General features: G+C 35.1%; 57 protein-coding genes and 1 other RNA gene (1 of these 58 running past the window's edge). 26 read left to right on the top strand and 32 right to left on the bottom strand.

All coding sequences use genetic code 11. The annotated features are described in order from the left end of the window. Together MP478_RS15285 and MP478_RS15280 are read right to left on the bottom strand one after the other, a co-directional pair. Positions 1-452: the 5' portion of a GNAT family N-acetyltransferase gene (locus MP478_RS15285; protein ID WP_230040554.1), read on the bottom strand. It extends 16 nt beyond the left edge of the window; 452 of the gene's 468 nt are visible here — the first part of the coding sequence; the start codon lies at positions 450-452; its stop codon lies off the left edge, out of view. Further along, positions 449-1,078: a TetR/AcrR family transcriptional regulator gene (locus MP478_RS15280; protein WP_230040552.1), complete on the bottom strand. Its 630-nt coding sequence runs from the start codon at positions 1,076-1,078 to the stop codon at positions 449-451. Before MP478_RS15280 ends, MP478_RS15285 begins: the two co-directional genes overlap by 4 nt. Before the next feature lie 102 nt (positions 1,079-1,180). On the opposite strand from MP478_RS15280, the gene MP478_RS15275 reads away from it, so the two are divergent. The 4 genes from MP478_RS15275 to MP478_RS15260 all read left to right on the top strand — a co-directional run bounded on the left by MP478_RS15275 (position 1,181) and on the right by MP478_RS15260 (position 3,454). After that, positions 1,181-1,315, top strand: coding sequence for a hypothetical protein (locus MP478_RS15275; protein ID WP_257190803.1), 135 nt, complete (start codon positions 1,181-1,183; stop codon positions 1,313-1,315). After that, entirely contained in the window at positions 1,315-1,680 is a 366-nt protein-coding gene (locus tag MP478_RS15270; RefSeq protein WP_257200911.1) for a hypothetical protein, read from the top strand. Before MP478_RS15275 ends, MP478_RS15270 begins: the two co-directional genes overlap by 1 nt. 119 nt (positions 1,681-1,799) lie before the next feature. Next, positions 1,800-2,375, top strand: coding sequence for a Crp/Fnr family transcriptional regulator (locus MP478_RS15265; protein ID WP_257200910.1), 576 nt, complete (start codon positions 1,800-1,802; stop codon positions 2,373-2,375). Positions 2,376-2,434: 59 nt separating this feature from the next. Next, positions 2,435-3,454 (top strand): NAD-dependent epimerase/dehydratase family protein, encoded by a 1,020-nt coding sequence (locus MP478_RS15260; RefSeq protein ID WP_257200909.1) that lies wholly within the window; start codon positions 2,435-2,437, stop codon positions 3,452-3,454. Between the two features lie 22 nt (positions 3,455-3,476). Here MP478_RS15260 and MP478_RS15255 read toward each other — a convergent pair whose 3' ends face one another. Further along, complete coding sequence (locus MP478_RS15255; protein WP_257200908.1) at positions 3,477-4,085, bottom strand: hypothetical protein; 609 nt, start codon at positions 4,083-4,085, stop codon at positions 3,477-3,479. Between the two features lie 295 nt (positions 4,086-4,380). On the opposite strand from MP478_RS15255, the gene MP478_RS15250 reads away from it, so the two are divergent. Together MP478_RS15250 and MP478_RS15245 are read left to right on the top strand one after the other, a co-directional pair. Then, a complete protein-coding gene (locus MP478_RS15250) occupies positions 4,381-4,932 on the top strand; it encodes a TetR/AcrR family transcriptional regulator (RefSeq protein ID WP_257200907.1) in 552 nt (183 codons plus the stop codon). A 39-nt stretch (positions 4,933-4,971) separates the two neighbouring features. Continuing rightward, positions 4,972-6,384, top strand: a complete 1,413-nt coding sequence (locus MP478_RS15245) for an MFS transporter (protein WP_257200906.1) — start codon at positions 4,972-4,974, stop codon at positions 6,382-6,384. 3 nt (positions 6,385-6,387) lie between these two features. On the opposite strand, the gene MP478_RS15240 is transcribed toward MP478_RS15245, so the two are convergent. The 8 genes from MP478_RS15240 to MP478_RS15205 all read right to left on the bottom strand — a co-directional run bounded on the left by MP478_RS15240 (position 6,388) and on the right by MP478_RS15205 (position 12,191). Beyond that, positions 6,388-7,473 (bottom strand): serine hydrolase, encoded by a 1,086-nt coding sequence (locus MP478_RS15240; protein WP_257200905.1) that lies wholly within the window; start codon positions 7,471-7,473, stop codon positions 6,388-6,390. A gap of 126 nt (positions 7,474-7,599) precedes the next feature. Beyond that, entirely contained in the window at positions 7,600-8,331 is a 732-nt protein-coding gene (locus MP478_RS15235) for a class I SAM-dependent methyltransferase (protein ID WP_257200904.1), read from the bottom strand. An 80-nt stretch (positions 8,332-8,411) separates the two neighbouring features. Continuing rightward, positions 8,412-8,612 (bottom strand): YqaE/Pmp3 family membrane protein, encoded by a 201-nt coding sequence (locus MP478_RS15230; protein ID WP_257190795.1) that lies wholly within the window; start codon positions 8,610-8,612, stop codon positions 8,412-8,414. A 29-nt stretch (positions 8,613-8,641) separates the two neighbouring features. Beyond that, on the bottom strand, positions 8,642-9,025 hold the full coding sequence (locus tag MP478_RS15225) for a tetratricopeptide repeat protein (protein ID WP_230040533.1): 384 nt from the start codon (positions 9,023-9,025) through the stop codon (positions 8,642-8,644). Positions 9,026-9,197: 172 nt separating this feature from the next. Further along, positions 9,198-9,557, bottom strand: a complete 360-nt coding sequence (locus MP478_RS15220; RefSeq protein ID WP_257200903.1) for a hypothetical protein — start codon at positions 9,555-9,557, stop codon at positions 9,198-9,200. Then, a complete protein-coding gene (locus MP478_RS15215) occupies positions 9,554-9,730 on the bottom strand; it encodes a hypothetical protein (RefSeq protein WP_257200902.1) in 177 nt (58 codons plus the stop codon). Before MP478_RS15215 ends, MP478_RS15220 begins: the two co-directional genes overlap by 4 nt. Next, positions 9,717-10,157: a hypothetical protein gene (locus MP478_RS15210; protein WP_257200901.1), complete on the bottom strand. Its 441-nt coding sequence runs from the start codon at positions 10,155-10,157 to the stop codon at positions 9,717-9,719. Before MP478_RS15210 ends, MP478_RS15215 begins: the two co-directional genes overlap by 14 nt. A gap of 15 nt (positions 10,158-10,172) precedes the next feature. Then, positions 10,173-12,191 carry a M3 family metallopeptidase gene (locus MP478_RS15205; RefSeq protein ID WP_257200900.1) on the bottom strand — a complete coding sequence of 673 codons (2,019 nt, stop codon included), beginning with the start codon at positions 12,189-12,191 and terminating at the stop codon, positions 10,173-10,175. Between the two features lie 209 nt (positions 12,192-12,400). Between MP478_RS15205 and MP478_RS15200 the strand changes: the two genes are divergently transcribed. From MP478_RS15200 to rimM, 6 genes are all read left to right on the top strand, one after another. After that, positions 12,401-12,931: an SRPBCC family protein gene (locus tag MP478_RS15200; RefSeq protein WP_257190790.1), complete on the top strand. Its 531-nt coding sequence runs from the start codon at positions 12,401-12,403 to the stop codon at positions 12,929-12,931. A gap of 151 nt (positions 12,932-13,082) precedes the next feature. Next, positions 13,083-13,532 (top strand): GreA/GreB family elongation factor, encoded by a 450-nt coding sequence (locus MP478_RS15195; protein WP_230040521.1) that lies wholly within the window; start codon positions 13,083-13,085, stop codon positions 13,530-13,532. Between the two features lie 42 nt (positions 13,533-13,574). Then, complete coding sequence (locus MP478_RS15190) at positions 13,575-14,210, top strand: DoxX family protein (RefSeq protein ID WP_257190789.1); 636 nt, start codon at positions 13,575-13,577, stop codon at positions 14,208-14,210. A 46-nt stretch (positions 14,211-14,256) separates the two neighbouring features. Continuing rightward, on the top strand, positions 14,257-14,769 hold the full coding sequence (locus MP478_RS15185; protein ID WP_257200899.1) for a nitroreductase: 513 nt from the start codon (positions 14,257-14,259) through the stop codon (positions 14,767-14,769). A 144-nt stretch (positions 14,770-14,913) separates the two neighbouring features. Further along, complete coding sequence (locus MP478_RS15180) at positions 14,914-15,480, top strand: 30S ribosomal protein S16 (RefSeq protein ID WP_257190787.1); 567 nt, start codon at positions 14,914-14,916, stop codon at positions 15,478-15,480. A gap of 15 nt (positions 15,481-15,495) precedes the next feature. Beyond that, positions 15,496-16,038: a ribosome maturation factor RimM gene (gene rimM, locus MP478_RS15175; RefSeq protein ID WP_230040513.1), complete on the top strand. Its 543-nt coding sequence runs from the start codon at positions 15,496-15,498 to the stop codon at positions 16,036-16,038. A gap of 278 nt (positions 16,039-16,316) precedes the next feature. On the opposite strand, the gene MP478_RS15170 is transcribed toward rimM, so the two are convergent. Together MP478_RS15170 and MP478_RS15165 are read right to left on the bottom strand one after the other, a co-directional pair. Beyond that, entirely contained in the window at positions 16,317-17,231 is a 915-nt protein-coding gene (locus MP478_RS15170) for an AraC family transcriptional regulator (RefSeq protein ID WP_257190786.1), read from the bottom strand. Positions 17,232-17,351: 120 nt separating this feature from the next. Continuing rightward, positions 17,352-18,191: an SDR family NAD(P)-dependent oxidoreductase gene (locus MP478_RS15165; RefSeq protein ID WP_257190785.1), complete on the bottom strand. Its 840-nt coding sequence runs from the start codon at positions 18,189-18,191 to the stop codon at positions 17,352-17,354. A gap of 987 nt (positions 18,192-19,178) precedes the next feature. Between MP478_RS15165 and asnS the strand changes: the two genes are divergently transcribed. Further along, on the top strand, positions 19,179-20,627 hold the full coding sequence (asnS, locus tag MP478_RS15160) for an asparagine--tRNA ligase (protein ID WP_230040506.1): 1,449 nt from the start codon (positions 19,179-19,181) through the stop codon (positions 20,625-20,627). 159 nt (positions 20,628-20,786) lie between these two features. Further along, positions 20,787-22,250: an RNA polymerase factor sigma-54 gene (rpoN, locus tag MP478_RS15155; RefSeq protein WP_230040504.1), complete on the top strand. Its 1,464-nt coding sequence runs from the start codon at positions 20,787-20,789 to the stop codon at positions 22,248-22,250. Positions 22,251-22,579: 329 nt separating this feature from the next. On the opposite strand, the gene MP478_RS15150 is transcribed toward rpoN, so the two are convergent. From MP478_RS15150 to MP478_RS15110, 10 genes are all read right to left on the bottom strand, one after another. Further along, on the bottom strand, positions 22,580-22,948 hold the full coding sequence (locus MP478_RS15150; RefSeq protein WP_257190784.1) for a cysteine peptidase family C39 domain-containing protein: 369 nt from the start codon (positions 22,946-22,948) through the stop codon (positions 22,580-22,582). Positions 22,949-22,963: 15 nt separating this feature from the next. Next, positions 22,964-24,199: a DUF6625 family protein gene (locus MP478_RS15145; protein ID WP_306592740.1), complete on the bottom strand. Its 1,236-nt coding sequence runs from the start codon at positions 24,197-24,199 to the stop codon at positions 22,964-22,966. Position 24,200: 1 nt separating this feature from the next. Beyond that, complete coding sequence (locus MP478_RS15140; RefSeq protein WP_257200897.1) at positions 24,201-27,251, bottom strand: lantibiotic dehydratase; 3,051 nt, start codon at positions 27,249-27,251, stop codon at positions 24,201-24,203. Next, a complete protein-coding gene (locus MP478_RS15135; protein ID WP_257200896.1) occupies positions 27,248-28,402 on the bottom strand; it encodes a lanthionine synthetase LanC family protein in 1,155 nt (384 codons plus the stop codon). The genes MP478_RS15140 and MP478_RS15135 overlap by 4 nt, the downstream gene beginning before the upstream one ends. Continuing rightward, positions 28,395-29,312: an LLM class flavin-dependent oxidoreductase gene (locus tag MP478_RS15130; protein ID WP_230040494.1), complete on the bottom strand. Its 918-nt coding sequence runs from the start codon at positions 29,310-29,312 to the stop codon at positions 28,395-28,397. The genes MP478_RS15135 and MP478_RS15130 overlap by 8 nt, the downstream gene beginning before the upstream one ends. A 59-nt stretch (positions 29,313-29,371) precedes the next feature. Beyond that, positions 29,372-29,557 (bottom strand): class I lanthipeptide, encoded by a 186-nt coding sequence (locus tag MP478_RS22605; RefSeq protein ID WP_354961270.1) that lies wholly within the window; start codon positions 29,555-29,557, stop codon positions 29,372-29,374. Between the two features lie 202 nt (positions 29,558-29,759). Then, entirely contained in the window at positions 29,760-30,650 is an 891-nt protein-coding gene (locus tag MP478_RS15125) for a carboxypeptidase-like regulatory domain-containing protein (RefSeq protein WP_257200895.1), read from the bottom strand. Positions 30,651-31,037: 387 nt separating this feature from the next. Beyond that, positions 31,038-32,663 carry an AMP-binding protein gene (locus MP478_RS15120; protein ID WP_257200894.1) on the bottom strand — a complete coding sequence of 542 codons (1,626 nt, stop codon included), beginning with the start codon at positions 32,661-32,663 and terminating at the stop codon, positions 31,038-31,040. Between the two features lie 59 nt (positions 32,664-32,722). Next, entirely contained in the window at positions 32,723-33,397 is a 675-nt protein-coding gene (locus MP478_RS15115; protein ID WP_230040488.1) for a beta-carotene 15,15'-monooxygenase, read from the bottom strand. Next, positions 33,390-33,881, bottom strand: a complete 492-nt coding sequence (locus MP478_RS15110) for an RNA polymerase sigma factor (protein ID WP_115970156.1) — start codon at positions 33,879-33,881, stop codon at positions 33,390-33,392. The genes MP478_RS15115 and MP478_RS15110 overlap by 8 nt, the downstream gene beginning before the upstream one ends. A 138-nt stretch (positions 33,882-34,019) precedes the next feature. Between MP478_RS15110 and rnpB the strand changes: the two genes are divergently transcribed. Next, positions 34,020-34,343, top strand: an RNA gene (gene rnpB, locus MP478_RS15105) — RNase P RNA component class A. Positions 34,344-34,641: 298 nt separating this feature from the next. Here rnpB and MP478_RS15100 read toward each other — a convergent pair. Further along, positions 34,642-35,511, bottom strand: a complete 870-nt coding sequence (locus MP478_RS15100; protein ID WP_257200893.1) for a polyphosphate kinase 2 family protein — start codon at positions 35,509-35,511, stop codon at positions 34,642-34,644. A 156-nt stretch (positions 35,512-35,667) separates the two neighbouring features. Next, on the bottom strand, positions 35,668-36,132 hold the full coding sequence (locus tag MP478_RS15095) for a DUF1573 domain-containing protein (protein ID WP_047488266.1): 465 nt from the start codon (positions 36,130-36,132) through the stop codon (positions 35,668-35,670). Positions 36,133-36,260: 128 nt separating this feature from the next. On the opposite strand from MP478_RS15095, the gene MP478_RS15090 reads away from it, so the two are divergent. The 6 genes from MP478_RS15090 to MP478_RS15065 all read left to right on the top strand — a co-directional run bounded on the left by MP478_RS15090 (position 36,261) and on the right by MP478_RS15065 (position 42,900). Further along, on the top strand, positions 36,261-38,876 hold the full coding sequence (locus tag MP478_RS15090; RefSeq protein ID WP_257200892.1) for a valine--tRNA ligase: 2,616 nt from the start codon (positions 36,261-36,263) through the stop codon (positions 38,874-38,876). Between the two features lie 216 nt (positions 38,877-39,092). Next, on the top strand, positions 39,093-39,728 hold the full coding sequence (locus MP478_RS15085) for a DUF4241 domain-containing protein (RefSeq protein WP_230040474.1): 636 nt from the start codon (positions 39,093-39,095) through the stop codon (positions 39,726-39,728). Positions 39,729-39,795: 67 nt separating this feature from the next. Continuing rightward, on the top strand, positions 39,796-40,686 hold the full coding sequence (locus MP478_RS15080; RefSeq protein ID WP_047488274.1) for a ribokinase: 891 nt from the start codon (positions 39,796-39,798) through the stop codon (positions 40,684-40,686). An 89-nt stretch (positions 40,687-40,775) separates the two neighbouring features. Then, positions 40,776-41,621 carry a serine aminopeptidase domain-containing protein gene (locus tag MP478_RS15075; RefSeq protein WP_257200891.1) on the top strand — a complete coding sequence of 282 codons (846 nt, stop codon included), beginning with the start codon at positions 40,776-40,778 and terminating at the stop codon, positions 41,619-41,621. Continuing rightward, a complete protein-coding gene (locus tag MP478_RS15070; protein WP_257200890.1) occupies positions 41,618-42,262 on the top strand; it encodes an HD domain-containing protein in 645 nt (214 codons plus the stop codon). The genes MP478_RS15075 and MP478_RS15070 overlap by 4 nt, the downstream gene beginning before the upstream one ends. Positions 42,263-42,300: 38 nt before the next feature. After that, positions 42,301-42,900 (top strand): hypothetical protein, encoded by a 600-nt coding sequence (locus MP478_RS15065; RefSeq protein ID WP_257190775.1) that lies wholly within the window; start codon positions 42,301-42,303, stop codon positions 42,898-42,900. 49 nt (positions 42,901-42,949) lie between these two features. Here MP478_RS15065 and MP478_RS15060 read toward each other — a convergent pair whose 3' ends face one another. The 7 genes from MP478_RS15060 to MP478_RS15030 form a co-directional block, all read right to left on the bottom strand. Beyond that, a complete protein-coding gene (locus tag MP478_RS15060; protein WP_230040466.1) occupies positions 42,950-43,180 on the bottom strand; it encodes a hypothetical protein in 231 nt (76 codons plus the stop codon). 179 nt (positions 43,181-43,359) lie between these two features. Then, on the bottom strand, positions 43,360-44,250 hold the full coding sequence (locus MP478_RS15055; RefSeq protein ID WP_230040464.1) for a DUF72 domain-containing protein: 891 nt from the start codon (positions 44,248-44,250) through the stop codon (positions 43,360-43,362). Positions 44,251-44,351: 101 nt separating this feature from the next. Next, positions 44,352-46,511 (bottom strand): T9SS type A sorting domain-containing protein, encoded by a 2,160-nt coding sequence (locus tag MP478_RS15050; RefSeq protein ID WP_257200889.1) that lies wholly within the window; start codon positions 46,509-46,511, stop codon positions 44,352-44,354. Positions 46,512-46,733: 222 nt separating this feature from the next. Further along, the gene (locus MP478_RS15045; RefSeq protein WP_257190773.1) at positions 46,734-47,450 is read right to left on the bottom strand and encodes a hypothetical protein; all 717 of its coding nucleotides are present in this window, start codon (positions 47,448-47,450) and stop codon (positions 46,734-46,736) included. A gap of 178 nt (positions 47,451-47,628) precedes the next feature. After that, positions 47,629-49,296, bottom strand: a complete 1,668-nt coding sequence (locus tag MP478_RS15040) for a ribonucleoside-diphosphate reductase subunit alpha (RefSeq protein ID WP_257190949.1) — start codon at positions 49,294-49,296, stop codon at positions 47,629-47,631. Positions 49,297-49,343: 47 nt separating this feature from the next. Then, entirely contained in the window at positions 49,344-49,634 is a 291-nt protein-coding gene (locus MP478_RS15035) for a hypothetical protein (RefSeq protein ID WP_230040456.1), read from the bottom strand. 103 nt (positions 49,635-49,737) lie between these two features. After that, positions 49,738-50,712, bottom strand: a complete 975-nt coding sequence (locus MP478_RS15030) for a ribonucleotide-diphosphate reductase subunit beta (protein ID WP_257190772.1) — start codon at positions 50,710-50,712, stop codon at positions 49,738-49,740. Positions 50,713-51,135: 423 nt separating this feature from the next. On the opposite strand from MP478_RS15030, the gene MP478_RS15025 reads away from it, so the two are divergent. The 5 genes from MP478_RS15025 to MP478_RS15005 all read left to right on the top strand — a co-directional run bounded on the left by MP478_RS15025 (position 51,136) and on the right by MP478_RS15005 (position 57,480). Next, the gene (locus MP478_RS15025; RefSeq protein ID WP_230040452.1) at positions 51,136-51,825 is read left to right on the top strand and encodes an ABC transporter ATP-binding protein; all 690 of its coding nucleotides are present in this window, start codon (positions 51,136-51,138) and stop codon (positions 51,823-51,825) included. Between the two features lie 83 nt (positions 51,826-51,908). Further along, positions 51,909-53,138 (top strand): ABC transporter permease, encoded by a 1,230-nt coding sequence (locus MP478_RS15020; RefSeq protein WP_230040450.1) that lies wholly within the window; start codon positions 51,909-51,911, stop codon positions 53,136-53,138. Between the two features lie 81 nt (positions 53,139-53,219). After that, the gene (locus MP478_RS15015) at positions 53,220-54,491 is read left to right on the top strand and encodes an ABC transporter permease (RefSeq protein WP_230040448.1); all 1,272 of its coding nucleotides are present in this window, start codon (positions 53,220-53,222) and stop codon (positions 54,489-54,491) included. A gap of 124 nt (positions 54,492-54,615) precedes the next feature. Then, positions 54,616-55,821 (top strand): efflux RND transporter periplasmic adaptor subunit, encoded by a 1,206-nt coding sequence (locus MP478_RS15010; protein ID WP_257190771.1) that lies wholly within the window; start codon positions 54,616-54,618, stop codon positions 55,819-55,821. 135 nt (positions 55,822-55,956) lie between these two features. Next, positions 55,957-57,480: a glycosyltransferase family 39 protein gene (locus tag MP478_RS15005; RefSeq protein ID WP_257200888.1), complete on the top strand. Its 1,524-nt coding sequence runs from the start codon at positions 55,957-55,959 to the stop codon at positions 57,478-57,480. The last annotated feature ends 191 nt before the right edge of the window (positions 57,481-57,671 follow it).

Here is a 57,671-nt window from a genome sequence, read left to right as displayed (position 1 = left end):
TTACTCATCTTATAGTTGATGAGGTCAATTCCTTTTACAGTAACGGTCTGTTCAGCATTCACCTTAAACCCCATTTTTTCAAAAAAAGGTTTTGCTGTTTTGCTGACATCAGCACTCAGTTTTGACTCCTCCTGTTGTATTGCTTCCTGCTCTATCTGAGTATACAATGCCTGTGCAATTCCCCGATGCTGATAATCCTTATGTACAAAGAGCAAATCAATATAATTTCCCTGATTCAGAGTACAGAAACCAACTGTTTTATCTCCATGTAGAGCAACTAAAATAAGCTGTTCTTCCATTACTTTTTGCCATCTTTCCTCATTTTCAACACCTGATTTCCAAACTTCCAGCTGCTCGTTAGTATAGTCATCTTTACACACATAAGTAATGGTTTCTGCAAAAAGCAGCTTCATATCAGTAAGATCACCTGTATTTCCTTTTCTGATGATCATACTTTAGGAATGATATATTGTTTTTCATATAATTTCTGCTGTTCTTTATTCAGAAAAGGATAAAAGAGATTCATTTGCAGCAAGGTATAATGGGATATAGCGGCCTCCCGGTCCAATTTTAAAATTAACCTGTTGTGGGTAAGCCAATTATCTGCAATAATGAAAATCTGCTGGATAAGACTGTCCATCATAAATAAAGGAACATCTTTTTTAAAAATATTATTCTTTTGCAAGCCTGAAAATATCATCTGAAATTCTTCCTTTCTACTGGTATGGATTTCTTCATACTGTGATCTTATTTCAGGAATTTCTTTTAGGATATCTACAAAATTCACGAAAATAAACCGGAAAGAATAAAAAATTTCACAGGTTGAAAAAGTAAACTGATAAAGATTTTCCAAAGTATTATCCTCCATCTTTTTCATCCTGTCCAAAAGTTCATCCATTTTCAAAACCAGTTCCTGAAAAAGCAGTTTAATGATATCTTCCGAATGTTTGAAGTGATAATGCAAATTTCCCGGACTGATATTGAGATCCGCTGCGATATGCCTTGTTGTAATAGTAGTATAACCTTTCTCATTAAAGAGTTCTAAGGCTTTCAATAAAATTTTTTCTTTGGTTTTCATCTTGTAACAAATATAAGAATATAAGATTTTCCTTAATACTATTTTTAAAATTAGAACGTTTGTTCTAATTTTAGGTATATTTGTAAAGAAAATCCAATCAGTATGGAAGGAAAAAAAATATTTGATTACGAAGAAGCCGGAAAAAAAGAAAATAAAAACGGAATTGATATTCAGGATACTATGGCGAAAGTCCTGCAGATAATCATTGGTTTAATAATGGCCATACTCCATATGTGATGGGAAAAAGAATTTCGTATTGGTTTTTCGTGGGGTTGGCAGTCTGGATATTCATCATTGTATTGAGGAAAAAAGGAATGTATATTCCAGTGATCAATGACTATTTTACTGACTGTATTAGCGTTCCTATGTATTGTTACCTGATAGAATATATAATGAACGGCTTATTGGGCTTCCACTGGAAACCGGATTTAAAATTTGTTCTCACCTCAGTGCTGTATTTGTCTTTTTTATTTGAAGTACTTTGTCCGGGAATATCACACCGGTTTACCGGAGATATTTTTGATGCATTGGCATATGCTGCCGGCGGAATGGCTTATTATTTTTTAAGCTTAAAATATAGATTATCCCCGGCATCAGAGTGACTGTTTTCTTCTATGAGAAAGGCTGTATCTGGGTTTGGGAAAAATCTTTTTTAACCGAAAGAGGGACTGAAGTTTTCTTTTGGCTATTTTTGTGACAGATTCATCAATATTCACCCTCAATGCATGATAAACTTTTGCAATATATACGTTCAGGACATGAGATAACTCCCGAAGAAACGGAGGCTGTAAAAACCTGTTTTGAACCGGTGCTATTTTCCAGAAATACTGTGATAGAAAAGGAAGGTAAAATACCAGGCTATCTTTATTATATTATTTCAGGATACCTCAGGCTATTTTATATGGATCATAATGGAAATCAGGTAACCACTCATATCAATTGTCCACCCGGTTTTTTTACTTCTTATACTCATTTTATCAACCAAACAAAGTCTGATGATTGTGTAGAATGTATTACAGATTGTGAACTTTTAAGGATTTCCAAAGAAAATCTGGATCATATGGTTGCTCATAGCCGGATGATGAAAGACTTCAGTATTTCTGTTTTCCAACAGTCTATTGCATACAATGAAAACCGGTCCAGAGAATTATCTGCTTTGAGTGCAGAGCAGCGGTACCTTAAGCTTCTGAAGGAATTCCCGGATATCATCCGGCATGTTCCCATTCAGCATATTGCTTCATTTTTAGGGATGAAACCGGAAAGTCTCAGCAGGATCAGGAGAAAAATAATTAACTAACAAAAGTCAAGTGGTTCCGGAAGCAGGAAGGTGAACTTTGTTGCATTAAAATTAATGTAATGACAGAGAATACTTTAAGCCTGGTTTCAGGAGCAAACGGGCACTTGGGAAATAATTTGGTGCGTTTTTTATTGCAGCAGGGAATTCCGGTACGGGCGACAGTACGGAATATAAGAAATAAAAAGCCCTTTGAAGGACTGGATTGTGAGGTAGTTCATGCGGATATAACTGATAAAGCATCATTTGTAAAAGCATTACAGGGTGTAGAGACATTTTATGCTGTAGGTGCTTCATTTAAATTATGGGCCCGGGATCCCCAAAAAGAAATCTATGATGTCAATATCAACGGAACACGAAATACCATTGAAGCAGCTGCAGAAGCAGGGGTAAAAAGAATAATCTATGTAAGCTCTATTGCCGCATTGAATTATACAAAACTCCCAGCTAAAGAAAGCAACGGCTACAATCCGGACAGAAGGGATATGTACTATAATTCTAAAAATGATGGTGAAAAGCTTGCTTTTGAACTGGCTGCCAAGCTGGGAATAGAGCTTGTTTCTGTGATGCCTGCCGCTATGATAGGGAGTGAGGCATTTTCACCATTGAATGTTTCATATGGAGTTTTGAAACTTATTCTGAATAAAAAAATCCCTGTAGATACTAAAATAACCTTAAACTGGGTGGATGTAAAGGACGTTGCAGAAGGATGCTATCTTGCTGCCAAAAAGGGAAAACCCGGGGAACGTTATATTCTTGCTAATGAAAAATGCATGAGTATTACAGACACCACTATTTTAGCAAACAGGCTTTATCCTGAACTTGAACTTAAAATACCGGGTTCAGTCCCAAAAGGGATTTTGTTGGGCATCGCTGCCATCATGGAGTTTACAGCCTGGCTGGGTGGAAAGGCTCCGGTACTGACCAGAAAAGATATTGCCATGTTTTCAGGATTACAGCAGGATTTTGATATTTCCAAAGCAAGGAATGAATTAGGATTTAATCCCAAAAAACCAGAACAAGCTGTAAAAGACGCATTAATTTACCTGATGGAAAATCCCCAAATAGTAAAAGAGGCCTGAAACCTCTTTTATGACCATCATTTTAAAGCTGGATAACAGACCCTTTATAAAATTTTGTCATATCATACAGGTCATTGAAATAAAGCTGAAGATTAGTGCTATTTTGGATGTCAGGTTCTTTTAAATATAATTGGTTTTCGGCCAAAACATATAAATCCTGATGGTCAGCTTTTAAATAATCAGAAAGAATATTTTCCTGATCTTTATGAAGTAATGCGGTAACAAATATTCCGTAAATCAAAAACTTATTAAAATTCTGAGAGTTAACAATATAACCCATAGGCTGCTGAGCGTATTTTTCATAATCTGAAAGAATCTGCTGAAAACTTTGTACTTTATCATTAGATGGTATTTCGTAAAAAAGATCTATACCATGGATAAAAAGCTGTGTTTTAGTTTCTTCTGGATCTGAAGGATACTTATGACTGAACCATGAAAAGATGTTCATCATTTCTTCCCGGGTAAGCTCATCTACGGATTCTTTTATCTTTTCTTTAATCGTTTCAAGCTGGGCAGTACCGGTTGTTTGCAGGAAATTCATAATGCTCTCTTCTTCCTGACAGAGCTTATTGTATAAATTAATTTTAGCAATATTAGGGTTGGTTTTTATAAAATGAAGTTGTTCTGCCATATTTTTTTACCCAACATTTTTATGAATTTGGTAATTAAAGATACAAAATATGCAGATATTTCAATGAAAAAATAATATGTATTAAATTGTATTAATCAATCGTCTGATATAATGCTATTCTGTTTCCTTCGGAGTTTTCAAATTCTGCGGGAGTGAAGTCCTGTCTTAATCATCTCCAGTGAATACAACAGTTTTACCAGTACATTGACCAGACATTTTTACTGATAGAAAAAGAAAAGTTTAAAAAATAGATAGACCTATCTATTTTTTAATTAGCTTTGCAAAAATTTTCAGGATGAAAAAAGAAAAAGTTAGAGACAGGATCATCAGGGTAGCTTCGGATCTTTTCTATAAACAAGGTTATAATTCGACCGGGATTAATCAGATTATTGCAGATGCTGATATTGCAATTGGTTCTCTGTATAATCATTTTTCATCCAAGAATGAGCTCTTACATGCCTATCTTATTAAAGAAGAGCTGACCTGGTTTGAAGGTGTTGAAAAATGTGTTGAAGGAATTTCCCATCCTAAAGAAAAAATGGAGGCTTTAATAGATTACAGGATAAAGCTTCAAAAATCTTCCAGGTTTGCCGGATGTCATTTTATTAAAATTATCTCCGAAATAGGCGACACTAATCCCATTGTGTACGATTTTGTAAAGAAACACAAAGAAAAACAAAAAGAGCTTATTAGAACATTGGTGGAACAAAGTGAGCTACCGGATACTGATCTTGTGGCAGAAACTATTTTTCTACTTATTGAGGGCGCTGTTGTTACCTCAACAATCCATAAAAATACGGACTCTTTCGATCATACTAAAAAAATTATTCAGGGAATTCTTGACTAATTTTTTTGGCATTTAAAAAATAGATATATCTATATAATTATGAATTCTAAATACTTGAAATTGTTGATTGTACTTTCAGGACAATTACTAACCATTATGGATATTTTTATTATTAATGTATCCATTCCTTCTATCCAGCGGGATATTCATGCCTCCAATGGAGAAATGCAGCTGATGATCTCCTCTTATCTTATTGGGTTTGCTTCTTTTCTTATTACAGGAGGAAGAATGGGGGATCTGTATGGCAGGAAAAAGGTCTTCATATTAGGGTTGATATTTTTTATGCTGAGCTCTGTAGGCTGTGGGATTTCAGGCAGTTCCGGACAACTCATCACCGCCCGTTTTATACAGGGAGTGAGCGCTGCTTTGATGGCTCCTCAGGTTCTGTCTATGATACAGATTCTGTTCCCGGGCCATGAAGAAAGAACAGAAGCGATGGGATGGTACGGAATAACCATTGGTATCGGAACGATTGCAGGACAGTTTTTCGGAGGCTATTTTTCATCATTATCCTTTATGCAGGAGCCCTGGAGGCTGATCTTTCTGATGAATGTGCCCATCTGCATTTTATCTGTTTTTTTAAGCATAAAAATATTGGATGAATCTAAAACCCCGGTAAAAAATACCTTTGATATTTGGGGTGTTACAGCTCTTTCTGCCGGCCTTTTTTGTTCTACATACGCTTTAACGATGTCTGAACACGAGGGAGTTACTGTCAGAAGTATGGTCCTTCTTCTTATCTCAGGCTGTATTCTTACTTATTTTATTAAAAATCAGAAAGGAAAAATGAAAAAAGAACGTCCTTACCTGATTGATTTTCAACTGTTCAGGTATAAGAATTTCAACCTGGGAATCTGGGCGGTGGTCTTTTTTTTTATCATGCTTGATTCCTATTTTTATATTGTCTCCCTTTTTTTTCAGGATGGATTAGGAATCAGTCCGCTGAATGCCGGTGAGATTATTGTTTTTCAAGGGTTAGGTTTTATTTTGGCTTCTCTTTTTTCTGCAAAACTGGTTTTAAAATACGGAAAGAATATATTACTTGGGGGCTTGGGGCTGATCATCAGTATTCTTATTGCACAGACTTTTTTATTCAATACACAAACACCTTTTTATCTTTTTTATCTCCTGTTGTTTTTACATGGAGTAGGAGTAGGATCTGTTATTCCTTCCCTTGCCAATATGGCATTGTCAGGAATTTCTGAAACCCTTGTGGGGAATGCATCCGGGGTGTATAATACTTTTCAGCAGGTGGCAGCGATCATCGGAATTATTGCAGTGGGCGGTGTTTTTTATTATTTTCTGGGAGAGCAGCCGTCACAGCAGGATTATCATGATGCTTTTTTAATGGCTATTGTCATCAATATTGTATGTCTGGTTTTTGTGGCAGCCTCTATTTTTATGCTTCCTGAGCATATCCTCCCGAAAAATAAGATGATAAAGAATCATTAAGCACTATTTTGAATGGTCTGAAGCAATTTTAGCCATATTTCGGGTGATTTCAGTCGGTGAATGGCAGTCACAGTTGCTGAAACCGATCACATGCATATCTTTACCCGGAATGTAAATACCCATACTTTTGAATCCAAAAATGCTTCCGCCGTGCTCCCGGTCCGGAATACCATTGATATCTTTCAGATGCCATCCATATCCATAAGTAAATTCTTCACCGGAATTGAGTTTGTACTTTTGAAATGCCTTTTGGGTTTCTTTACTGTTTAACAGAATATTCTGGTTTAAAGCCTGCTGCCATTTCAGCATATCATCTACAGTGGACATTAATGAGCCTGAAGAAAAAGGAACACTAAAGCTGATTATTGTTTTGTTGACAAATCCAGATTCTTTCTTATGATATCCATAAGCCCTTTTGGGAATAAGTTTTCTATCAGAAGCATAATAAGAATTCGACATTCCTGTCTTGTCAAAAATATTTTTCTTGATGAAATTTTCATAAGTATCTCCTGAAATAAGTTCTATAATATATCCTAAAATCACATAACCGGAGTTATTGTATTCAAATTTTTCTCCCGGAGTAAAATCAACAGGTTCATTTTTGAAAAAATCTACCATTTCTGAAGGTTTCATTTCTTTCTGAGCAATGCCGGAAAGAGATTTCATCTTTGTAAAATCCTTAATTCCTGAAGTATGGGTCAGAAGATGATGGATATTTATTTTATCTCCCGAAGGATAATCTTTGATATATTTTGAAACAGGATCATTTACAGAAAGTTTCCCCTCTTGTTCCAACATCAGAATGGCTACTGCTGTAAACTGCTTGGTCATTGATCCGATTTGAAAAACCTGGTCCGGGGACATATTGACATTAAGCTCCAGATTGGCTTTTCCAAAAGCTTTCCGATAAAGGGACTTTCCATGTTGGGTGATCATAAATACACCTCCCGGCTCATTTTTATTTCCAAATTCAGTTTGAATCAGGCTGTCAATTTTCTTTTCAACCTTTTTTTCAAGGGCTTGAGCACCCATCTGACTGCTAAAGAATACAAGTAGTATAAGAGCGGTTATAAGTTTTTTGATAATCATATTGATTTGTATTATGCTATACAAAGATATAAATTATTTTTATTACCATGTTATACAAAATAGTAATTTGTGTTTTTTAATGATTTAAAATAAGATAATGATTTTCAAAGGTATTGAAGAGAGGATTTATTTTTCTACAGATATTAATAGCATCATTGGTCTGCGAAGTTCCTCTTTCATTTCCGGAATTTCCTTCAGCATGGTGTGACTAGGCTCAGGTTCAATAATTTCTCTGATTTTAAAACCGTGCTTTAATAAAGTATTGAGATAAGAAGTTAAAGTCCTGTGGTATTTGATGACATTTTCTCCTAAAAAGGTGGTGTTTCTTTTCCCTTCGATAAAATACCGGTCAACGGGCCAGCAGACTTTTTCCCCATCTTTATCGTATACCCAATCCTGGCCTCCTTCAGCAGTAAAAACAGGATGTTCTACTGAAAACACAAAACGGCCTCCTGAAACCAGCCAATGATAAATATTTTGAGCAAGAGCCTCAAATGATTCCACATAATGAAGGGTCAGCGAACTTAAAATAAGGTCAAATTTTTCAGCAGGGTATTCCACATCTTCCAATGCTTTTCTTTCATAGTGAATACCTTCCAGGTTGTTGATCTCTTTAGCTTTAGCAAGCATTTTCTCCGAAAGGTCAATCCCAATAACAGATTTTGCCTCATTTTCCATAGCATAGCGGCAGTGCCATCCGAATCCACAACCCAGATCGAGGACCTTTTTTTCTTTACAATCTGGTAGCATATTTTTCAGAGCATGCCATTCTCCTGCTCCTTCTAAGCCTAATTGTGACCGTAGCATCTGTTCATACTGGTCAAAAAAAGCCGGGTTGTCGTATTTATTTTCTTTCATAAGGATAGAATTGGGTTTATTGTGAGCAGATGCCTGAAGTCAACTTACAGTAATTATTTAAAAAATTATATGAAATGACTTTACTTTTGAGTGTTGCGCATGGCTTTAATGAGCCTGTCTGTTCTCTTATCTGCTCTGGCATTATTTAAAGAAACAACCGCCCATATAGCAGCGGGAAGCCAGCCGATTAAGGTAATCTGTAAAATCAGGCAGATAATTCCGGTGATGATTTTTCCACGAACCATAAAGGATAAGAAGGGAAGTAAAATGGCTAGTAACATGGTGTAAGGTTTTAATTAATAATAAATTTCTAATGAGACTGAGGATCAAAATAGGCTTTAAAAGTAAGTGGGTCTTCAATCTTATCTTCCACTTCTTCAAGATATTCTAAATATTCTTCCTGATGCTTTTCCATATAAATAAGTACAACGGCAAGATTCACATATAAATTTTTGTCGTTTGAACCTAAATCTAATGCCTTCTTTAAATAGTGCAAAGCCGTTTCATTTTCTCCCATATCAGAATAAATAGCTCCAATATTGATTAAAGCGGATGTGTTTTCTGGCTCAATAAGTAAAATTTCATCCAGTTCTTTGATTAATAAATCATTTAAAGTATCCCAATGGTCTTCATTCTCCCATCTTTTAGCCTGGAGTTTTTTTACATTTTCTAATCTTGATGTTATATTGCTCATTATTTAAAATTACAGAATGAATACTTATGTTGTCATCTACAAATTTAGCTTTCTTAAAATAAATCTTTTAATTCTGATGACTGAAAGATTTGTTGATCCACATGCATCCTCCTAACCAACAACCTTTTTCTTCTTTCTAGCTTCCAAGTTTCTTATCCGAACTCAGTTTCATTTATGCAACTCTTACAAAGTCACTCTCTGTTGCGGTAATACAAAGTTTAAGTCCGCAATCTGAAAACTTTTGAGCCACATTATAAAAAGCAATGGTTGTTCTAAACATTAAAAGAATGCAAACCGCTGAACTTATTTTATTGGCGAAAAAAGCTGATTCTGCAGTCTTTTTATAGATTTCTGAGAAGCCTCTTGTTTTTCCGAGATCAATCCAGCTTCTGCTTTCCGAGATCCAGGAAGTGTTTTCCGTGCTATAATCTTTACAGATATACATCGTACTGTCCCAACCATTGTCCATACTATAATACAAACAAAGTGCTTCAGCATTCTCTTCTTTTGCCTTTTTCAGGCAACCATTCATTTCTCCTTCAATTTTTTTTCAAAACCCTTTAAAGAAACAGCCATGATTTTTTCCACTACTTCTTTAGAAAGTCCAAGCTTTAAAGTGATTTCCAGAGCGTAATTTGTTGCTTCTTCAATCTTTCGGTTCTCTATCAAATCAGCGCAGGATCTCCAATATTTATAATTTCTCATCGTTGAAGTGATAGGAATTAATTAATTCTTTTATTGTTTGATCTGTTTTCATAAGCTCGCCGTGGGGAATCTGATGAGTAAGGTAAGTGTAAAGTAAATCGGTCACCCATTTATTCTCAATGTTATGAATGTAATAAGCGCAAATAAGGCCCACATCGTCGGAGATATAGGCTGATAGGTCGGATGATCCTGTGCTTCTGAAAACGAATACAAAAATATCCTTTCGGAGGTCATTGATTTTGTCCTCTTTTTCCGTAGTTATCTCATTTCCTTCTACTGGCTGATAGGCTTTCATCCATACATCTGAAAATTCAGGAAGGTCTCTTTTATCCAGAAGATCATCAATGTATTCAGTATCTACATGAATGAAAGCTGTTTTTAAGGCATCCTTAAAAACAGCTTCAAATATATTAAGTTCTTGTATCATATTCAAGAATAGAGATTATCCGAAAGCTCTTTTCAATAAGCTCTCTACTTTTGGCTCACTACCTCTGAAATCTTTATAAAGTTCCATGGGATCTTTCGTTCCGCCGGAGGAAAGAAGGATTTTGTACTGAGCTGCAATCTCCGGATTGAAAATTCCGTTTTCTTTAAAATACTGGAAAGCATCAGCATCCAGTACTTCTGCCCATTTGTAAGAGTAATATCCCGCAGAATATCCACCCTGAAAAATATGGGAGAAACTTGGGCTCATTGCTGTTTCAGAATTCGTAGGGTAAAGTGTAGTTGCTTGGGTATATTTATCTTCAAACTCCTTTATCGTCTCATGTGCTAATTCTCCAACTTTAGTATGGTAATTCATATCCAGAAGTCCGAACCCAATCTGTCTCAGCGTTTGATATCCTTCCATAAAGTTTTTAGACTGTTCAATCTTTTCAATTTTTTCATCAGGAAGAACTTCACCCGTTTTGTAATGTTTTGCAAAAGTCTTCAAGAACTCAGGTTCATAGCAGAAGTTTTCCAGGAATTGGGATGGAAGCTCCACGAAGTCCCATTTTACAGAAGTCCCCGAAAGAGAAGGGTATTGCGTATTGGCCATCATTCCGTGAAGAGCATGTCCAAATTCATGGAATAAAGTAGTCACCTCCTGGAATGTTAATAGACTAGGAGTGTCCTTTGTTGGTTTACTGAAATTGCAGACAATAGAAATATGCGGACGTGAATTTTCCCCGTTCTGTTGATATTGATTTTTGTAGCTTGTCATCCATGCACCTGCTCTTTTACCCTTTCTTGGGAAATAGTCAACGTAAAGCAGAGATTTATAAGTGCCATTTTCTTTTACTTCATACACCTTTACTTCTTCATGGTATTTCGGAATATCATTTCTTTCCTCAAATGTTAATCCGAAAAGTTTTCCAGCCAATCCAAAAACAGCATCCTGTACCTGATTTAAAGGGAAATAAGGCTTCAGTTCTTCGTCATTCAGGTCAAATTTCTGTTTACGAAGTTTTTCAGCGTAAAAAGCATGGTCATAACCTTGCATATCCTCAATACCATCAGCTTTAGCCAATAGTTTTAATTCTTCGATTTCTTTATCAGCGTAAGGTTTTGCTTTGGTTAAAAGTTCATTTAAGAAATCAAAAACCTTCACCGGTGATTTGGCCATTCTTTCTTCAAGAACAAAATCAGCATAATCCTTATACCCTAGAAGCTCAGCTTTTTGCTGTTTTAAAGTTAAAAGTTCTTTGATCATATTTTGGTTATCAAACTCACCACCATCAAAAGATTTTTTGCCATTGGCCAATGCCAGTTCCTTTCTCAGTTCACGGTTTTCCGCATAAGTCATGAACGGGATATAGCTTGGATATTGCAGCGTAACAACCCAGCCTTCCAGATTTCTCTCTTTGGCTTCCTCAGCATATTGATCAATAATAGCTTCAGGGATACCTGCCAAATCTTCTTTATGGGTAATGTGCTTGAAATAAGCATTGGTAGAAGCTAATACATTTTGTCCGAACTGCAGGGATTTTAAAGAAAGATCCATGCTGATCTTTTTTAATTTTTCCTTGTCCTCTTCATTTAATAAAGCACCACTTCTTACAAAACCTTTATAGGTTTCATTCAAAAGCATTTTTTGTTCTTCATTGAGGTTATATTTTTCCTTTTCGTCGTATACTTTTTTAATTTTACTGAAAAGAGCTTCGTTCTGAGAAATCTTTGAAGAATATTCCGTTAAAATAGGAGAAACTTCCTGAGCAATCTGCTGGATTTCATCACTTGTTTCTGCGGAATTTAAATTGAAAAATATATTGGAAACAACATCCAGCTGCTCGCCAGAATACGCTAAATCTTCAATTACATTTTCAAAAGTAGGTGCCTCAGGATTATTAACAATTGCATTGATCTCCTCCTCAGATTTTTGGATTAATTCTTTAAAAGCAGGAAGATAATCTTCATTTTTAATAGAAGTAAACGGTACAGAATGATATGGAGTGTTAAATTTCTCAGTTAAAATATTCATTTTTTGATTTTTAATTAAAGTTAAATGTAGTAATTCATCAGGAATCACAGCTCAAAAGCTCAAAAATAATGCCTGAATAACAAGTTATGACAAAAATACTTATCTTTAAATAATCTTGTCATATGGAAAGTGGGGGTGATGGTAGAATATTTAATTTTGAAGACAGATTTAAACATTGTCAGGAAATAAATAACCCAAATATATAAACTATGAAAACACTCTTAAAAATTATCGGAATCATCATTCTGTTGATTGTTGTATACGCTGTTATCGCAATGCTGGCTTTCAGCAAAGACTATCATTTTGAAAAATCTGTTGTTATTAAAGCTCCAAAAGAAAAAGTATGGTCACATGTAGGTTCTTTAAAAGAATATAATGTATGGGATCCTTTTTCCAAAGCAGATAAAAATATAGTGATTACGTATTCAGGCGATGGTGATAAAATAGGAGATTCCTATCACTGGAAAGGAGATAAAAATGTGGGCGAGGGAGAACAGGCGATTACTGAAATGGTACCCAATGAAAAAATGGTCACCAAACTTCACTTTATCCAGCCTTTTGAAGGAAATGCCAAAAGTACCTTTATACTAACACCTGAGGGTAATGGAACAAAAGTAACCTGGATGATTGATAATGAACTCAATACAATGATGAAGATTATGAAGCCTATGATGGATAATAATATGAATAAAATGTTTGGACAGGGACTTGATGGCCTGAAACAGATATCAGAAAAGTAAAACATAAGCCTTGTAAATCTTACAGGGCTTTTTTATTGCATTAGAGATTGGTACCTACGATGTTGGGATAGGGGACATTTGTTTTTTTATGAAGAAATGAAAATATAAATTATTATGAGAAAAATATTATCTTTATATAAAGATTCGATTTATGGAGAAGATTGTATTTGAAAAAAGTGATATCAGAGACTTCGTAAAAACTACCATTACAGAGAAAATTGAAAAACTTAAAAAATTTATTGAGTTTACTCTGGAAGCAAGCCGTGACATCAAAAAAACTCCGAAATATGACAGCATGAGAGAAGAAATGCAGGAGGAAATTTACCAGATGCAGCGACAATTGGGAGCTTTGAATGATCTTAAAAGAAATATGGCAAAAGTTCTTAACACAAGTACAGAAAGAGCACAGCTGGGATCATTGGTGATTACCAATAAAGCCCGTTTTTATATTTCAGTTTCATTAGGTGAATTCTTTTTTGAAGGGGACCGTTTCTACGCCATTTCACCCGAAAGTCCAATGGCAAAAAAGATAATGGGGATGAGGGCCGGAGATGAATTTGTACTAAATAAAATTCATCAAAAAATAGTGGAAGTACTCTAAGAAGGGGCCTTAATGATGAAACCATAACTATCCACAATACCCATGAAATTCGGTAATTTAAGAACAAACAGAATCAATCAATGGATCATTATCCATTTGCGTTATCTGGTGGGCTTCGCTTTTTTGCCATCAGGATTAACCAAATTAATAGGGAATAGGTTCACCCGTATTTCAACAGAAAATCCAATAGGTTACTTTTTTGAAGCATTGTACCAATCCGGTTTCTACTGGAACTTTTTAGGATGGGCACAAGTGATCACAGGAGTTTTACTGATGACCCAGCGTTATGCGACTCTTGGGGTCTTAGTATTTTTCGCAATATTAACTAATATCTGGGTGATTACACTTAGTCTTTCATTCTCCGGAACCTGGATAATCACTTCTTTAATGATGCTTGCTGTTTCTATTTTATTGATATGGGACGGGCATAAATTGCTTCCAATTTTTAATTACAACAAATCGGGTATCGTTAAGGAATATCCTGATCCCGGCCCTATCTGGATTATTGCAGGAATGATATATGCTTTCAGCTTTATTGTGCTGTATATGCTGGATCCGTTATACGGAGCTGTATATGAAAAATGGCTGGTTAAAGTGTTTGCCGCAGCGATTTTGCTGACCTTCATTATAAGCAATTACAAAGCATACAAAAATCATAGGTTGGCATTAAAAACCTGATCTTTTAAATGCCGGAGATTGGATCTCATATTGTAAATTTGCAGTTATGAACAAAGCAGAAATAGTAAAAGAAATCATAGAACAGAGGAGAAGTACTTTTCCAAAAGATTATACAGACGCAGAAATTTCCCAGGAGGTTATTGATGAAATTCTAAGTTCGGCAACATTTGCACCCAATCACAAACGTACAAAACCTTGGCGTTTCAAAATATTTAAAGGGGAAGAAAAGACAAATCTGGCTTCAGAAATGCAGGCTATCTATAAAACTACGCAGCCCGAACAGCTTTTCTTAGAGAAAAAATATAATGATATCGGTTTTAAAATCAACAAAGCTGATGTGGTAGTTTCCATTGTTGTTAATTTCAGCGGAATGGTTCCGGAATGGGAAGAGATTGCTGCTACCTCAATGGCTGTTCAGAATATGTATCTTACCTGTACGGCCCATAATATAGGATGCTACTGGAGCTCTCCAACAATTGTTGACCTTCTGAAGGAATCTTTAACCATAGAGGAAAACCAAAAGTGTTTAGGGCTTTTCTATATGGGAAAAGTGGATTAATGAATCATTTTTGATGAGGTGATAATGAATGAGTGAAAAAAATATCAAATTATCCCATTTTCAAATTACCAAATTGAAAAATTTGTTTTATCTTTGCACTCTTAAATATTTAACTGGGACGAGTTCCCGTAAAATTCAAACATTATGTCAGTAAAAATCAGATTACAAAGACACGGTAAAAAAGGTAAGCCTTTTTTCCACATCGTGGTTGCAGATTCTAGAGCAAGAAGAGATGGTAGATTCATCGAAAAACTAGGAACTTACAACCCAATTACTAACCCTGCAACTATTGAATTAAACGTTGATTCTGCTGTACAGTGGTTAAACAATGGTGCTCAGCCTACTGATACTGCCAGAGCTATCCTTTCTTACAAAGGTGCCCTTTACAAAAAACACTTACAAGGTGGTGTAGCTAAAGGTGCTTTTGACGAAGCTGAAGCTGAAAAAAGATTTGCTGCTTGGGTAGACGCTAAAGATGCTAAAGTACAAGGTAAAGTAGAAGGTTTATCTAAAGCTCAGGCTGACGCTAAGAAAGCTGCTTTAGATGCTGAAGTTAAAGTAAACGAAGCTAGAATTGCTGCTGTTGCACAAGCTGATGCTGATGCTAAAGCTGCTGAGGAAGCTGCTAACGCACCTGCTGAAGAAGTTGTTACTGAAGCTACAGAAGGAGAAGCTCCTGCTGCTGAAACTGAAGAAAACACTGAAGCTTAATAAACAAATCCTGTTATGCGTAAAGAAGATTGCTATTTTTTAGGTAAAATCACACGCAGACATGGACTTGCGGGTAACGTTATCCTTAAATTGGATACCGATCAGCCCAAGCTTTACAATAAATTGGAATCAATATTCGTTGAAATCAACGGATTATTGGTTCCATTTTTTATTGAAAAATCCTCCTGGAGCAAATTAGATGCTTTAAATCTTGCTTTTAAAGGCTCCTCAGAATCTCTGGTAGATCAGGTTTTAGGTAAAAGTGTTTACCTTCCGCTTGCTACCCTTCCTCCACTTTCAGGAAAACAATTCTATTATCACGAAATAATAGGGTACAATATCCTTGATGAAAATGATAACGACTGTGGAGTAATACGATCTGTAAACGATCAGACTGCCCAAAATTATTTCATTCTTGGATTTGAAGGCCGTGAAATTGTGATCCCTCTTATCAAAGACTGGATCCTGGAGGTAAACAGAGAAGAGAGATTTATTAAAATGCAATTGCCGGAAGGCCTGATGGACGTTTTCCTTGTTCCGTCAAAAAAAGATGAATAATCTGTTTTCAGAAATTATATCTGAAACTTATTCTCTTTCCTGTTTACTTACTAAGAAATATTTCCCTGAACTTTTTGTATAGGACCAGAAACAATAGTTTTATGTATATGATCAATGCTGTGCTCCGATGCGGAACCATGACTTCAAAAGCTTAAAATATAACTAATTCCCAATTGCCGGGAGTAAATATTTCTGTACAATTTTATCAGTCTGGGGATGGGTGTATGACGTATTATAGGCTCTTGCTACAGGGACATTTCTGGTGATCTATGAAAAATCTAGTTAAATAACTTTCTGAATTCTCCCGGAGACTGATTCGTCTTCTGTTTGAAGAGTTTGCTGAAAGACTGTGGATGTTCAAATCCCAGTTCATAAGCAATTTCACTCACAGATAAACTTGTAGTACTCAAACGTTCTTTAGCAGAATCAATTAATTTATTCTGAATATGCTGCTGTGTGTTTTGCTGAGTATGAAGACGAAGCAATGTCCCAAGATAATTGGGGGAGATATTCATCTGTTCGGCAATACATTTCACAGAGGGAATGCCATTTTCGAGGAGATTTCCGCCTTCAAAATATTGAGAAAGAATATCTTCAAATTTAAATAACAATTCGTGACTTGACTTTTTTCTGGTAAAAAATTGCCGTTCATAAAAACGTTCAGAATAAATCAGTAATAATTCAATCTGAGCAATGATAAGCTCCTGCGTAAATCTGTCGGTGTTTGACTGATATTCTCTTTCAATATTTTTAAGAATATTAACAAGGATTTCCTCTTCTTTATCAGAAAGGAAAAGAGCCTCCTTCACCTGATAACTAAAGAAGTCATAAGTTTTTATTTTTTTGGTTAATGAAGTATTCCACAGAAAATCAGGATGAATAAGCAATAAAAATCCGGTAGGCTCCACTTTAACATCGGGATTGATTTCAAGGCTTAAAAACTGCTGTGGTGAAACAAAACACAGCACTCCGGAATCGAAATCATATTGCTGTTGTCCATAATTGAATTTTGGACTGACATTCTTTTTCAAACCAATTGAATAAAAATTCTGAATCCATTTCAGTTCTTCATAATCTACAGCATAACGCACTTTGCTGTAATCTATTAAACTGATCAGCGGATGTTCAGGATTCGACAGACTACAGAAAGCATGAAAATCTGAAATAGAGTTAAAGCGGACAGGCTGTTTCATAATAGCGAAGTTAATTGTTTTTTGTAAAAAGTATAATCAATGGTTTTAGAAAACCTTCAGCTCCAATCTGACCAACTTTTGTAGGACATCTGAACGGAGCTGAAGGTCATTATTACAAGCCTAAATCGCTGTTGAAACTGTCAGATGTTCCCATTTTTCAGCATCCTTCTTTAAAATATCAATTTTATTATTCAGAAACTCCACCGTTCCTACACCTAATAATAAATGTACCGGAGGATTTTTCTCTTTACTGATCTGGATCAGGACGTCAGCTGCTTTTTCAGGATCATTAGGCTGGTTTCCATTGATTTCATTAAGATGAGCCTGTTCTGAATTTCTTGCCGCTTCATAAGCTTGAATAGGATTAGAAGGCGTTTTTGCAGAGTCTTTAGTTAAAAAATCTGTACGGAAATATCCAGGATAAACAACGGTAGCGTGAACTCCGAAGTCTTTCACTTCTTCAGCCAATGCCTCTGTAAATCCGGCAACAGCAAATTTTGTAGAACAATAGATTCCCCAGCCCGGAAAATTGGCGGAATATCCGCCTACCGAAGATATATTGAAGATATTTCCTGATCTTTGTTTACGGAGATAAGGCATGGCATTTCTGATCACATTCAATGTTCCGAAAACATTCACGGCATAATTTTCTCTTGACTCTTCATCAGTAAGCTCTTCAAGGGTTCCGATTTGTCCGTAGCCTGCATTGTTGACAACCACATCGATTCGTCCAAAATGATCAACTGTTTTTTCAATGGCAGATTTTATGTCGTTGTTGTCTGTGATGTTGACGCTCAATGGAAGGAAATTTTCTGAAGTTTCTCCAATGGTTGAGAAAAGGGATTCAACGGTTCGGCTGGTGGCAGCAACCTGAAATCCTTCGGATAGTAATTTTTTTACCAACTCAAATCCTAAACCTTTTGAAGCTCCTGTTACGAACCATACTTTTTTTGTTTCCATTTTTAAATAATTTCTTTGTTTAAATGATGATACAAAGATGGAAACTTGCGAAAAGGAAAATGTATCCAAATCGGGGAATGATGTATCTAAATCGTGGATGATGATTATATCTGCTTTAAATTTCTAAATTTATTTTGCAGTTAACAGATTATTAATACTTGAGAATTTTGAATATAAAATATCCCACATTATAGAATATTATAGAAAAACGAGGTGAAGAAAATTGATAAATGATAAGTTGAACTGTTAGAAAAAAGAATAGAACTGCTGTTTTTTATGAAGTGGAAATAAAATAGTGAGATAAATGTGAATTGATTTTAAAGCGTTGGTTTTTAGTTGTTTGTTGTTTTTTAATTCATGAATTTAGGTATATAAATTTATGAATCTATAGAGTGTTCACTTGGATCATCACATCGGTTTATGCATCTTTGCTTCAAGGTAAAAACACAGCATTTATATTTTTGTATGTGTACAGTACAAAAATGTAAATATTAAAATCCTACGTGAGTTAATGAATGAATTAAAAAGTTAGAGTAGTGATCACCAAAAGTAATTTATTATGTTGTAAGTAAACAAAGTTTGTTTGAAACCATTAGCGATGTCAGGGAATGAATTCTAAGTGAATAAGACAGAGCTAATGATGAACTTGAGGAATCAGAATTATCATTTAAAAACTAAAAACTAATAACTATTTTCCATACATAAGAGCCCTGTTCTTATGAAAAAACAAGAATAAGTCAGCTTATTCCTCTAAAAAGTGATATGATGTGAGTGTACCAGGTTCAAGTCAGGACAAATTTTATGAAGTTCAGGATATTAAAATTATACTTTAGAAACGAATGCAGAAGAGTGAAAAAGATAATTTTACTGAACAGAAAGTTTAATTACCTGATAAATGATTTTTAAAGACAGCGTAACCATTAAGTTGCGCTGTTTTTTTGTAACTTTGCAAACATTAATTTTTATACAAAAATTTATCATCAACAAATGAAAAAGCAGACGATCAAAGAAATCCTGAAGGATTACAAGAAAGTATTACATCATGACATTACAGTTTACGGATGGGTAAGAACCTTCCGTGCTAATCGCTTTATTGCACTTAATGATGGATCTACTATTAATAATTTGCAGATAGTTGTTGATTTCGAAAATTTTGATGAAGAGGTTATCAAGAAAATCAGTACTGCTTCTTCCCTTAAAGTAGTAGGTGAAGTAGTAGAGAGCCAGGGTGCTGGCCAAAGCGTTGAGATTATTGCTAAAAAGATCATCGTTTTAGGAGATAACTTTACTGAAGAGCTTCAAAGTACGATTCTTCAACCTAAAAAACACAGTTTAGAAAAGCTTCGTGAGCAGGCTCACTTAAGATTCAGGACCAATTTATTCGGGGCTGTTTTCAGAGTGCGTCATGCAGTGAGCTTTGCCGTTCACTCGTTTTTTAATCAGAATCAGTTCTTCTACATCAATACACCTGTAATTACCGGTGCAGATGCAGAAGGAGCCGGAGAAATGTTTGGAGTTACCAACTTTGATCTGGAAAATATGCCAAGAACAGAAGAAGGTGATATTGATTTCTCACAGGATTTCTTTGGTAAAAAAACGAATCTTACGGTTTCAGGACAGCTTGAAGGAGAAACTGCAGCCATGGGATTAGGAAGAATTTATACATTCGGACCTACTTTCCGTGCTGAAAACTCTAATACAACAAGACACCTTGCTGAATTCTGGATGATTGAGCCGGAAGTGGCCTTCAATAACCTGGAAGATAACATTGACCTTGCTGAAGATTTCTTAAAATATGTGATTCAGTATGTGCTGGATAACTGTAAAGATGATCTGGAGTTCCTGGATAAGCGTTTTGAAGAAGAACAGAAAACAAAACCTGAGAAGGAAAGAGCAAAAGAAGGTCTTATTGAAAAACTTCAGAATGTGATTGCTAAGCGTTTCAAGCGTGTAAGCTATACAGAAGCTATTGAGATTTTATTAAACTCAAAAGAAAATAAAAAAGGCAAATTCGCGTATCCCGTTGAAAAATGGGGAACAGATCTTCAATCTGAACATGAGAGATATCTTGTTGAAAAACATTTTGAAAGCCCGGTAGTATTATTTGATTATCCAAAGGAGATCAAAGCTTTCTATATGAAACTGAATGACGACAACAAAACTGTTGCGGCAATGGATGTTCTTTTCCCAGGAATCGGAGAAATCATCGGTGGTTCTGAAAGAGAAGCAAGATTAGATGTACTAAAACAGAAAATGACTGATATGCATGTAGATGAGCATGAGCTTTGGTGGTATCTGGATACCCGTAAGTTTGGTTCTGTTCCCCATGCAGGATTTGGTTTGGGATTAGAAAGATTGGTTCTTTTTGTGACTGGGATGACGAATATCAGAGATGTAATTCCTTTCCCTAGGACACCGAAAAGTGCTGAGTTCTAGAATAATAAAAAAAAGCCTTAATGAAATTTAAGGCTTTTTTTATTTTTTAGTAGTTTATTATGATATTAACTATCATGCAAAAATCGTGCTAAATGTGTTTATTATCAAATAAATTTATTAAATTCGTAGAATATGTTATGTTAAAACGCCAATATTACTATGCTTAAACAACACTTACAACTCAAATTAGGACAGAAGCTGGCCCCTCAGCAGATCCAGTTGATGAAGCTTATTCAGCTTCATACTCTTGAATTTGAAGAGGAGTTGGAGAGAGAGCTGGAAGAGAACCCTGCATTAGAAATTGCTAAGGAAGAATCTAAGGAAGATGATTATGCTTCTTTGGAAGAAGCCTATCAGGATGAGGGTACCGATAGCATTGAAACAGATTTTGATGTCAATGAATATATTTATGACGACGAACCCAACTATAAAACTGCATCCAGCAACTATTCTCCGGACGACGAAGAATTTGATAATGAAAGTCTTTTAACTGAAGGACAGTCATTATATGATTATCTGATGGAACAGATTCATTTGGCGAGTATTAACAATGAAGATTTAAAAGTTGCAGAATATCTTATTGGAAATCTGGATACAGATGGGTATTTAAGAAGGGAAATCAAGTCTATCGTTGATGATCTGGCTTTTTCACAGGGAATCTATACTACTAAGGAAAAAGTGGAAGATATCCTGGAAAATTATGTTCAGAAGCTGGATCCATCAGGAGTAGGGGCAAGAGGACTTCAGGAATGTTTATTACTTCAGATCGAAAAGAAAGTAAGCTCGGATAAAGCAGTTTCTCTGGCCGCGAGCATTTTGAGGCATCAGTTTGATGCATTGACGAATAAGCACTATAACAAGATTATTCAGAAATATGATATTGAAGAGGAGGATCTGAAAGATGCTTTGGATGAAATATCAAAATTATCACCTAAAGTGGGAGGGAACTTTGATACCCAGACCATCACCATCAATCAGGAAATTATCCCTGATTTTGTAATCCAGGTGAAAGATGGATTGGTAATTCCCATGCTTAACAGCAAAAATGCGCCTACGTTAAGGGTTTCAGAAGAATATAAAGATATTCTTACCACGTATTCTCATGATAAAAATTCATCTGAGCATAAACAGGCTGCCTTATTCATTAAACAAAAACTTGATGCTGCCAAATGGTATATTGATGCCATTAATCAGCGTCAGAATACCCTTTTACAGACCATTACGGCCATTGTAAAGTTCCAGAAGGATTACTTTATCACAGGCGATGAAAAGTCGCTGAAACCGATGATTCTAAAAGATATAGCAGATATTACAGGATTTGATATTTCTACCATTTCAAGGGTAGTAAAAAGTAAATATGCTGATACGCCTAATGGTATTGTATACCTTAAAGATCTGTTCTCGGATAGTTTAACTAATGATGACGGGGAGGAAGTTTCTACAAAAGAGATTAAAACCCATCTTCAGGAAGTGATCAGCAAAGAGAATAAGAGAAAACCACTTACTGATGATGCTTTGGTAGTGATCTTAAAAGAACAGGGCTATAATATTGCCAGAAGAACGATTGCAAAATACCGTGAGCAGCTGAATATTCCTGTAGCAAGATTAAGAAAAGAGCTATAGTTTTAGATACTATACTTTACATATATAAAAAGGTGAACGTTGGTGTTCACCTTTTTTATTGAATTTGTTTACACTTTTTATTTTAGCCACAAATCGGAGATTTGACGTAGTCAAAGGTTACAAAGTTTCTTGGATACTTAAGTTTAATAAAGTTGTGAAAATAAGCTCACTAACGCTCACGTAAGTTTAAAAAACATCAAAGATTTTTTGCTTAAGTGTACTTTTTATTTACAATCCGTTTAAACTTAAAATAAACTAAAGTGTTTATAGTGTTTCACTCAGCTTTTGTGACTCAATTTTTATTTAGTTAAACAGGCTTATTGTATAAATTAAGAGATCAGAAATACAGTATCACTTATTCTTTTAAAAAGACTGAATGTATTGATCTGTTTTCCAAATTCTTTATTTTCCCAATATACTTTTCCATCTTTATAATCATTGATTAACGCAAAAGTACCGCTGTTGATCTTCAGAAATGCAATGGCAGGGAAGGGAAGGTCTTCAAGATCTTCAAGCTCCAGTCTTACCACCATGGTTTCAATATCAAAATCATCTTTTAATATAGTATGGAAGCTCAAAAAATTATAATCATCCACAGGGATATCATAATTTTTTATTGTTCCAGCCTTCATATTTTGTTGTATAAATTTTTTCAACAAAAAATTAAAAGAGGTTACGTGGCTGTCTTTTTCAATCATAGATGCTGGAAATTTTTAATAGATATAATAGGCATTTTCGTTAATGCGCTTCTTAATGTTGTGTATGTTTATTTTATAAGGAATATTTTCTTCACTTTTATAATGAAAGTCGATTGTACTGATCGTTTTTTTACTGAGTCCTATCCATTTGTTATCCTTAATTTTATAGAGAACAAACTGATTGTAGTGCAGCGTATAGTCTGCTTCATTGATAATGACCAGCTTATTTTTATCTTGTGGATAAAAGGTAATATGTGTTTTTCCTATTTTGTATGATTGTTCTTCCAGAAAATTCATATGCTCTTTTTGAGTATAGGAACGCAATTTTGATTTTAGCAGCAGAAACCTGTAATGGGTTTGTCTGATGTTTTCCTTTATCCTGCTTTTTATTTTTTTTACAGCATGCGAACACGGACTAAACTTGTAATGGATGCCCTTTGGAGAGATCGAAAATTTAGTTTTGCTTTCAAATGGATCTATAAAGAAAAATTGATTGTCCTTTACATTGATAAGATGAATCAATAAATACTGCTTCTCAGTAATGCTATTGAAAATATTGCCCTCTACCCAATGGTGAACAACATTGGTATAGGTAAATTCCTGTACAATGGGTTTATGGTAATACTTAATTTCCTTTTGGAGCTCCAGTCTCCTTAACACAAGAGTGAAACTTTCAATTTCCGTCTTAATCTGGGTAATATCTGTGGTATGGACCTTACTGAATTCAAAATTACATTCATCAAAACAGAAATGGCGGCTATTTTCTAAAATGCGGGCATAATCCTTACTCTGTTTGAAGAGGTTAATGCACTGCTCGTTATTTTTCAATAAAGTGAAAAAGCCTGCCGGATAGTTCTTATGAGGGGAAATAACATCGTATTTCTGCAATATTTTTTCAGTCATAAAATACCGGATATTACCGAAAACTATGTCGATATCACAATATCCCCAGAAGTCATAATTTTTCAGATATTCCTGAAAAATTAGTCCATAAGTAGGTTTAAAATCACATAGCTTATAGCCATCCAGAATATTGATATTCAGATTGAGTTTTTCACTCGCTATTGTACTGAATTCAGCAAGATCCTTAATGTGCACAAAATGAACATTTGGGACATGAAAAGGAGCTTCTAAATTAGTAAATAATATAAAATCAACATCCGGATTATATTTGCAGCTGAACAAAAAATGGCTGAAATAAGAAGGCCAGCTTTTTCCGAAATAACAATTTATTAATGCGATTTTGGTCATCCTACGTCAGTTTTTTAATATTGAGCAATGAGTCATAACTTTTGTGTAAGAAATAATAAAGAATGGACTCATAAAGATTCGGTTTCGAAGCAAACATCCGGTTAATAAACATATGAATATAGCTTATCACTAATGATTTAACCATCTGTTTGGATTGCAGATCCTTAACTTCAGTGATATAATTTTTCGTTTTCCTGGTTCTGCTATTTAATATCATAGTAAAATCATCCCCTTCCGTTAGGAGATCCAAAATTTCACTTCTATGGTTTCTATATTTATCTTTTAAAGCTGCCTTAGAGTTTTCATCCAGCCTCATACCATATCCATTAGCCAAATGATTCATAATATCTCTTTTCTCAGCTTGTTCATAACCAAAATCATTCAGGATTCTGTTTACTCCCACAATAGCAGCTTTCCAAATAGCGGTTTCTGCCAATTCAGCCTCTTTTAATAGTTGGCAAACACACTCACTGTCAAAATAAAATATACTTTCCATATGGTCTATGGTAGACTCTCCATATCGTTCAATCTCTCTATTGTAGGTGTCCAGAACAATTTTATGGATAATCATCTCTTGTGTCAGATATTTATCAAGCAATTGATAGATCTGATTGGAAATATTATGATCCGATGATGTTGTCAGAAATCTTATTCTGATATGATGGTCCGGATCGCTGTAACGGATGAAAAACCATTTTTTTATAATCCCTTTTTTAATGAGCCCACTGGCAAATTTATAGATGGAATCTTTAATGATCTGATCCGAAACCTTGGTACTGCTATAGATTTTATAGAAAAGCCATTCGCTTCCCGGAATAAAATTTCTGGTAATTGTATTTTTAACAGAAAAAAGAGAAAGCTCTTTGTTTTTCTTACTGCTCAGGTTATGCCATGGAATGACAATCTCATTGCTATGGATGTTTCCTTCCGCATCTTTGGCTACACTTTCATATTGATTGGCAAGGTTTTCGAAAACCCTTATTTTCTTCTCCTTCACAAGATGATCCAGTAAAATTTCCAGAGAAAGTGTATTGTTCATGAAAACAGGAAGTTCCATATCCCTCTCTGAGAAGGTGAAGATTTCTGGAATATTCCTTTCTTTCAGATGGTCTCGGAGCATATTCACTGAAGCCTGTTTTCCATTGAATATTTTCTCATATGACAGTTGCCATGATGTTCTTGACAATATAACGTTATTAACCATTATTCGGGGTAAATAGTCATAATTGCTGAACATTCCCCAATTCCAGTTATAAGACGGGGTGATATTCTGATACTGAAGATCACATAAGAAATGATACAGCGGTACTTTATGTAAACTATAATTATGGGCAGATGAAAGACTTGGAATGACCTCTTTATTGTACTTTTTGGAACGAAGGACAACCCTGTTGTTCTTGATAGAAATCATAAGGTCATTCAGATAGATAGGCTCACTGTCTGAATGCTGGAGATTAAGGATCGGAATTTCATAGTTTCTCAAATGGGGTCTGAGTAGAATATTGCCTACCCTTGGTTGTGGATTATGCACAACTTCAGCAATAATCTGATTTTCAAAGAAGTTTTCCTCCTGTTGCAAAGCCTGTTTTACCGATTCTTCCAGCTCATTATCCAAATGACAGAAACGCCCCAGATAAGTAGAGGATGAAGGCCCGTCACTAAATTTATGGAAAATGACAGGTTGCCCTTTCTGGTCCTGATATACCTGTACAAGAGAAGACATTGAAAAAGGAATGTTCTTATTCTCTTCTGAAAAGGGAGCTACCTCATCTTGAGTGATTATAATTTTATCTTCGTTGTTCTTGATGGCATTAATTAATTTTTCACCCAAAAACTGATTCCATTTTACAGATCCCTGAATAATATTGGAGTTATTTTGAGACTTGAACTGGATGCCTCCAATCAAATCCGAAACATCATTATCCGAATGTATAGGATAATTGATCCCTGACAATGGATCAAGTGCTAACAATAAAGGAATTTCCTGCTGATCATATCTTTCAAGAAATACATTTTTAAAACTCTCCAGGGCATCAATCGTATCCGGTGCCCCAATTTTAAAAACTGTGGAAAGTACTTTTTTGAAATCTTTAAAAATAGTATTGTTCAGTGTGTTGGATGCCTTACCTTTTAGAAGGTCTGTCTGAATAATATTTTTTTTATAGCTTTTAATGCCTGTTTCGGTTAAAATTTGAGTGATTTTCTCAACAGCATCATCAATGTCATTGGTTATATTTATTTTTTGAACAATTTCAAATATGCTAATGATATGGTGAATAAAAGCTATATCAGCATTATTTTCTTCAGTTGCAAGAATTTTCAGTTCTTTTAAAAACTGATAGATAAAATCCTGGAAATTCTTGTCAGTAACTTTTGGTGAAAGTTCACTGACAAGAATTTTGGAATCTATTAGTTCATTGATATAATCAAAACTGTCTTCATAAGAAATATCCTGCTTTATCAGTATTTCTATGATCGATGATAACTCCAACCCGTTAGTACAGGCTTTTATAATAGAATTCAGGTACTTATTTTTCTCTGTGGAAATAACTTCATATTTCAATCCTCCGCTATTGGCGGAAGACTCAATATAGCGGTATTTGTTTTTGGTATTGTATATGGTATTATTGGTGTAGAACTTACAGATCTGTCTTACAAACATTTTTTGTTCCAGTTCTGTAATGATATCATGCATCAGCTGCATATCCAATCGTGCATAAATCTTATCCTGACTTTTATCCAGTGTGATAAGAGTATCATTATCCCATTGTCCCATGCTTACTCCTGCATTGGTCCCAAAGGGAATGGTTCTGAAATGTATCCTAAGCCAGTATTTCAGCAAAGATTTTTTTATTTTATCTGCTTTTTCTTTCGAAAGTTTTTTTTCATCCCAATTGACAAGCTGCTCATAGAGATCCGGTGAAGATAAATAAATCGCCTTACGAAAGTTTTCACTATTGATGTCTTCTTCCCATGTATCAATACTTTTTTGTGGAAAAAGAGGAGTCCTCAATAGGTAAAAGTTCAGCTTTTCTATGTCGTTGTATTTCATTCTATGTTCATTAAATAAATTTTATCCCAATCCTTAGCTTTCTCGGGATACTGATAATCCAGTAATACCATTCCTACTCCTGAAATTCCTTCCAGTAACCCGGTATGCTCTACCCATTCATCATTTTTCAGATCATAAGGAAACTTGGTTCCTTTGCCCAGTTGCTGAAGAGTAATAGCCATCCAGTAATCATGTGCTTCTTTAAGCTCTTCCCGCTTACATACTCTGTAAAACTTATTGAAAATATGTGAAATTCCCGATGATCCGTGACAGATCCCAGTGTCTATACAATCATTTTTGTGACTGTAAAAAACCCCGGCGTTATCCAGTCTGATTTTTGATGAATTTAAAATAATAGAAAGACTCATTGCTCTCAGGTCTTCATCCTGTAAAACAGTATAAGCTTTCCATATACCTATCGCAATACCTAAATCACCATAGCACCACGCCAGCCTGTTTGACAGCTGTTTTTTGCGGGTAACGACATTAATTTTTGAAGGGAAAATATGCTGAGAATCTTTATTCTCCTCATACAGTTCAGTAAGAAAATTAACCGCTCCCTGAATCAGTCTTTTACAGGTTTCTTTTTCACAGCCTTTATGATAGCATTCCGTTAAAAAGGATATGATAGAAGGAAGACCATGGGCAAGGCCCAGATCGCAGATATTTTCTTCTTTTGTTATATTGTCAACCCAGAAAATGGATTTGTTGTGTTCATGTTTTAAATGGTCAATATAAGACACTATTTTTGCAACTGTATCGAATTTCTGGATTTCCAGAAAGTAAAGACCTAATCCGATCAGCCCTGTAAATAAATCATACTCTTTTTTGCCTGCATAGATGGGAATCAATTCTAAAAAGAATTCTATAGAATCTTCTTCTATGGCATCAATATCCTCATCTGTAATGATATTGGAAGTATGCAGGAGCCTCATAAAATAGATCACCGCTAAACTCCCGCTGGCAAAAGAATAATAAGTATCTTCAGAAGCCAGATCTATCAGACTTTCAATTTTTTCAATTTCTATATCATTATTATAGAATAAGGAGTAGTAATTGCTCCCCAGACTGAACGTGATATTGTCTCCTTTATCTTCAATACATTTTTTTGAAATCTCGCTTAAAAAAAAATCAATTTTATCTTTATACATATTGGCTTAATATTTCGATAGCTGTTAGAGAATCTTTGTGTGTTCTGGAAACATTATTGAACATAAATTCATTGTATCCGTACAGTTCTTTAAATTCCAGCAATTTTTCCTGAAAAAAGCTTCCGTCACCAATAAGGCTTATATTGTCTATGGCACCATTAGTACTGCTTTTTGCTACTTTTAATGCTTTTTGTTTGGTTTTATGGCAGCATCCGGAAAACGTTAATACCATAGCCGGATCTTTGCCATGTTTTGCTTTGTATTCTGTTCTGAAGTTTTGCAGCTCTTCTTTAAGATAATCCTTGTTGGATTCTCCATGAAATATAGATCTTGCAAAATTGAGGTCATGTTGCAGTGCTACTTTCAACCCCGAATGTGAAGATCCCATATACCATACATCAGGAATATTTCCCTTGTAAGGCGGGATAATTAAATTTTCTTTCAACAGTTCATTTTCTTCTCTCAGAAACCGTAATGTAGATTCCAGCTTCGGAAGAAATGAGGAAAAATAACTGTCTTTATCAACGTCTACGTTAAAGTATTGAAGATCATATTCTCCTACCAGCCCTTTTACAAAACCAAGATCTAGCCTCTTAGGATATAGGCTGGATAATAGTTTATAATTATGAGCTACTCTGAATGGACTTTGTAATGGCATAATAACCCCAGCAATCCCTATCTTTATCTTATCCGTTAATCCCAATAGTATGGGTAGAAGCATTTCAGGAGTAGACCAGGCCATGTCATGTGCTTTTGAAAAATAATTTTCAGTAACCCAGAACCTCGAAAAACCAAGCTCGTCTGCTCGGGTTGCATATTCAATGATATCGTACAATGATTTTTTAGAATTATTAAGAGAATTCTCTCGTATACCAAATTCCAAAAGCCCTATTTTTAATTTATTTGCCATAACTAGTTATTAAAAAGTAGCTACTCCCGGAGGAGTAGCTTTAGTACTTTTGTGAAGTATTAGATTTCAGTACAAACGCAAAGGTTTGTAGATCTGCTGCTTCCAGCTGTACACGTCCAGTGTGTACAATCGAAAATAGATAATACTGCCTCTTTTCCAGCTTTTACTGATTTCATTTCGTCAGAGTTTAATTGAGATAACTTCTCTTTTTTAAGAGTTAACTTTTTTGTAAGCTTTTTGCTCATGGTTAAAAAAAATTAAATAATTTACCTACTCGTTAGCTTTTCGGTTTCCGCTTTTTTATATGTATTTATTATATAATACCTTGTTTATCAATGTTTAACTGAAAGATCAGCTCATTGGTTTAAAAATATAACGATATACTGCTCCAAAAGAACATCGTGCATTACATTACAGTAATTATCCGTATAAAGTTAGAAGAGTTCTTTATTCAGTACTTTTAGAGACCGCTTTATTCTGATTCTTCGCCGTACTGATCTTCTCGCGTTGATCTTTATTATAATTAATATCGATATTTGAAATAAAACTTCCTTTACTGGCCTCCCATTTTCCCTGGCTCTGATAACGATAAAGCAGATTATTGGATAAGGTTTTTTTAGCAGAGATTCCAAAGACGAAATCAATAGTATCATCCTGTATATAATCTACAAGCTGCAGGGTAATAGCCAATTTATCTGAATCTGTATAAATCAGTCTGTATTGTTGCAGATCGATATTCTGCCAACCTGTTGTGCCGGTCTTATATATAATATTTTCATTAAGGAGACTTTGATAAGGCAATCCATCTTTAACACTATATATGTTGAGCTTTAAAGTTATTTCTTTGAACCTGGAGCTTGGAATAATATAAAAGTTATAGCTGTTAAGCTTTGTCCAGTTATAGATATCAAATATCTGCCCCTGTTCAACGGTAGGTTTGTTTTTATCAAACATTTTAGAGAAGGTAAGCATAGGTCTTTTTTCTGCACCTATGGTTTCTCTTTTGGTCTTTTTTCCGCTTACATTAATTTCCTGGATAGCATATACTCTCTTGTTTAATATAATATTGGAGTTTTGAGTTATTTCGTTTATGCTCAGGTTTTTACTTTCATAGCCATTGGATTCAAAAATGATCTCGTCATTTTTATTGGCATTTTGAGGAATTTCTAAAGAATAGTTACCATTACTATCGGTAATAGTACTTATGTTTTCATTCCCAAAGCTTATTGAACAGTAAGAAATAACTTCCTTGTTTTCATTTTTGACAGTTCCTGAAATTTTTTGTGCACATATACTTATCGTAAGCAGTAAAGCACAAATTGCCAGTCCGATCTTCATTATTAGTTTTTTTGTCTGGTCTAAATATAGGATTTTATTCTACACTACTCAATTGGAAAGGAGAAAAAAACAAATTTTGTTTATCATATGTATGTATTTTCCTTAAAATAGATAATATATTCACATTAAATATCAAAAACAGACATTGAATGTTTAATAAGTTTTATAGTGGCTGTAAATCCCTTGTTTAAGAGCTTTTCACTAAAAAGTGTCTTAAATAATTCTAACTTTTTATATAAAAACCTGATGAATGAAAAATTTTTTCAAAAAAAATAAAGTTCACCAATTAAATGATGAACCCATTCCGCTTTTTTATAAATTTTTTCATAAAAAAAAGGAACGCTTTTTTTTCCTTTTTTTCCTTTACAGTGGGTGATTCCAGATTTTTTACGAATTTCTTGAATTTTCCATTCCTAATTCCTTCATAGAAATCTCTCTCATTTCTACTTTTCTTACCTTTCCGGAAATGGTCATTGGGAATTCATCTACAAATTTCCAATACTTTGGGACTTTATAATGTGCAATTTTTCCTTTGCAATAATCCAACAGCTCTTCTTCTGTGATTGTAAAACCTTTTCTCACCTTGACCCACGCCATTATTTCTTCTCCAAATTTTTCACTGGGTACGCCAATGATTTGAACATCAAGAATATGAGTGTAGGTATATAGGAAATCTTCAATTTCCTTTGGTGAAATATTTTCTCCACCCCTGATAATAAGATCTTTGATTCTTCCTGAAATCGTAATGTATCCGTCCTTATCCATTACGGCCATATCTCCCGTGTGCATCCATCGGGCGTTATCCAGTACCTTTTTTGTATTTTCAGGATCATTCCAGTATTTTAACATGACGGAATAGCCTCTGGTACATAGCTCACCATGTTCTCCCCGTTTTAGTATTCTTCCATTTTCGTCAACGATTTTTATTTCCAAATGATCCTGCACTGTTCCTACTGTACTGATCTGCTTTTCCAAAGGAGTTCCTATCAGCGTCTGAGTGGAAACAGGAGAAGTTTCCGTCATTCCGTAACAGATGCTCATTTCTTTGATGTTCATAAGGTTTTCAACTTTTTTCATGATTTCCGGCGGACAGACAGATCCTGCCATAACACCGGTTCTTAAACTTGAAAAATTATAAGTATCAAAATCTTTAACGGCCAGTTCTGCAATAAACATAGTAGGGACACCATATAATGAGGTACATTTTTCATCAGAAACCGTTTTTAAGGTCTTATCGGGATCAAAACTGTCATTAGGAATAACCATACAGGCTCCGTGGGCAGTACAGCATATGTTTCCGATAACCATTCCAAAACAGTGATAGAAAGGAACGGGAATACAGACCCGGTCTTTTTCTGTGTATCTCAACCTTATTCCAATAAAGTATCCATTATTTAAAATATTATGGTGGGATAACGTGACTCCTTTTGGAAATCCCGTAGTACCTGAGGTATACTGAATATTAACAGGATCGTCAAACTGTACATGTTCCTCAAAGCTGTGAAGGACCTCATCTGAAATATTCTGTCCGTTATTCACAAAATCATCCCAGTTTTCGTCAAAGAAAATTTCATGTTCAAGGCTGGGGCATACTTCTTTTGCATACTCTACCATTTCCTTATAATTACTGGACTTAAAGCTTAATGAAGAAAAAATAAAGCGAACCTCAGACTGGTTGAGAACATAGGTAAGTTCATGGGTTCTATAGGCAGGGTTGATGTTGACTAAAATGGTTCCTATCCTGGCAGTAGCATATTGTAAAAGTACCCATTCATATCTATTAGCAGACCATATCCCGATCCGGTCTCCGGATTTTGCTCCTAAAAATAATAGGGCTTTTGCAATGGCGGTTGTCTGATTATAAAATTCCTGATAAGTGGCTCTGTAATTCTGATGAACACAGACTAATGCTTCCTGGTTGGGGTATTTTTCAACTGTATTTTTAAGATTTCCTCCGATAGTTTGTCCTAATAACGGAATTTCAGAAGCTCCGTAGACATAAGATAATGGCATAGTATAAGATTTGGTTAAATAAATTTAACAAATATATCTTTAACTATGGGCTGGCCGTATTAATTTTCCTCGGAATCTATTCTTTTCAGCTGGTCCAGATTTTTGTCTAGCTTTTTAATGATACTTCCATACACCAATTTGTAATAAAACCAGATCATTGATACGGCAAGAAGTGTACTCACTACAATTCCAACGATAATGATGGTGAGATTAGAATTGGTAGGCTGTATATTCTGAGAGTTTAAAGTATAAAATATAAAAGCAATTAATACAAAGGTAAAAGCTACCAGAAGAACAATACTGATAAGAATAAATGCATTCACAGTTTTCTTGAATTTAATAATTTTCGTAATAAGTCCTTTAAGATTTTCTTCAATCTTTATTTTACGGTAGTTCTGATAGAATTTCAATACAAAATATGCAGTGATGAGCAGGCTTAAAATCTTTATAGCTAAATAAACGTGGCCAAAATTATCTTCTACTTCAGGTGCTCCCTGTGCGCCCAGTCTTTCCAATACATTACGGAAGCTGTCTGATTCTTCTTCCTGAAAGAAATAAAACAGACCTAAGACAGAGAAAAACAGGAATTCTACAACACTGATCCAGAAAATATACTTTATATAATTGCGTGATTTTCTATTCAACATCTGAAGGATTTCAGTGTTGTCATATTTTGGCTGCACAGGCTGTTCCTGCCATGTTTTCTTAAAGCTATCTAAATCAAATTCAGGCATATTTTTCCATCTGTTCTTTAAGGGTTTTCTTTAATCTGTTCATTTTCACACGTGCATTGACTTCGGTAATTCCGAGGTTTTCTGCAATATCCTTGTAAGGCAGATCGTCAAGATACATCATGACAATGGCTCTTTCTATATTAGGAAGAGTCTTGATTACAGTATACAAAAGCGAAATCTGTTGTTGTTTTTCATCATCATCTTCCACAAAGTCTCTGTGGTTGATGTCCAGTTCATTCGTAGGAAGGCTTTTGCTTTTTTTTCTGAAAAGAGTAATGGCTGTATTAAGCGCTACACGATACATCCACGTCGAAATTTTGGAATTTCCTTTAAAAGAATCATAACTTCTCCAAAGCTGTAAAACGATTTCCTGGAAGAGATCTTCTTCATCTTCAAGAGAATTAGTATATAAGCGAGATACCTTAATAATCAGACCCTGATTATCTTTAATAAGCTGCGCAAATTCTTTTTCCCTGGAATTCATAGATGTATAATGCCACGAAGATAATAATAATGTGTTAATAGATGAAGAATTATATTGGGCAAATACTTAAAAAGGCGATTAACTTATTTATCTACTCAGTTTTTCAGCCTTCCTTAAATTTATGTATCTTTGCATCCGCGAGAAAATCGGCCTGTTGATTCTTGTTTCGGCAAGGGTAGGAAAGTCCGGACACCATAGAGCAGCAAAGCGGATAACATCCGTCACCCGTGAGGGTAGGACAAGTGCAACAGAAAGCAGGTACAGTTCGGCTGTAGTGAAACCAGGTAAACTCTTTGCGGTGCAATGGTAAGTATATCGGTTCTTTTCAGTAATGGAAATAGGGGCGGCTCGTCCTGAAAGCCGAGGGGTAATCAGCTCAAGTCTTGCAGTAATGTAAGACGTAGATAAATAACAGGCACTTCTTCGGAAGCACAAAATCCGGCTTATAGATTTTCTCGTATTTTTCTTATATTGAAGATACTCATAGTATAAAAAAATAAGCGGAGATTTTTCTCCGCTTATTTTTTTAATTTTGTCCCGTCCTAAAATAAGTTGACAGAAAACCGACTTATTTTAGGACGGGACACCTAAGAGAATAAAGGCTGATGGCAAGAGCTGTTTTTTCATAGTTAAGTTTTAATGATATAGGTGCAAAATTATAATAATGAATATAAAAAAAATAATATAAATAGAAAATTATTCACATTATTATGTATTTATATTAAAAATATTATATAAAATAATTGATTTTATTAAATAATTATTCGTTCTCAAGAATGTTTTTAGAATCTATAAGACTCTGCTTGTTTTTTTCAGAAAGTTCCGGATATTTCAAATTCATCTTTTCAAGAGTATCAATGATGATCTGTATAGCGGCCACTCTGGCAAACCATTTATTGTCGGCAGGAAGTACATACCATGGAGCGTGATCCTTGGAAGTTTCATTGATGGCTGTCTCGTAAGCTTCCATATACTGATCAAATAGCACTCTTTCCGGAAGGTCTCCGGTAGAAAATTTCCAGTTTTTTTCCTGTTCATTAATTCTGTCCAGTAACCTTTTCTTCTGCTCATCTTTAGACACATTCAGAAAGATCTTAATAATGGTTGTTCCGTTTTGCGAAAGATGCTTTTCGAAATTTCTGATGCTTTCATATCGGTTTTCCCAGAACTTAGTATCAAAATCTTTTACCGAAGACCAGGTTTTCTCACTTAGGTTATATTCAGGATGTACTTTACATACCAGGACACTTTCATAATGTGAACGGTTGAAAATTCCAATCATTCCTTTCTGAGGTAGAGCCAGATAATGCCTCCATAAAAAATCATGGGAATATTCCCGGGAACTTGGCGTTTTAAAACTGGTTACATTACAGCCTTGTGGGTTTACGCCTCCAAAAACATGTTCTATCATACTGTCTTTCCCGGCAGCATCCATTGCCTGCAATACAACAAGCAGAGACTGGCTGCCATCTGCATATAGCTTTTCCTGCAGTTCGCGAAGCTTTTCTTTTTCTTTAATTAACAATTGCGCCCCTTCTTCTTTGGTAAGTTTTCCCTTATAAGATGTTGGCGTTTTTTTTATTGAGAATGTGCCCTTTACCTGAAAGTCATCTGAGAAATTGGTGTCCATATATTATAAAGATTAAAAGATTAAAAGATTAAAAGATCTTTGCTAGCCATCAGCCATCAGCCATCAGCCATCAGCCATCAGCCATCAACCATTAAATATAAATGTAATAAAAAAACCGCCTCCAGGGAGACGGTTCTTTTATTTTTTAAGTAGAATTTACTTCACTGCAGCTTTCTTAGCTAGTTTTGCAGCTTTTTTCTCAGCTTTTGCAGCTTCTTTCTGCTCAGCAGGAGTTAATACTTTTGCTTCAGGGGCGTTAGCATCTACATTACCTTTAATGTAAATTACACTTCTGCTGTTGGCAGGGTCATTAGAGAAAACTTCAATCATTTTGTTGAATCCTCCGTTAAGAGCTGTGTTGTATCCAACTTTGATCTTAGCAGATTTTCCTGGCATGATAGGATCCTGGCTGAATTCCGGAGTTGTACACCCGCAAGAAGGTTTTACATTTGAAATGATCAAAGGCTTATCCCCAGTGTTTGTTACTGTAAAAAACCTTGTCCCATCAGCATTAGGCTTAATAGTACCGTAGTCGAAAGTAGTTTTATCAAATGTAATAGTTTGTGCAGATGCCAGAGCAAATGTTCCGAATAAAGCAATTCCTGCAATTAATTTCTTCATATTCTTGAATGTTAATATGTTTGTTAGATAAATTTTGTGAAACAAAGTTAAAAATTATTTTAATTCATGCTTAAAAATTTTTTTCTTTAGACTATTTTTGCAAATTGCAAGCCAAAGAAATAGAATTTATGCAGATTTCAGAAAAGTACAATCCACAGGAAACAGAACAAAAATGGTACAATTACTGGTTGGAAAATAAGTATTTCCACTCAGAACCTAATGAGAAACCTCCATATACTGTGGTAATACCTCCGCCAAACGTTACGGGGATATTACACATGGGACATATGCTGAACAATACCATTCAAGATGTTCTGGTCCGTCGTGCAAGAATGCGTGGATTTAATGCTTGTTGGATTCCGGGAACAGACCACGCTTCCATTGCTACCGAAGCTAAAGTTGTTGCTAAACTGAAGTCTGAAGGAATCAGTAAGTCAGATATTACCCGTGAACAATTCCTGGAGCATGCCTGGGAATGGACGAATAAATATGGAGGAACCATCCTTGAGCAGCTAAAAAAATTAGGATGTTCATGCGATTGGGACAGAACCCGTTTTACCTTGGAAGACAAACTTTCACAACAGGTGATTAAAAGCTTTGTAGATCTTTATAATAAAGGATTAATCTACAGAGGCTACAGAATGGTAAACTGGGATCCGGAAGCAAAAACCAATATCTCAGATGAAGAGGTCATATTTAAAGAACAGAACGGGAAGCTTTATTTCCTTAAATATAAAATCGAAGGCTCTGAAGAATTTCTTTCAGTAGCTACCACCCGTCCTGAAACTATTTTCGGAGATACTGCTGTATGTATTAACCCTAATGATGAGAGATACGCTCATCTGAAAGGTAAAAATGTAATTGTTCCGATTGTAAATAGCGTCGTTCCGATTATTGAAGATGAATATGTAGATATTGAATTCGGTACGGGAGCATTAAAAATTACGCCTGCACACGATACCAATGACTATGAGATCGGTCAGAAACATCAGCTGAAAATGATTGATGCTCTGGATGATGACGGAAATCTTAATGAGCACGGTCTTCATTATGCGGGGAAAAACAGATTTGAAGTAAGAAAGCAGATCGCCAAAGAATTAGAAGAAAAGGATCTTTTGTTAAAAGCAGAAGATTATGTGAATAAAGTAGGAACATCAGAAAGAACAGGGGCTGTTATTGAGCCTAAAATTTCAGTACAGTGGTTCCTTAAAATGTCCGACATTGCTAAACCTGCTTTGGATGTGGTAATGGATGATGAGGTAAAATTTTATCCTGAAAAGTTTAAAAACACCTATAAACACTGGATGGAAAACATCCGTGACTGGAACATCTCCCGTCAGCTTTGGTGGGGACAGCAGATCCCTGCTTATTATTATGGTACAGGAGATGAAGATTTTGTAGTCGCTGAAACTAAAGAAGAAGCCTTAGAACTGGCAAAACAAAAAACAGGAAATCAGGAGCTGACCGCAGAAAGCCTTAAGCAGGATGATGATGCATTAGATACCTGGTTCTCATCATGGCTGTGGCCGATATCTGTATTCGATGGATTGATTGATCCTGACAATAAAGATATTAATTATTATTACCCGACATCTGATCTGGTTACCGGTCCGGATATTATTTTCTTCTGGGTGGCAAGAATGATCATGGCTGGGTTGGAGTACAGAAAAGAAGTTCCTTTTAAAAATGTTTATTTCACAGGAATTGTAAGAGATAAGCAGAGAAGAAAGATGTCAAAATCTTTAGGAAACTCTCCGGATCCACTTGAACTCATGGATAAATATGGTGCTGATGGTGTTCGTGTAGGAATCCTATTGAGCTCAGCAGCAGGAAATGACCTTCTTTTCGACGAAGATTTAATGCTTCAGGGAAGAAATTTCATGACAAAAATATGGAGTGCCTTCCGTTTGATTCAGGGATGGAAGCATGAAGATAAGCCAGCAATAGCTACAGATCACCAGGCTATTGAATGGTTTGAAAACAAATTAAACAAAACAATTGTTGAAATTAATGATCAGTTTGATAAATTCAGGATCTCTGATGCCCTGCATTTGATCTATAAATTAATTTGGGATGATTTTTGCGGATGGTATCTTGAAGCTATTAAGCCTAACTATGGAGAAGGGATTTCTAAAGAAGTATATGACAGAACAATTGTTTTCTTTGAAGAATTAATGAAGTTGCTTCATCCGTTCATGCCTTTCCAGTCAGAAGAAATCTGGCAGTTGATTTCGGAAAGAAGTATGGAAGAAGCTCTTGTTATTGCTCAGCAGAAAAATGCAGATATCTTTAATGAAGAAATAATCAGAAACTTTGAAATTGCAAAAGAACTGATTTCAGGAGTTAGAAATTATCGTCAGACTAAAGGGATTTCTCCAAGAGAAGAAGTTGAAATATTTACAAATGCTTCTGAATTTGCCAATGATAATGTGGTAAAAAAATTAGCTAATATTTCGGAGATCCATTTTGGATTGAAAACAGATAAGCCAAGTTTTACCTTCCTGGTAGGAGCAACAGAAGTGTCTATTCCTTTAAGTGAAAACTTAGATCTGGGAGAAGAAAAAGCTAAAACTGAAGAAGAAGTAAAATATTTAAAAGGGTTTTTAATTTCAGTTGAAAAGAAACTTTCCAATGAAAAGTTTGTGGCTAATGCCAAACCGGAAGTGGTAGAAGTTGAGCGTAAAAAACAAAAAGACGCTCAGGATAAAATTGCCATTTTGGAAGAGAAACTGAAAAGTTTGTAAGTAATCAAGGAAATTCCCTGAAAACTATATCTATAAAAGAAGACCAGTTAATCTCGTCTTCTTTTATGTATTAATGATAGAAATCAGGCAGTTGTACCTTAAAAGAAAGTGGAAGGCTAGAGTAGAAAGAAAAAGAAACATTACAAATGGTCATTGGATCAGTTGAATGAATTATTTTCGGTTTCAGCTACACATTGAAAACAAGTAATAAATAACATGAAACATATAGAAAACATACAGAAACTATTCTCAAAAGACTTTGTAGAAAGTCCTTTGTTGGAAAGTTTTGAAGTTGGAAAAATTTACCTTTCCAGTGGAAAACTGATAGCTTGTGATCCCCTAATCACAAATGATATGCTTCCTTTTACCACAGAATTTCCCAAAGGAAATTTCTCAGTGATGTTACACAAAGAAAGAGAGAGTAATTGTGTAGCGTATGCTGAAATCATATTCAGTAATTCTGCTATTGCAGATTGGAAACTGGCTACTACAGCAGGACAGAATATCAAGGATCTTGCAGAAGGAGAGGTTTTTGGATATCCTGTAGAAAGTGGAATGGGTTGTCTGATGGATGTGGATACCCAGGCCAGTCTTAATGATTTGGAACAAAAGCTATATCAGAAGAAAGGTGGAGACTTTATGGGAATCTATGAAGAATTTTTCCATGATTATTTCTTTGATGAGAACGGCGCGATAGACCAGTATGCTTTCTTAAAGCCGTCCGATGAACATCCTGGAACTATATTTGCCTTTGAAACCGGATATGGTGAAGGTTTTTATGCCAGTTATATTGCTTATGATAAAGATCAGCAGCCCGTAAAGATAATTACTGAATTTATTGAAATAAGTTAATAAAAATAGTTACTTTTGGATCACTGATTTTCACCAGATATAAATGTTAAAACTAATATAAAGCACAATGAAATTCTCCTCAGAACAACCCAGAATTATTGTTGTAGGCAGCTCATCAATAGATTTGGTTTTAGAAACCGAAAAGCTTCCTTTACCTAATGAAACCGTTTTAGCCGTTAATTCAGACAGCTATTTTGGAGGGAAAGGAGCCAACCAGGCAGTAGGAACAGCGAGGCTTGGAGCAAGTGTTTATTTTATAGGTTGTGTAGGAATGGATCCACTGGGTCAGCAAATCATGAGAAACCTTGTGAGTGAAAATGTGAATGTAGGTTTTGTTCATGAGACAGACAAAGAATCCACAGGGACAGCTTATGTAACAACCTGTAACGGAAATGCTGCTATTGTAGTGGTTCCGGCAGCCAATAAATATCTTAATAAAGCTCATATAGATGAAGCAGACCGGTATTTCCACAGTGCTGATCTTGTTCTTGTACAGCTTGAGGTTTCTATAGAAGTTGTAGAATACACGGTAAAAAAAGCGAAAAAATATGGCAAAAAAGTAGGGCTTTATGCTTCTCCTGCAATGCCTGTAAATGAAGCGATTATTGAAAATGTTGACTTTATTGTAGCAAAAAGCAATGAACTTTATATTATTTTTGGCGAAGAGAAAAGGGAAGAAGTCCTTAAAAAATACTTCAATAAAGTATTTGTAAGAGATGATACGAATTCTACTATTTATTTCGACGGTACGGAGATGAAATATTTCAGGAATGATAAAGATAAGACTGTTTATAAGATGGGAATGGGAGATGCATTTACTTCAGGGTTTGCTATAGCATTGTGCCACGGGAATACTATTGAAGACTGCGTGAAATTTGGAAATGAGGTTTCAGCAAGAGTCTCAGGGGGTAAAGGTTCACAGACAGGATTACCTAAGATGTCGGAATTCTTTTCTTAAAATTATTTAAGGCATATCAAAACTTAAAAACTTAACATAAAAATATAATGAAAATGTCCACTTTTATAGTGGATTTTTTCTTTTATACTATGGAAAAACTAATACTTACCACAGAGGATCATGTTTCTTTAACGGCACACCTTTTTAAACCTGAAAAAAGCAATGGAAAATTACTGCTTATTAATTCTGCAACAGGGGTTAAACAACAGGTATACTTTTCATTTGCCCAATATTTTTCCGAGCAGGGATTCACAGTGATCACTTATGATTATAGGGGAATTGGGCTTTCCAAACCGGAGAATATGAAAGGTTTTCATGGCTCTATGAGGCTTTGGGGCTCAAAGGACTACCAAGAGCTCACCCGTTATATCAAGGTGAAATTCTCTGAATACAGAAAATACTGTCTGGGACATTCTGTAGGGGCATTAATTCTGGGGATGAATAAAGATTCTGAGATTTTTGAAGAATTTATTTTTGTTGGAACTCAAAATGCTTTTGTGGGAAACCTTAAAAAAAGAACAAAAATTGAAGCTTATCTTGGCTTTGGAATTGTTCAGCCCTTAACCACCTCAGTATTAGGGTATTTTCCGGCACATTGGTTTGGGCTTGGAGAAAGTCTGCCAAAAGATTGTGCATATGACTGGAGAACCTTAATTTTAAACAAGAAATCAACCAACAAACTGTTGGAAAAAATTGATGACTATTCTAAAAATTTAAAACAGAAAGTATTCGTAGTCAGGGCGGAAGATGATGTATGGTTAACCGAGAAAGGAGTATTAAGTTTATTAAATGATACTTATCCTAACCTTACACCCACCTATAGACTTGTAAAAACTTCCGAATCTGATAAAAAAGAAATAGGACATGTTAATTTTTTTAGAAATTATAATAAAAAACTTTGGGATATTATTTTAAATGAACTGATAGATAAATGAAAAGTACAATTGACAAGACCGTAGAATTTGTAAAAGAAAAATTAATCGGGGCAGAAGCCGGACACGACTGGTTCCATATTGAAAGAGTTTGGAAGCTGTCCAGAAAGATTGCAGAAACAGAAACCTGTGATCAGGAAGTGGTAGAGCTTTCGGCACTTCTTCATGATATTGCAGATCCCAAATTTCATAATGGAGATGAGACGATAGCTCCTAAAATATCCAGAGAATTTCTTACAGGGCAAAATGTTTCTGAGGAGACGATAGGAAAGGTTCTTTTTGTTATTGAGCATATATCATTTAAAAATAGGGGTAATGCCTCTGTAGATCTTTCCATAGAGCTTAAAATAGTTCAGGATGCAGACCGTATCGATGCTATTGGAGCTATTGGGATTGCCAGAACATTTAACTTCGGCGGGTTCAAAAATAATCTGATGTATGATCCTGAGATTAAGCCTAGCTTACATATGTCCAAAGAAGAGTATAAAAAATCAAATGGTACAACCATTAATCATTTTTATGAAAAATTATTGCTTCTGAAAGAGTTGATGAATACGGAGACCGGGAAAAAACTGGCTGAAGAAAGGCATAGTTATATGCTGAACTTCCTTGACCAGTTCTATAAAGAATGGAATGTAGATTAAGATTCTCCTGAAAATTCTGAAATCAGTATCTTTGCAGTATGGAATTTATCATTTTTGTTATCTTTTGGGCTTGTGTACTTTCTTTGGTTTTTTATAAAGTAAAATCAGGAAAGGTGGCAAAATGGGCAAAGCTGTTCCGTATTCTCACCGTTGTTTTTTCAATTTCTTTTTTTGCCTATTGGTTTATCAAAAAAAGTGCTGTGGCATTTGTAGACAATTCAGTGGGACTTCAGGTTGTTAATAAGCTTCCCCAGGCCCTGGATTTTTACCTGATCAATGTCAGCAAGGAACAGTCAAACATACTGCTGGAACCCAAGCACATTGGAAAAATCCGCCCGGAATACTACAGGATAGAATATCTTAAAATGGATAAATCTGATGAATATTGGATTGTAGGATATTTGGGAAAAAAGAACCTGGTTTACTTTTCTCAGCATTCCGTTCCCAATAAGAATATTGATCAGATTGTAGAGGTACAAAATTATATCAATCAAAGTGTAAAGCTTTCCGAAGCTGCAAAAAAGCAGGTGGATGCCTACAACTATGAAAATACCAAACTGGGAATCTGGATCTCATTAGATTTTCTGCTTTTATTCCTTAACCTGGTATTGCTTCTGAGAAAAAATAAATCACACTAAATAAAAAAATGAGTAATAAACGTTTATTACTCATTTTTTATACTTTATATTAAGGATAATCCAGAATATGCATCACCTGCTCTTTGAGTTCTTCGGGGCAGCTTTTGACTAATCTATCTTTGCTCAGCTTGCTTATTTGTCCGGGCTCCAGCCATTCGGTAACATTTGAGCTCATGCTATGGTTATCATATATTCTTTTTATGGTACCATTTTCATAAAAAATATATTCATCACCCAACCAGTTGGTAGTGATGTTGATTCTACAGATTTCCTTTTCCATTATCTCGTTTTTTTAAGTTTACACTATTGTGTGAAATATATTAGTTCACTAAAGTATAAAAATTTATGATACGAAAAGACTTTTATCACCAGGAATTGAATTTTAAGTGATAAATTGGAATTGTTCTGTATAAGCTTTTGTGAATGAGTATATTATTATTTGACAGTAATCTGTTCGGATTAAAATAATGTTCCCGTATTTTCAGTGGCCATCTGAGGAATATGAATATCAGTTTTCCATTCTTCATTGATTTTTTTAATGAAGTAAGCAGACAGCAGGGGAGAAGCTTTTTCTATATTTTGATGTACAAAGAAATAAAGATTTTGTAAGCCTTCTTTTTTCCATTTTGTCAGATGCTGTAACCAATCGTCCAATCTTTCATAATCACTCTCTGCGTTGGCTCCTACATAACGGATAAATGCATTGGGAGTAGTAAGGCGCATATGGAGCATATCTCTTCTTCCCGCAGTATCTACAATGATGTTGGTGATGTTATGGGCTTCAAAGAGCTCACAGGTAGTATTGAGGATCTCTTCGTCAGTAAACCATTCCGTATTTCTAAGCTCTATAGCCAGAGGAACTTCTTTTGGCCATTCTTTTACAAATTTTTCCAGCCTGTCATAATCTTTAGGTTTAAAATTGTCATGAAGCTGAAGAAAAGCCATTCCTAATTTTTCATCAAAATTCATGACGGCAGAAGCGAAATGAGTTACAGGATCCGTCACGTCGATAAGTCTTCGGAAGTGGGAAACTGTATTGGTGATTTTAGGAAAGAACTTAAAATTTTCAGGTGTTTTTTCTTTCCATGTTTTCACCTGATCCGGAGTAGGCATTCCGTAAAATGTAGCATTCAGTTCAATAGAATTAAATTGAGTGGCATAATAGGTCAGCTCATCCTTTGTTCCTTTAGGATAAAACCCTTTAAGGTCGGTCTTATTCCATTTGGCGCATCCAATAGATAGGTTTTCAAACCCTTTTTTATTAAGATTTAAAATTTCTTTAGTTTTAGAATGATCTTTGGGAAGGGTAAAATCTATTTTTGAAGGGTCTTCTACTTGTCCGAATTTCATATATCTCGTTTTATGGTATTAAACAATATACACAAATATAAATCAAAAAAATCATAGAACGTTCTATGATTTTTGGTAAAGAATATGTGTTTTGAAGAAGATTATCTTTTTATAATCTTCTCCGTTACTTGCCCTTTATCAGTAGTTATTTTCATGATATAAACAGAGCTAGGATAGCTTGAAAGATCAATTTTTATAAGTTCCTGATTAAAATCCTGGTTGAAGATAATCCTTGACTGAGTATCAATTATTTTTATGTTTTTTATAACAGAGTCAGAATTAACCTGCAGGATATCCTTTACGGGATTTGGGGAAACTTTGAAAGATTTTATATTAGTTTTTACATTTCTGTTTTGAAGAAAGCTTCCACAGTTTGCTGTAAATGTAATATCAGGATACATTGATTGCAGATCGCTTAATTGGGCATCGTCGACACACATCTGGAGATTAATGTTATAGCCATTGTAATCATGAAATTCCTCTATAGATCCATTTCTTATATTAACATAAGTGAGGTTTGGCATATTCCAAAGTGAAAGTCCTTCGAAATTTGTTGCAGTAGAAAAATTCAGTTGTGTTATTTGAGGGCTATTGCTGATAAATGCAGTTTTTAGCTTAATATTATTTAAAGTATTCACTTGTGAAATTAAAGCTAATGACTGTAAAGTAATGGATTCCAAGTTAAAATTGTTAGAAATATCAATAGAAGATAGTAAGTTGTCTTCTTTAAGCTCTAATGTTTTTAAAGCAGAGCATTGTGATGTATTGAAGGTATTTATTTGTGTATTGTGAATAGTAATTTCTTTAATACCAGTACACTGTAATAAATTAATTGAATTTAATTCAGGAAAAACACCATCTCTTTCTAGTACATAATAACCGATCGCTATTTTTTGTATAGCAGTACAGTTCTGTATATCCAATTCTTTTAAATGACTGTTACCACTAAAAATGAAATTGGCTAATGAGGTACAGTTTTTAGCAGTAATTTTTTGTAGGTCATCGTTACCTTGAGTATTTACTGTCTCGGTTCTGCCGGTTTTTAAAGTGGTAAGATTTGCAAGATTACTAACATTCACGGTATTCATATAGCCACATGAGTTGGTGATATCAATATTTTCCAAAGCTTGTGCAGCACTGAAGTTGACATTATTGGATATTTTCTGATTAAAAGCCTTTAGTATTTTAAGTTTTGGAAGACCTGCAAGGTTCAATGCATTTACATTCCCAAAATAAATACCGGATGTAGTATTGTATCCGTATCTGTTGTAGAAAGAGCAATCTAATTCTTCCAGATTAACAAGCCCTGCTGTACTAAAATTAATAGTGGGAGCATTCAGTCCTTTTATTTTTTTTAACGAAGTACTGCCATTCAGGTTTACTGCAGAAAAATAGGCTCCGGTTGAAGAATAGTGATCGGTGTCTGCTATGATTTCCTGCAAATTAGTACAGTTGTTGGCAATCAGTTCGATATCCTGACTGTTACCGGAGAAAAATGTTCCGTTATCACCCAATACAGATATCTTTGTTAAAGTATTTAGATTAGGAACCGAAATTTTTGATAAAAACTTACAAGAATTAAAAGTTAAACTGGTAATACTTGAGTTCTGAATATGAAGTTCCATAAGCTCGGCTGAATCAATTACCGCATTGCTGTTGATCTGTTGACAGTTTTTTAGGGTTAAACTGTTTTCAGGAGAATACCACGGATTACCTGTAGCCTGGTAGGCGATGACATCTGTAATATTGTTGATGCCCGGGCAGTTGTCAAATGAAAGATTAATAGGAGCAGCTGTATATTGTCCGGATTGGGAGAGGTCATAGTAGAAAGGTCTTCCCTGTACTTTTTTTATTTTGGTGTTATTGATAAAGCTGATATTGGCGTTTCTGGTATTCCAAAAGTAAAGTTCTTCAAGATTGGAGAAAAGTAAGGCATCTGAAATACCGTCAGGAAGATGGCTGTTGTAATAGGCAGAGTTTATATTGTTAGGATCATATCGGTCTCCGGCAGGATCAATATACATCTGCTCAGCATCTACTTTTATATCCAGGATTTTTACCCGCTGGGCTTCCGAAAGCTGAATTTCCCCATCTCCATTTTGGTCTACTGCGATAGCGTTTCCATTGAAATCTTTTGCTATCTGATTGGTAGAATTAGCACTTAGAAGAAGGGCTTTGAATTTTACATCAGAAAAGTTGAGTGTCTGAGTGTAAGCCACAGAAAAACAGCTTACTAATAAAGTAAATAATATTTTTTTCATAATTGAGTTTTTAATGGTATTAGATTTTATGACTATCCATTCATGTGGCTGCTAAAATAGCCCTTTTTCAATAGATTGATTATTAGTATTTTTTAATGTGTTTTTATTATTTATATGCTAAATTTGATTTTTTAGATGTGATTTTATTAACAATTTTAATAAATTTAAAAAATAAATATGATATTATTCTTTTGTATAGAAAAATATCTATGCCTGTCGGATCTATTTAAAATTCATCCAGTTTCCGGAATGAAGATTCCCTAAAAGCTTTTTCTCATAAGTTGAATTGCAGATAAAAAGTGTAGATTCTGAAAGTCTGCTCTTTTCTATTTCTTCAATTTCTTTTTTGTCAGCTTCACTTACGATATGGTGAGGATTGGAAAAATCTAAACGGCTATTGGTTGATAATTTAATGATTCTGTCTTTATCTCTCCAGGTAAAAACCTGACTATGGGTATATCCGGATGAGTCTTCTGTTAGTTCGGGATCCTGATATTCTTTTTTCAGGGCAGCAATGAATTTAAGGATGTCATCTTTGGAAGCCTGCGTAACGGCATTGATGAGCATGAGATTTCCTTTATCATCAACAAGTGATTCTAGTCTTGAAAAATGGATGTTGTCAAATTGGGCAACAACATCTTCAGGAGAATACCCCACTACGCGATATTGTATCGCAAAAATTTTATTCCGGTCCCCATTCCATGTGTTGTCATATTCGGTAATGGTATCTTTTTCAACATATTGTTTTCCGCTTAAAAGCTTAATATTTTCTCTCTTCATGGAGTTCTTATAAAAACGCTCAGCATTTAATCCCAGGTCAATCTTTTTTAAGTTCAGAATATCCTTATCATATTCCTGGCCTTGGCAGGAAATACAATATATACACAAAAGGATTAAAACATAATTTTTTATAGCATTGAGGTATACATTATTTTTCATGGTTTTTTTTATAGCAATATCCAATATTTTTTTAGAATCCCTACGCTTTTTTTCTGTTGAAATTAATCATCGTGACTTATGCAATATAAAAATCACTTATAAATACTGTGATGCCAGAAAATATAAAAGCACGCCCTTTGGCGTGCTTTCGTTGATATGACGTGTTTATTATTTGGATTTATGCTTCACAAGCAGAGCACGTTACGAAATTAACCATCATTTCTTTTGAAACAGAAGAACTTCTTTGGTAGTAAAGTGTTTTCACTCCTTTCTTCCATGCTTCTATATACAGATAGTTAACGTCTTTTACAGGCATTGTGGAAGGAATCTGAAGATTCAATGATTGTGCCTGGTCGATATATTGTTGTCTCTGTGCAGCCTGAGAAATAATTTCCATAGGAGAAATTTCCTTGAATGTTTTGAATACAGCTTTTTCTTCGTCAGTTAATTCAGATAAATGCTGTACAGAACCATGGTTCAGCATGATTGTTCTCCAGGTTTCTTCATTGTCCAGTCCTTTTTCTTCCAATAATTTAGCAAGATATTTGTTCTTACGCATAAAGTTTCCTTTAGCCAGACCTGCTTTATAATAATTAGAAGCAAAAGGCTCAATTCCCGGAGATGTTTGTCCTAAGATGGCCGAACTTGAAGTGGTAGGAGCAATGGCCATTGTAGTGGTATTTCTCAGTCCGTATCCTTTCAATAATTCCGGTTCACCATAAATATTGGCCAGTTCTCTTGAAGCCTGCTCAGCCTGTTCTTTGATATGTTTGAAAGCTCTTGCATTGAATTGAGTGGCCTCAAAACTTTCAAACGGAATCATGTTTTTCTGTAAATAAGAGTGGTATCCTAATACCCCTAATCCAAGCGCTCTATGACGCAGTGCGAAGTTTCTTGCTCCCTGCAGGTAATAATTTCCTTCAGTTTTTTCGATGAATTCTGATAAAACAGCATCAAGGAAATAGACAGCCAGCTTTACAGCATCAGTATCTTTCCATTCATCATACAGCTCCAGATTCATTGATGATAAACAGCAGATGAATGATTCTTCTCTTGTAGATGGAAGCATAATTTCCGAACAAAGATTACTTGCATTAACGGTCATTCCCTGATCTTTGTAAACCTGAGGTTTGTTTCTGTTTACGTTATCTGTAAAGAAAATATAAGGAAGACCTTTCTGCTGACGGCTTTCTAATACTCTTGCCCAAACTTTACGTTTTTCCATATCACCGTCAATCATATCCTGCATCCAGTAGTCAGGTACACAAACTCCGGTAAATAAATTCTGAATAGGGCTTCCGATATCTTTAATGGATAAAAATTCTTCAATATCTCCATGGTCGATGTCCAGATAAGCTGCAAAAGCACCTCTTCTTACGCCTCCCTGAGAAACAACATCCATTGCGGTATCAAACAATTTCATGAAAGAAACGGCTCCTGAAGATTTTCCATTATCTGTTACTGCAGTACCTCTGTTACGAAGTTCTCCAAAATATCCGGAAGTTCCACCTCCAATTTTTGTCTGCATAATAACCTCACCCATTTTGTGAGTAATCCCTTCAATACTATCCGGGATATGAACATTGAAACATGAGATAGGAAGACCTCTCTGTGTTCCCATATTAGCCCATACCGGGGAAGAGAAGCTGATCCATCCTTTGGTGATCATTTCCTTAAAAGCAGGCTGTAGTTCCGGCTTATATAATTTTTTTGCAGCAGCAGTGGTGATTCTGTCGATGGCTCCATCTACTGTTTCTCCTTTCAACAGATATCCTCTGTTCAGCATTTGCTCAGACTCTTCATTGAGCCACCATATATTTGAATTTTGTTCTTCCATAGATGTTATATTTTCGAATTCCGAAGTGTGGTAATCACTCCGGAATTTTGTTGTATTTATATTATTGATTGTAAAATTTCTACTTTGTGGGAACCATTCAGCCCGCTCTCATCTCTTAATTTCTGAAACTCTTTAAAAGAAGGTATATTCAAAACTTCATGCTGTACTTCCTCATTGATGTAGTTTGAATAATGTAAAAAAGTAACACCGTCTTCTTTTACAAAGACCTTATATTCAAAGGTTGATTGATCCAGATTTTTAAAATCATTCAAAAACTTTTGAATATTAGCTTTATTTGTAGGAACAAATTCAGATTTTACCGTGTAACTTACTATTACGTTAATCATCTTTTATATTTGTGCTTGTTGAATTAATTGGCTGTAATTGAAATAAATAATTTATTCTAATAGGATCTGCTTTGGCGCTCGCTTCGCTCGCGCTTTATATCATTTAAAACAAATCGTTTGCTGTAATACTCTTATCGTGTTTTGTATAATCTACAGGCCTCTTGGCAAAGAAATCATCCATAGAGTTAGCGAAAACCTCTTCTTCAAACCATTTCATAGGGCGGTATTGCTCCGGAGAAATATTATAACGGGTTTCCATATTGATTTTCTTTAAGCTGTCATCAACACGATATTTCATAAAGTTCAGAAGGTCTTCTCTTGAGAAAACTGTCAACTCTCCTAATTCAAAGATCCAATCCAGGATTTCACCTTCCAGTTCTATGGATTGGTCTACCAGGGTGTAGATGTCTTCAATGTCAGAATCAGTCAATAGATTAGGTTGTTCCTCACGGATCTTATTGATCAGATAAATTCCTGCATTGGCATGAATCTGCTCATCTACTGAAGTCCAGGCAATGATATTAGATACATTTTTCATGTACCCTTTGAACCTTGTGAAAGAAAGGATGATGGCAAACTGAGAAAACAGGGATACATTTTCAATTAAAATACTGAATAATAAAAGAGAAGAAACATATTCTTTTGGTGTCGTAGAATTGGCATGCTTAAGAACATTTGATAAGAAATCAATTCTCTTTTTCACGGCAGGAATTTCTATTACCGTTGAAAATTCTTCATTATATCCTAACACCTCCAATAAACGGGAATATGCTTCGGAATGACGAAATTCGCATTCTGCAAAAGTAGCTCCCAAACCATTCAGTTCCGGTTTTGGCATGTGGTTGTATAGGTTTCCCCAGAATGTCTTTACAGACACCTCGATCTGTGCAATGGCTAAAAGCGCATTTTTTACAGCATGCTTTTCATTGGGTTCCAACTGCGAATGAAAATCCTGAACATCTGCAGTAAAATCCACTTCCGAATGTACCCAGAACGATTTGTTGATAGCTTCTACAAATTGAAGAACCTCAGGGTATTCAAATGGCTTATAACTTACTCTTTTATCAAAAATTCCCATATTAAATATCTTTATAATTAAATAATTCAGATGTATGTGGATAACGTTCAGAAAACATTTAACTTTTTGTTTATGTGTTGTTTGTGAATTAAACTTATTCACAAACTATGTTTGTGTTTCTGATCAGAATCTAACTACAAAGTTCGAAAAAAAGAACTGATTTTGAAAGGGGTAAATACTAATTGACTGACTTTTAGCTGTAAAAGTTTTCCACATTTACATGAAACCAGCACGGATAATAGGCTAAGCAGCAATATTGAGGATAAATGGATGGAAAACTAAAGTTACGATTAAACAATTTGTTGTAAAGTGCTTTTAATAGAGGTGTATTTTGTTAAACAAAAAAATATTTGAATAAATTTTTATTCTTGTAACAATTTGAAATTATCATCTACTTATTGGATATAAAACATACATCACTTAATGTTAGTAATTCAGGATTTACATAAGTCATACGATACAGGAAAAAGCAAGCTTCATGTCCTTAAAGGGATCAATCTGAATATTTCAGAAGGTGAGTTTGTATCTATTATGGGAAGTTCCGGTTCCGGAAAATCTACACTTCTTAATATTATTGGTATTCTGGATGAAAAGGATTCAGGAATATATGATCTTGATGGAGTACCCATTGAGCATTTATCTGAAATAAAAGCGGCCGAATACAGAAGTAAATTCTTGGGTTTTGTTTTCCAGTCCTTCAATTTGATCAGTTATAAGACTGCTTTGGAGAATGTAGCTCTTCCTTTGTATTATCAGAATGTACCCAGAAAAGAGCGTAATCAGAAAGCAATGGAGTATTTGGAGAAAGTAGGGTTGGCGCAGTGGGCCAATCACCTTCCCAATGAACTTTCAGGAGGACAGAAACAGAGAGTTGCTATTGCCAGAGCCCTTATTACAAATCCCAAAGTAGTATTGGCGGATGAACCTACGGGAGCATTGGATTCAAAGACTACTCATGATATTATGAAGCTTCTTCAGGATATTAACAATGAAGGAAAGACAATCATTGTGGTGACTCATGAACCTGATGTGGCTGCCCAAACGAAACGAAACGTAATACTGAAAGATGGTATTATTGAAAGTGATGAATTTATTAAGCAGCTTGTACTGTAGATAAGTTAATTTGAGAATTTGAAAATGAGATAATTTGAAAATTTAACAATCGTAAATTTTCAATCTTTTAATACTAATAAAAAATGTTTGATCTAGATCGTTGGCAGGAAATATTCAGTTCTATCCGCAGTAACGTACTTCGGACGGTACTTTCCGGATTTACTGTGGCCTTGGGGTTATTTATTTTCATTGTATTGTTTGGAATCGGGAAAGGACTTCAAAACGCTTTCTCTGAAGGGTTTGCAGGAGATGCCAAAAACCTGATTACGATTTATACAGGAAAAACCACTTTAGCCTATAAGGGATTACAGTCGGACAGGAACGTTACCATGAATAATGACGACTATGATTTTCTAATCAATACAGATAAGGAAAAAGTAGGTGCTTCCACAGCCAGATATGCAGCCAATTTAATGGTAAAATATGGGAAGGAAAGCGGACTTTATCAGATACATGGGGCAGAACCCGGAGAACAGATTATTGAAAACAGAAAGATTATCGATGGTCGCTATATTAATTCCTTTGACCTTCAAAGAAAACAGAATGTAGCAGTCATTGGAAGAATGGTTCAAAGAGATTTAATTAAAAATGGAAGCTCAGTAGGAAAAGAGCTGGATATTAATGGAACCATGTTTAAAGTAGTGGGTGTTTTTTCCGATGATGGAGGAGACCGGGATGAAAGACACATCACTGTGCCAATAACAACCCTGCAACAAATGAAAAAAGGTTCTGATACTGTAAATACAGCCTTTATTACCTATAGTGATAAGCTCACTCCCGAGCAGGCTATTAAATATGGAGATGAACTGAAAGATAAATTAAAATCGAGAAAAAATGTCTCTCCTGATGATGAAAACGGAGTCCGTATCTGGAATAATGCCAAGAATATGAATGATACATTCACATTTATGGCGGTTCTTACGGCTATTGTAGGATTTATCGGGATGGGAACCTTACTGGCGGGAATTATCGGGATCAGTAATATCATGGTGTACATCGTAAAAGAGAGAACTAAAGAAATAGGCGTGCGGAAAGCCATTGGTGCCAAGCCTGGAGGTATTGTCGGGTTGATTGTACAGGAAAGCGTTGTTATTACAGTGGTTTCAGGTTTTGTAGGAGTGGCAGTAGGGGTTTTGACGTTAAACCTGCTTGGAGACAGCCTTGAAGAGTTCTTTATCAAAAGTCCGAGTGTAGGATGGGGAACGATAGTAATGGCATTTGTAGCATTGGTCTTTTCCGGATTGATTGCCGGATTTGTTCCTGCATACAGAGCTTCAAGGATTAAACCGATAGAAGCATTAAGAACAGAATAACAGCAATTTGAAATAGGGTAATGATGAACGGTTGTACCTTTTACCCTTTTACAAATAGTAATAATTTATAACTAAGAAGAAGTGAATATCATATTTAAAAAAGACACTTGGCAGGAGATCTATTATTCATTGAGGAATAATAAGCTTCGGACATTTCTTACCATGATTGGAGTAGGATGGGGGATGTTTTTGTATGTAAGTCTTCTTGGAGCAGCCAAAGGAATGGAGAATGGTTTTGATAAATTATTTTCAGGGTTTGCTACCAACTCTATTTTTCTGTGGGCGCAGAAAACGTCTATTCCTTATGAGGGATTTCCTAAGGGAAGAGAGGTACATCTCAATTTATCCGATATGGATATGCTGAAAAGAAAACTCACAGAGATTGATTATATATCACCTCAGAATTCCAGAGGGAGCTTTACCGGAACACCCGGAGAGTCGATGTCGAGAAATGGTAAAAGCAGTACGTACTCTCTTACCGGAGATTATTCTGTAGGGAATAAAATTTCAGAGAAGAAACTTATTTTCGGAAGATATATCAATGATGCAGACGTTTCAGGAAATAAAAATGTAGTGGTTATCGGAGAAGAAATCTATAAAAATTTTTTTGAGGCTAAGAAGAAAGAAAACCCGATTGGAAAATCCATTAATATAAAAGGAATATTCTTTAATGTAATAGGTGTTTTCAGAGTGAAAAAAGGAGGAGGTTTTGAAAATGATCAAACGGCTTTTATTCCACTTTCTACTTATACCAAAATGTATAATGCCGGAGAACAGATTGATATGTTCGCTATTGTCAGTAAGCCCAATGCAAACGTAAATGACGTGGAGGAACATGCAAAGCAGGTTTTAAAATCCAAGAATAAAGTTTCTCCTGAAGATACCAATGCTTTTGGAAGTTTCAACTTAGGAAAGGAATTTAAAAAACTAACAGGCTTTCTTACAGGAATGCAGCTTTTAACAATTATCGTGGGAACATTGACGATTCTTGCCGGGGTAATTGCCATTTCAAATATCCTGCTGATCACGGTAAAAGAAAGAACAAAAGAGATAGGGATCAGAAGAGCGTTAGGAGCAAAGCCCGCTGAAGTAAGGAATCAGATTTTGCTGGAAAGTGTTGTGATTACACTCTCGTCCGGGCTTCTGGGTTTTATGTTTGGGATCTTTGTGCTGATGATTTTAAATGCGGTTACACAAGGACAGGATTCTTTTCCTTTCTATAACCCAACGGTAAATTACGGAAATGTATTTGCAGCCATGGCAGTCATGGTGATTTTAGGATTGATTATCGGAATGATACCGGCACAGAGAGCGGTAAAGATAAGACCAATTGAAGCATTACGATCAGAATAATAAAATAATTAGAAAAATAAATAATTTGAAGATTTGAAATTGCAGTAATCCGACCATAAGCATACAGGATCCATCTTTTAATTTCTAAATTATTCAATTTTAAAGTAAAAAATAAACTATACATATGAAAAAGAAATTCACTTGGAAAAAAGCCATTTATATTGTGTTAGGGCTTTTATTTGCAGTGGCATTGTTCTCTGGGATTGGCTATCTTGTAAAATCAAACTCTAAAGAGAGTGAGGCCTTTCTGACCCGTAAGCCTTCTGTCCAGAATATGGATGATAAAGTGATGGCTACCGGAAAAATTACTCCAAAAGAAGAAGTTGAAATTAAGCCCAATATTGCCGGGATTATCGATAAAATTTTAGTGAAAGAAGGAGATAAAGTGGAAGCAGGGCAGTTAATTGCTACCGTGAGAATTGTTCCTAGTATTTCTGAAGTGAATGCAGCACAGCAGGAAGTTCAGAATGCACAGCTTCAGATCGGTAACTCTCAGCTGAATGTAAGTAATATGCAGAAGCAATTTGATATGCAGGAGAAACTGTATAAACAAGGAGTTGCTTCCAAGCAGGAATATCTTAATTCCCAGCAGCAATTGTTTTCTCAGCAGCAGTCTCTTAAAAATGCTCAACAACAGCTTAATACCGCTCAAAAAAGACTGCAGATTGCCAAAACGGGTGCTACCCCTGAACTTCAGGGACAAGGATTGGCTACGACGCAGATCCGTTCCAAAACTTCAGGAACTGTTCTTGAGGTTCCTGTAAAAGTAGGAAGCCAGGTAATTGAAGCCAATAACTTTAATGCAGGAACAACTATCTGTTCTGTAGCAGATTTGAACTCTCTGATCTTTAAAGGGGAAATTGACGAAGCTCAGGCAGGAAAACTAAAAGAAGGAATGGATATGAATATCGTAATCGGTGCATTACAGAATAAAACATTTCCAGGAAAGCTTACCATGATTGCTCCCAAAGGAAAAGATAATGCAGGAACTATTAAATTTCCGGTAGAAGGAGATGTAACAAATCCTAATAATGAATACATCAGAGCCGGTTTCTCTGCTAACGGAGAAATTGTATTGAGCTCTCAGAAAAACGCTTTGCTATTGGACGAATCTTTAGTTCAGTATGAAAAGAAACAAGGGAAAGATGTTCCTTTTGTAGAAGTAAAACAAAAAGACGGAAAGTTTAAAAAGACCTACTTAAAACTTGGAGCAAGTGATGGAATTAACGTTCAGGTTCTTCCTGGATCAAATATCACAAAAGATTCAGAAGTGAAAGTTTGGAATCCATCAGACAAGGATAAAGAAGAATTAAAGTCAAAACAAAAATAATAAACTGACACTATACATTTAGCTGTTAAATCCCGGAGACTTCTTCGGGATTTTTTATTCCCTCTGGCATATAAGCAGCTGATGTAATAAAAGCAATATGTAAAATGTCTTACCTTTAATTCTAAACAGCCAACCATGAAAAAAAGTTATTGGGTACTCTTCCTTTTTATCATTGCAAAATTTATTCTTCAATACGTTCTGGTAAGCCCGGAGTATGACTTGCAGCGTGATGAATATTTACATCTTGATCAGGGGAATCATCTTGCCTGGGGCTACCTCTCTGTTCCTCCTGTCAGTTCATGGTTTGCATGGCTTATCAAAATATTGGGAGGATCCCTATTTTGGGTCAGATTTTTTCCGACTTTATTTGGAGCATTAACAATCGTGGTGGTCTGGAAAATTATAGAAGAATTAAAAGGAAGCATGTTTGCTCAGATATTAGCAGGTCTGGGAATTTTACTGTCAGTACTTCTTCGTTTAAATATGCTTTTTCAACCCAATTCTTTAGAAGTACTGTTATGGACCTTGTTTTTTTATATTCTGATAAAATATGTCAATACAGAAAAGGTGCAATGGCTTTATTGGGGTGGATTGGTATTTGGAATAGGAGTTTTGAATAAATACAATATAGCATTCTTAGCCTTAGGATTTATTCCGGCGCTTTTGATTACAGACCAAAGGAAAATTTTCAGAAATCCACATGTATACTGGGCTGGAATTTTAACTTTAATTCTTATTCTTCCTAATTTACTTTGGCAGTATCACAATAACTTTCCGGTAATTCATCATATGAAAGCACTTTCTGAAAATCAATTGGTGAATGTAAACAGGTTTGATTTTCTAAGGGCTCAGGCGCTGTTTTTCATAGGAGTTACTTTTGTGATCATAGCCGGTTTATATGCACTAGTGTTTGAACGGTCTTTCAGAAAATTGAGGTTTTTCTTCTGGGGATATGTGGTCACCATTGCATTATTCATGTTTTTCAGAGCAAAAGATTATTATGCAATAGGGCTTTACCCTGTTTATATTGCTTTTGGAGCTGTTTATCTCGGGATAATTCTCCAAAATGGATGGAAGAAGTTTTTAAAACCTATTTGCATTCTGCTCCCTACCCTGCTTTTTTTGCCCGTATATTATCTTGCATTTCCAAACAAAAGTCCTGAAGCGATCGTTCAACATCCGGAATGGTATAAGAAATTCGGATTGCTTCGATGGGAAGATGGAAAGGATCACTCTTTGCCCCAGGATTTTGCTGACATGCAGGGATGGAGAGAGCTGGCTCAAAAAGTTGACCAGGAATATACTAAGCTGTCAAAAACTGGAAATACCTTGGTTTTATGTGATAATTACGGTCAGGCAGGAGCTATTAATTATTATTCAAAAGCCGGGATAAAAGCAGTTTCGTTCAATGCGGATTATATCAACTGGTTCGATTTCAGCAAAAAATATGACAATCTCATTAGAGTTAAAGATTATTCGGAGGGAATGGAAGAGCTGAAAGATACCAGTCCTTATTTTGTACATTCCAAAATTTTAGACTCTATTACTAACCCTTATGCACGGGAGGAAGGGACCAGGATATTCAGTTTTAAGAGTGCTAAAATTAATATTAACAATAGGCTTAGGAAAGAGATTGAAGAAGTGAAAAAAGAGTATTAATATATGATTTGAATTAATGTAAAAAAACTTTAACGCAATAATGTTGCATTAATGTTTTTTATTTTAACTTTGCATAAGCAATAAGCAATAAGCAATAAGCAATAAGCAATAAGCAATAAGCAATAAGCAATAAGCAATAAGCAATAAGCAATAAGCAATAAGCAATAAGCAATAAGCAATAAGCAATAAGC

Source organism: Chryseobacterium sp. WG14 (assembly GCF_024586945.1).
Classification (GTDB): Bacteria; Bacteroidota; Bacteroidia; order Flavobacteriales; family Weeksellaceae; genus Chryseobacterium.
This window is presented reverse-complemented; position numbering and strand designations above follow the sequence as displayed.

What these genes read in the sequence shown, in the direction of transcription:
- MP478_RS15280 (WP_230040552.1), bottom strand. Translation starts at nt 1,078, where the DNA reads ATGAAAACCAAAGAAAAAATTTTATTGAAAGCCTTAGAACTCTTTAAT.
- MP478_RS15275 (WP_257190803.1), top strand. Translation starts at nt 1,181, where the DNA reads ATGGAAGGAAAAAAAATATTTGATTACGAAGAAGCCGGAAAAAAAGAA.
- MP478_RS15270 (WP_257200911.1), top strand. Translation starts at nt 1,315, where the DNA reads ATGGGAAAAAGAATTTCGTATTGGTTTTTCGTGGGGTTGGCAGTCTGG.
- MP478_RS15265 (WP_257200910.1), top strand. Translation starts at nt 1,800, where the DNA reads ATGCATGATAAACTTTTGCAATATATACGTTCAGGACATGAGATAACT.
- MP478_RS15260 (WP_257200909.1), top strand. Translation starts at nt 2,435, where the DNA reads ATGACAGAGAATACTTTAAGCCTGGTTTCAGGAGCAAACGGGCACTTG.
- MP478_RS15255 (WP_257200908.1), bottom strand. Translation starts at nt 4,085, where the DNA reads ATGGCAGAACAACTTCATTTTATAAAAACCAACCCTAATATTGCTAAA.
- MP478_RS15250 (WP_257200907.1), top strand. Translation starts at nt 4,381, where the DNA reads ATGAAAAAAGAAAAAGTTAGAGACAGGATCATCAGGGTAGCTTCGGAT.
- MP478_RS15245 (WP_257200906.1), top strand. Translation starts at nt 4,972, where the DNA reads ATGAATTCTAAATACTTGAAATTGTTGATTGTACTTTCAGGACAATTA.
- MP478_RS15240 (WP_257200905.1), bottom strand. Translation starts at nt 7,473, where the DNA reads ATGATTATCAAAAAACTTATAACCGCTCTTATACTACTTGTATTCTTT.
- MP478_RS15235 (WP_257200904.1), bottom strand. Translation starts at nt 8,331, where the DNA reads ATGAAAGAAAATAAATACGACAACCCGGCTTTTTTTGACCAGTATGAA.
- MP478_RS15230 (WP_257190795.1), bottom strand. Translation starts at nt 8,612, where the DNA reads ATGTTACTAGCCATTTTACTTCCCTTCTTATCCTTTATGGTTCGTGGA.
- MP478_RS15225 (WP_230040533.1), bottom strand. Translation starts at nt 9,025, where the DNA reads ATGAGCAATATAACATCAAGATTAGAAAATGTAAAAAAACTCCAGGCT.
- MP478_RS15220 (WP_257200903.1), bottom strand. Translation starts at nt 9,557, where the DNA reads ATGAATGGTTGCCTGAAAAAGGCAAAAGAAGAGAATGCTGAAGCACTT.
- MP478_RS15215 (WP_257200902.1), bottom strand. Translation starts at nt 9,730, where the DNA reads ATGAGAAATTATAAATATTGGAGATCCTGCGCTGATTTGATAGAGAAC.
- MP478_RS15210 (WP_257200901.1), bottom strand. Translation starts at nt 10,157, where the DNA reads ATGATACAAGAACTTAATATATTTGAAGCTGTTTTTAAGGATGCCTTA.
- MP478_RS15205 (WP_257200900.1), bottom strand. Translation starts at nt 12,191, where the DNA reads ATGAATATTTTAACTGAGAAATTTAACACTCCATATCATTCTGTACCG.
- MP478_RS15200 (WP_257190790.1), top strand. Translation starts at nt 12,401, where the DNA reads ATGAAAACACTCTTAAAAATTATCGGAATCATCATTCTGTTGATTGTT.
- MP478_RS15195 (WP_230040521.1), top strand. Translation starts at nt 13,083, where the DNA reads ATGGAGAAGATTGTATTTGAAAAAAGTGATATCAGAGACTTCGTAAAA.
- MP478_RS15190 (WP_257190789.1), top strand. Translation starts at nt 13,575, where the DNA reads ATGAAATTCGGTAATTTAAGAACAAACAGAATCAATCAATGGATCATT.
- MP478_RS15185 (WP_257200899.1), top strand. Translation starts at nt 14,257, where the DNA reads ATGAACAAAGCAGAAATAGTAAAAGAAATCATAGAACAGAGGAGAAGT.
- MP478_RS15180 (WP_257190787.1), top strand. Translation starts at nt 14,914, where the DNA reads ATGTCAGTAAAAATCAGATTACAAAGACACGGTAAAAAAGGTAAGCCT.
- rimM (WP_230040513.1), top strand. Translation starts at nt 15,496, where the DNA reads ATGCGTAAAGAAGATTGCTATTTTTTAGGTAAAATCACACGCAGACAT.
- MP478_RS15170 (WP_257190786.1), bottom strand. Translation starts at nt 17,231, where the DNA reads ATGAAACAGCCTGTCCGCTTTAACTCTATTTCAGATTTTCATGCTTTC.
- MP478_RS15165 (WP_257190785.1), bottom strand. Translation starts at nt 18,191, where the DNA reads ATGGAAACAAAAAAAGTATGGTTCGTAACAGGAGCTTCAAAAGGTTTA.
- asnS (WP_230040506.1), top strand. Translation starts at nt 19,179, where the DNA reads ATGAAAAAGCAGACGATCAAAGAAATCCTGAAGGATTACAAGAAAGTA.
- rpoN (WP_230040504.1), top strand. Translation starts at nt 20,787, where the DNA reads ATGCTTAAACAACACTTACAACTCAAATTAGGACAGAAGCTGGCCCCT.
- MP478_RS15150 (WP_257190784.1), bottom strand. Translation starts at nt 22,948, where the DNA reads ATGATTGAAAAAGACAGCCACGTAACCTCTTTTAATTTTTTGTTGAAA.
- MP478_RS15145 (WP_306592740.1), bottom strand. Translation starts at nt 24,199, where the DNA reads ATGACCAAAATCGCATTAATAAATTGTTATTTCGGAAAAAGCTGGCCT.
- MP478_RS15140 (WP_257200897.1), bottom strand. Translation starts at nt 27,251, where the DNA reads ATGAAATACAACGACATAGAAAAGCTGAACTTTTACCTATTGAGGACT.
- MP478_RS15135 (WP_257200896.1), bottom strand. Translation starts at nt 28,402, where the DNA reads ATGTATAAAGATAAAATTGATTTTTTTTTAAGCGAGATTTCAAAAAAA.
- MP478_RS15130 (WP_230040494.1), bottom strand. Translation starts at nt 29,312, where the DNA reads ATGGCAAATAAATTAAAAATAGGGCTTTTGGAATTTGGTATACGAGAG.
- MP478_RS22605 (WP_354961270.1), bottom strand. Translation starts at nt 29,557, where the DNA reads ATGAGCAAAAAGCTTACAAAAAAGTTAACTCTTAAAAAAGAGAAGTTA.
- MP478_RS15125 (WP_257200895.1), bottom strand. Translation starts at nt 30,650, where the DNA reads ATGAAGATCGGACTGGCAATTTGTGCTTTACTGCTTACGATAAGTATA.
- MP478_RS15120 (WP_257200894.1), bottom strand. Translation starts at nt 32,663, where the DNA reads ATGCCATTATCTTATGTCTACGGAGCTTCTGAAATTCCGTTATTAGGA.
- MP478_RS15115 (WP_230040488.1), bottom strand. Translation starts at nt 33,397, where the DNA reads ATGCCTGAATTTGATTTAGATAGCTTTAAGAAAACATGGCAGGAACAG.
- MP478_RS15110 (WP_115970156.1), bottom strand. Translation starts at nt 33,881, where the DNA reads ATGAATTCCAGGGAAAAAGAATTTGCGCAGCTTATTAAAGATAATCAG.
- MP478_RS15100 (WP_257200893.1), bottom strand. Translation starts at nt 35,511, where the DNA reads ATGGACACCAATTTCTCAGATGACTTTCAGGTAAAGGGCACATTCTCA.
- MP478_RS15095 (WP_047488266.1), bottom strand. Translation starts at nt 36,132, where the DNA reads ATGAAGAAATTAATTGCAGGAATTGCTTTATTCGGAACATTTGCTCTG.
- MP478_RS15090 (WP_257200892.1), top strand. Translation starts at nt 36,261, where the DNA reads ATGCAGATTTCAGAAAAGTACAATCCACAGGAAACAGAACAAAAATGG.
- MP478_RS15085 (WP_230040474.1), top strand. Translation starts at nt 39,093, where the DNA reads ATGAAACATATAGAAAACATACAGAAACTATTCTCAAAAGACTTTGTA.
- MP478_RS15080 (WP_047488274.1), top strand. Translation starts at nt 39,796, where the DNA reads ATGAAATTCTCCTCAGAACAACCCAGAATTATTGTTGTAGGCAGCTCA.
- MP478_RS15075 (WP_257200891.1), top strand. Translation starts at nt 40,776, where the DNA reads ATGGAAAAACTAATACTTACCACAGAGGATCATGTTTCTTTAACGGCA.
- MP478_RS15070 (WP_257200890.1), top strand. Translation starts at nt 41,618, where the DNA reads ATGAAAAGTACAATTGACAAGACCGTAGAATTTGTAAAAGAAAAATTA.
- MP478_RS15065 (WP_257190775.1), top strand. Translation starts at nt 42,301, where the DNA reads ATGGAATTTATCATTTTTGTTATCTTTTGGGCTTGTGTACTTTCTTTG.
- MP478_RS15060 (WP_230040466.1), bottom strand. Translation starts at nt 43,180, where the DNA reads ATGGAAAAGGAAATCTGTAGAATCAACATCACTACCAACTGGTTGGGT.
- MP478_RS15055 (WP_230040464.1), bottom strand. Translation starts at nt 44,250, where the DNA reads ATGAAATTCGGACAAGTAGAAGACCCTTCAAAAATAGATTTTACCCTT.
- MP478_RS15050 (WP_257200889.1), bottom strand. Translation starts at nt 46,511, where the DNA reads ATGAAAAAAATATTATTTACTTTATTAGTAAGCTGTTTTTCTGTGGCT.
- MP478_RS15045 (WP_257190773.1), bottom strand. Translation starts at nt 47,450, where the DNA reads ATGAAAAATAATGTATACCTCAATGCTATAAAAAATTATGTTTTAATC.
- MP478_RS15035 (WP_230040456.1), bottom strand. Translation starts at nt 49,634, where the DNA reads ATGATTAACGTAATAGTAAGTTACACGGTAAAATCTGAATTTGTTCCT.
- MP478_RS15030 (WP_257190772.1), bottom strand. Translation starts at nt 50,712, where the DNA reads ATGGGAATTTTTGATAAAAGAGTAAGTTATAAGCCATTTGAATACCCT.
- MP478_RS15025 (WP_230040452.1), top strand. Translation starts at nt 51,136, where the DNA reads ATGTTAGTAATTCAGGATTTACATAAGTCATACGATACAGGAAAAAGC.
- MP478_RS15020 (WP_230040450.1), top strand. Translation starts at nt 51,909, where the DNA reads ATGTTTGATCTAGATCGTTGGCAGGAAATATTCAGTTCTATCCGCAGT.
- MP478_RS15010 (WP_257190771.1), top strand. Translation starts at nt 54,616, where the DNA reads ATGAAAAAGAAATTCACTTGGAAAAAAGCCATTTATATTGTGTTAGGG.
- MP478_RS15005 (WP_257200888.1), top strand. Translation starts at nt 55,957, where the DNA reads ATGAAAAAAAGTTATTGGGTACTCTTCCTTTTTATCATTGCAAAATTT.